Genomic DNA, 54666 nt, shown 5'->3' with positions numbered 1-54666 from the left:
GAGCGCGCCGTCGGGATCGGGCGCGGGGACAGAACTTGACGGTGCCGCGGGTCCGGCCATGGCGGCGGGCATGACAGTTGCGCCGGACCGGTCGCCTTGATCGGGACGAACCCGCCGTCGGGATCGGGCGCGGGGACGGCGGGGCGGTACTGCGGTCCAGTCATGGCGGCGGGCATGAGTGTTGCGCCGGGCCGGTCGCCGTGGCCGGGGCCGGCCGCGGTGATTGGGGGCCCGATCGCCGCGGCCGTTGGTCGGGTCCTGGCGACCAGGGCGGAATCGCCGTGACCCGCGTCGGGGGTCAGGCCGCGGTGACCGGGACCTTGACGGCCGCGTCGAAGAGGTAGCCCAGAGTGTTGAAGCGGGCCACGGCTGGCTGGGTGTTGCCGTGGACGTCGGTGGCGCGGGCCAGCAGAACGTGGTCGCCCGCCGCCGGGCGCCAGTCGATCTGCCAGGGCTGCCAGGCGGCGTCCGGGGAACGGCCGGTGAAGCGGGCGCGCCGCCAGGTGGTGCCGCCGTCGGTGGAGACGTCGACGCGCCTGATGCGGCCGGCCGCCGACCAGGAGCGGCCCGTCAGGCGGGTGGTGCTTCCGGCGGGGAAGACCGCGCCCGGGTCCAGCTCGAACGCGCTCTTGATCGACTGCCGGTCGAACGGCAGGCCCTCGGCCGGGAATTCGGGGCCGAACAGGCGGTAGAACTGCGTGTTCCACGGCGAGAAGAGCGGCTCGTCGGAGACCTCGATCCGGCCGACCCACTTGATCGAGGAAATGCCGATCCAGGACGGGACCACCAGGCGTACGGGGAAACCGTGATCCGGGGGCAGGGGCGCCCCGTTCAGTTCGTACGCCAGGATGACATCGTCAAGCGCCTTGCTGACCGGCATCGGGCGGCGCACCGGGCCGAGGTCGACGCCGCCGCTGACGAAGTTCGGGTCCAGGCCGGAGGCCTGCACGTCGACCGCGTGCCGGCCGATGCCGGCCTTGCGGAGCACGGTCGACAGGCGTACGCCCCGCCAGCGGCCGACGCCCACCGCGCCCAGGCCCCACGCCGTGCCCGAGACGGTCTGGCCCTGCTGGGAGGCGAAGTAGCCGCGGCCGTTCCCGGCGCACTCGACGGCGACCGACCGGGTGACCGACGGCAGGCGCCGCAGGTCGGCCAGCGTGAAGGTCTTGGGGCCGCCGCGCAGGCCCGCCCCGAAGATCTCAAGCGCCCAGGTGGCACTGTCAATCAACGGTGTACTTGTGTGGTTGCGGACGAAGAAGCGATCCACCGGCACGTGGTAGCCGACGTCCTTCAGGGCCGACCAGCGCGTCTCCGCGTTGGTGTCGAAGACCTTGAACAGCTCGGCCGGCAGCGGCTTGACGATCGGCCCGGCGGCGACGCCCGCGCCGGCCCCGGCCGCGCCGCCCGCCTCGGCACCCGCTCCGGCCGCGCCGCCCGCCTCGGCACCAGCTCCGGCCGCCTCGGCAGCGGCCAGGTCGGCTGCGGCGGCAGCGCCGGCGGAAGAGCCGGCTCCGGAGCCGCCCGCTGAACCGGCGGCGCCGGAAGCGGCGGACGAGGCCGCGCCGGCGAGCGCGGCCGAAGCGGCCACGGAGGCCGCGCCGGTCAGGGCCAGGAAGGACCGCCGCGAGAAGCCCCGCGCCTGCCCGGAGCGCCACTGGCGCAGCCGCAACGAGTCGTATTCAAGCTCATCCATGGCGCTAACCCTATCGGCACTATAGGAGATGGGGATAGGGTGACGCGCATGGACTTTCACTGGTTTCTGCCGACCAACGGCGACAGCCGCGACATCGTCGGCGGCGGCCACGGCGTGCCGGTCGGCGCGGCCGGCGGCGTGCGCCCCCTGACCATCGGCTACCTCGGGCAGATCGCGCGCAGCGCCGAGCAACTCGGCTTCGTCGGGGCGCTCACCCCGACCGGGGCCTGGTGCGAGGACGCCTGGATCACCACGGCCATGCTCAGCGAGGTCACCGAGCGGCTCAAGTTCCTGGTCGCGTTCCGGCCCGGCCTGATCTCGCCGACCCTGGCCGCGCAGATGTCGTCGAGCTTCCAGCGGTTGTCCGGCGGCCGCCTGCTGCTCAACGTGGTCACCGGCGGCGAGTCGAAGGAGCAGCGTCAGTTCGGCGACTTCCTCGACAAGGACGCGCGGTACGCCCGTACGGCCGAATTCCTGGGGATCGTCCAGGCCTTGTTCCGGGGCGAGACCGTCGATTTCGTGGGCGAGCATCTGCAGGTCGAGGGGGCCCGGCTGACCAAGGTGCCCGATCCCGCTCCGGAGATCTACTTCGGTGGCTCCTCGCAGGCCGCGGGCCCGGTCGCCGCCGCCCACGCCGACGTCTATCTGACGTGGGGGGAGCCGCCTGACTCAGTCAAGCAGAAGCTTGAGTGGATCAGGCAGCTCAAGCCGGACATGCGCTTCGGCATCCGGCTGCACGTGATCAGCCGCGACACTTCCGAGGCGGCGTGGCGGGAAGCGGACCGGCTGCTGCAGAACGTCGACGAGAGCGCGATCGCGGCCGTGCAGGCGGGCCTGCGCAAGAGCGAGTCCGAGGGCCAGCGCCGCATGCTCGACCTGCACGGCGGCAACCGCGACGGCCTGGTCGTCGCGCCCAACCTGTGGGCGGGCGTCGGCCTGGTCCGCGGCGGCGCCGGCACCGCCCTGGTCGGCAGCCACACCGAGGTCGCCGACCGCATCCAGGAGTACGCGGAGCTCGGCATCAGCGAGTTCATCCTGTCCGGCTACCCACACCTCGAGGAGGCCTACTGGTTCGGCGAGGGCGTCCTGCCCGAACTGGCCCGCCGCGGCGTCTGGCGCCACCCCGCGGGAGGCAACGCCGCCGCCACGACAGCAATCCCCTTCGCCGGCGTCCCGACCGCCGCCCCGTCCCCTTCGTAACGATGTGCTGCGGACTCGTCAGGCAGGAGACCCCGCCGCGTGAAGGGCCTGCGGCGCCGGGGAAGGCCGCGAGAGGGAATTACGCTCGGCGGCGCGGAGGGCTGCGGCGTGGGGAAAAGGCCGCGAGAGGGAATTGCGCTCGGCGGCGCGGAGGGCTGCGGCGTGGGGAAAAGGCCGCGAGAGGGAAATGCGCTCCGCGGCGCGGAAGGCTGCAGCGCGGGGAAGGCCCGCGAGCGGAGGATGCGTTCGGCGGCGCGGAGGGCCTGCGGCGTGGAGGCCTGCGGTGCAGGGAAGGTCCGGGAGCGGGGAAGAGGCGGCTCGGCGGGAGGAGTGAGGACCGGCGGGCGGGGAGGAAGCGACCGCCGCGCCGTCGAATAGGGACGGCGCGGCGGAAGGTGCTTCTCAGGCGGCCACCTTCTCCTTCGGGGCCGTGACCGTCGGGCGGCCCGGCCACCAGAAGCGGTCGCCGCAGATCGTGGCCAAGGCCGGGACCAGCACCGTGCGGACCAGCAGGGTGTCCAGGAGGACGCCGATGCCGACGATGATGCCGATCTGGGTCAGGGTGATCACCGGCAGGACGCCCAGGACCGCGAAGACCGCGGCCAGCAGGATGCCCGCGCTGGTGATCACGCCGCCGGTCACGGCCAGGGCGTGCACCATGCCGTCCTTGGTGCCCCTGGCCGGCGCTTCTTCCCGGGCCCTCGTGACCAGGAAGATGTTGTAATCCACGCCCAGCGCCACCAGGAACAGGAACGACAGCAGCGGTACGCCGGTGTCCAGCGCCCCGTAGTCGAGCACGTTCCGGAACAGCCACGACCCCGCGCCCAGGGCCGCCCCGAAACTGGCGATCACCGTCACGAGCAGCAGCACCGGCGCCACCAGGGCCCGCAGCAGCCCGATCAGCACCAGCAGCACCACCGCCAGCACCACCGGCACGATCACTTTGAAGTCGCGCCGGGCCGCGTTCCGGTCGTCCAGGTTGGTTGCCACGCTGCCGCCGACCAGCGCGTCCTCGCTGCCCACCCGGTCGCGCAGGGCGGTGATCGTGTCGTAGGCCGCCCCCGTGTCGGGCGCGGCCTCCAGCACGGCCGAGATGCTCGTGAGGGAAGCGGTCTGCTCGCCGATGCGGGCCGACGCGACTCCCGGCGTCTTCGTGACCAGCGCCAGCACCTCTTCGGCACGGGCCGGCGTCGTGATGATCGTGGCCGGGTCGGTGGCGCCGGCCGGGAAGTACTTGCTCACCGTTTCCAGGCCGTCGACCGACTCCGCCTCGACCCGGAACTGCTCCGTCTGCGAAAGCCCGAGACGGGTGCCGAACAGGCCCGAGGCCAGCGCCCCCAGGATGACCACCGACGCCAGGAGCACCGCGACCGGGCGCTTCGCGACGCCGCGTCCGACGCGGGCCCAGACGCCGCGTTCCGCCTCGACGCCCTGCTGGCCGACGCGTGGGATGAACGGCCAGAACAGGCCGCGCCCGCACACGAGCAGGGCCGGCGGCAGCACCAGCAGCGCGAAGACGGCCGCGATCGCGATGCCCGCGGCGCCCGCGACTCCCAGCGCCACGTTGTTGCCCAGGCTGGCCAGCAGAAGTGTGAGCAGCGACAGCACGACCGTGCCGGAGCTCGCCAGCACCGCCGGGCCGGCGCCCTTGAGCGCCTGCCGCATCGCCTCGAACCGGTCCTCGTGCCGGTGCAGCTCCTCGCGGTAGCGGGAGATGATCAGCAGCGCGTAGTCCGTGCCGGCGCCGAACACCAGCACCGTGATGATGCCGTTGGTCGACGCGTCGATGGCCAGGCTCGTGTGCTGTGACAGCAGGGCCACGACCGAGCTGCTCAGGCGGTCGGCCAGGCCGACGACGGCGAGGGGCACAAGCCAGAGGATCGGGCTTCGGTACGTCACCAGCAGCAGCAAGGCCACGACGACGACCGTGACGATCAGCAGCCGGGTGTTGGCCCCGGAGAAGCTGTCGGCCAGGTCGGCCGTGAAGCCGGCGCCGCCGGTGACCTGCGCGGTCACGCCGGGCGGGGTCTCGCTCTCGAGCTTGTCACGCAACTGTGTGACTGCGTCAACCGTCTGCTCGGCCGAGTGCGAGGCGGGCAGCGGCTTGGAGACCAGCGCCGCGTCCTTCTCGGGGGCGAGAATCGGCGTACCGAAGCTCTCGATGGTCTTGAGCTCTTGCTCGGTGAACGGGCCGGTGTCCTTGGCGAAGACGATCAGAGCCGGGTTGACCTGACCGGACGGGAGTTGTTTCTCCAGCTCGGCGACCTTGGTCGACTCGGCGGAGGACGGCAGGGTGGCGGTGGGGTCGTTGGCCGTCTCGAGCGGGCCGGCGAACCCGAGAACGGCACCCCCCAGCAAGACCGCGACCACGAGCGTCAGCCAGGCGCGTCGCATGAATCCTCCATGGTTAAGTATCTCGACAATCGAGAGTCTTACCCAGCTTAGGAGAATCTGCAACACTGAGAGCGTGGATGATCGGAAACAGCTGCAGGCCGAGTTGGTGGACCTGCTGCGCCTCTACAGCATCGAGGCGCAGCACGTGGCGAACGCGTTCGCGCACCTCCAGGGCCTGCATCACACCGATCTGCAGGCCCTGGCCGCGGTCATGCACGCCGAGCGCCGCGGCGACCCGCTGACGCCCGGCCGTCTCGGCCAGCAGCTCGGCCTCTCCTCGGGGGCGACCACGGCGGTCATCGACCGCTTGGAGAAGGTCGGGCATCTGCGGCGTACGAGGGAGAGCGCCGACCGCCGTGTCGTGCACCTGCGCTACTCGGCGCCGGCGATGGCCCTGGCCCGGGAGTTCTTCGAGCCGCTGGGCGCCCGCAGCCACGCGGTGATGGACCAGTTCAGCGTGGACGATCTGGAGATGGTCCGCCGTTTCCTGTCCGGGATGCTGGAGGCGGTGTCGGAGCATCATCGCTCCCTAACGCCTACCGGCGACGCCTGACCTGCACCCGGCCCGCGGCCGATCCTTTACACAGTCACGTCGAGGTGATTCTGCAGGGTCCGGCGGCTGTCCATGACGGCCGCACGGTCGGCGGCGATGACCTTCTTGTCGGCCCGCGCCACCACGTCGGTGGTCAGTTGCAGGCAGTCCTTGCGCAGGTGAACCAGCGTCGCGTGGGTGGCCCAGGGGGAGGGGCCGATGCTCATGCTCATGGCGATTCCTTTCGCTCCACATTTGCAACCGCCTAGATCGGACGCCGGTCGCCCGGGTTGAACCCCTCAGGTCGTGGTCTGTGCCACTTCCGCGAGCGCTATATACCCGGTGTATACCCCCGGTGTAGGGTGCTGGGCATGAGCGTTCCCTTGACGTTGCTGGGTCTCCTCGAACGCGAGCCGAGCCATGGCTACGACCTCAAGCGCGACTACGACACGTACTTCGGCCGCGGCAAGTCCCTGCCGTTCGGGCAGGTCTACTCGACGCTGTCCCGCCTGGCCCGCGACGGCAAGGTGGTGATGGACGAGATCGCGGCCGGCGGCGGCCCCGACCGCAAGCGCTACGTCATCACCGACGCCGGCGCCACCGAGGTGAACGCCTGGCTCACCGAGCCGGTCGCCGCCGAGCCCCACCTGCAGAGCGTCCTGTTCGCCAAGGTGGTGCTGGCCCTCATGCTCGACCGCCCGGCCGAGGAATACCTCGACACCCAGCGGCGGGCCCACCTGGCCCGCATGCGCGAGCTCACCGAGATCAAGCGCACCGGCGGGCTCGTCGACGGCCTGCTGGCCGACCACGGCCTGTTCCACCTCGAGGCCGACCTGCGCTGGATCGACACGACCGCGGCCCGCCTCGACGCGCTCCGGGATCAGGTGAGGTCATGACGGCGATGCTGCGCGCGCGGAGCGTGTCGCTCTCCTTCGGTGACACCCCGGCCCTGCGCGGGGCCGACTTCCTGGTCGACACGGGCGAGATCGTGGCCATCATGGGTCCGAGCGGCTCCGGCAAGTCGACGCTGCTGCACTGCCTGGCCGGCATCCTGGTGCCGGACGAGGGCGAGATCCACGTCGGCGGCGAGCGCCTCGACACGATGGGCGAGGCGGCGCGCAGCGCGCTGCGCCGCGACCGGTTCGGCTTCGTCTTCCAGTTCGGCCAGCTCGTGCCCGAGCTGACGGCCGCCGAGAACGTCGCGCTCCCGCTGCTGCTGTCCGGGATGCGGCGAGCGGAAGCCGCGAGACGGGCAGATCTGAGAATGGCGGAGCTCGGCCTGGACGGACTCGGCGGGCGCCGTTCGGGCGAGCTGTCCGGCGGTCAGGCGCAACGAGTGGCGCTGGCCAGAGCGCTCGTGGCGGAACCCGAAGTGATCTTCGCCGACGAGCCGACCGGGTCGCTCGACTCGCTCACCGGCGAGCAGGTGATGGACCTGCTGGTCGGCACGGCCCGCGAGCAGGGCACCACGGTCGTCCTGGTCACCCACGACGCGCGGGTGGCGGCCTACGCCGACCGCGAGGTGATGGTCCGCGACGGCCGGGTGACCTCTCCGGTGGGGACGTCGTGATCCGCCTCGGCCTGCGGATGGCGTTCGGGCGCGACGGCCTGGGCCGCCTCGCACTGATCGGCGGCGCCGTCGCGATCGGCGTCGCCATGCTGCTCGGCGTGCTCGCGGGGGTCAACGCCGTGCAGGCCCAGAACCTGCGCTACTCGTGGCTCAACAGCGGCGTGACCAGCGCCGCCACCGGCCCCGCGGCGCAGGACCCGGCCTGGTGGGCGCCGCGCCAGGACTACTTCCACGGCCGCTCGATCATCCGGATCGACGTCGCGCCGACCGGTCCGTCCGGGCCGGTGCCGCCCGGCATGCCCGCGCTGCCCGGTGCGGGCTCCTACTACGCGTCGCCGGCGCTGATGCGACTGATCGGGGCGACGCCGGCGGCCGAGCTCGGCGCCCGGTTCCCCGGCGCGCCGGCCGGCGTGATCGGCGAGGACGCTCTGCCGGGGCCGGATGCCCTGGTCATCGTGGTCGGCTTGCCCGTGGCGGAGGTGAAGGCCCGCGACGGCGCGGTGCGGATCGACCGGATCGTCGCCGTCTCGCCCTCGGAGTGCGACGGCTGCTACATCGGCATCGGCGGCGAGGCTCTCACGCTGACCCTCGGCGTCGTCGGCGTGGCCCTGCTCTTCCCGATGCTCATGTTCGTCGGCACGGCCACCCGGCTGGCGGCGGCCCGGCGTGAGCAGCGCTTCGCCGCGATGCGGCTGCTCGGTGCGACGCCGCGTCAGGTGTCCACATTGGCCACCGTGGAGTCGGCCGTGGCGGCGGCGCTGGGCGCCGTCGTGGGGTTCGGGCTTTATCTGCCCGTACGGTGGGGCCTCGCGCACATCCCGTTCACCGGCGAGCGTTTCCACCCGTCGCATCTGACGCTCACCTGGCCGCAGATCGCGGCCGTGCTGATCGGGGTGCCGCTCGGCGCGGCCGTGGCGGCCCGGCTGGCCCTGCGGCGGGTGCGGATCTCGCCGCTCGGTGTCACCCGCCGGGTCACCCCGCGACCGCCGCGGGCGTGGCGTCTCGTGCCGCTGGCCGCCGGGCTGGCCGAACTGGCCTGGTTCGTCGGGCGGCGGCCCTCGACGTCCCATGGACAGCTGACGGCGTACCTCTCCGGAATTCTCATGGTCATGGTCGGTCTGATCATCGCCGGGCCCTATCTGACGTTGCTGGGCTCGCGGGCCCTGGCCCGCTGGTCGCGCCACCCGGCCGGGCTGATCGCGGGCCGGCGCCTGGCCGACGACCCGCGCGCCGGCTTCCGGGCGGTCAGCGGCCTGATGCTGGCCCTGTTCGTCACCAGCGTCGCCACCGGCGTCATCGGCACCATGGTGTCGGCGCAGGGCGACCGGTCGGCCTCGGCGGCCAAGCTCGCCATGACGGCCTTCCCGGAAGATCTCGCACCGGGGGAGAAGGGCCTGAGCACGGCGGCGATCCCGGCCTCCCTGTCGACCATCCCGGGCGTGCGGGCGGTCCAGGTCGTGCACTACTTCGACGACCGGGGCGATCCGGGACTGCCCGGCCTGATCCCGTGCGCCGACCTGGCCGCCCTGCGCGACTACGGCAGCTGCCCGCCCGGGGCCGAGGTGGCCCGCGTCTTCTCCGACCTGGCCGCCCCCGACGGCATACCCACCCACTGGGAGGCGGCCCCGGTCAGCGCGGCGTCCCTCGAGCAGGCACCGGTGCTGTCGCTGGTGGTCCTCACCGACGGGTCGCCCGCGGCCGTCGAGACCTCGCGCACCGTCATGGAGTCGGCCTTCCCGGCGCTGCGCCCGCCCCTGACCGACCGGGAGTGGAACAGCGACTTCGCCCGCACCCTGGTCCAGTTCCAGCGCCTGGCCGACATCGTCGTCGTCACCAGCCTGGTCATCGCCGGCTGCGCCCTGGCCGTCGCGGTCACCGGCGGCCTCAACGAACGCAAGCGCCCGTTCAGCCTGCTGCGCCTGACCGGCGTACGCCTGGCCGAGCTCCGCCGCGTCGTGACCCTGGAGAGCGCCGTCCCGCTGCTGGCGGTGTCGGTGGTGGCGATCGCCGCCGGTTTCCTGTCGGCCCACCTGTTCCTGCGCTCGCAGCTCCAGGACAACCTGGTCGCCCCGTCCGCCTCCTACTACGCCCTGGTGGCCCTGGGCCTGGCCGTCTCCCTGGCCCTGATCGCCTCCACCATGCCCCTGCTCGGCCGCATCACCGGACCCGGGACGGCCCGCAACGAATAGACCCGCGCGTATCGCCATGCGCCCGGGGCATGCCCCGGGCGCATCGCTGTGAAAGGGGTCGTCAGATGGCTGTCGCCACGCCGAACAGGGCCACGGACCGTGGCGCCCGCCTGCTCGCCCTGCCGGGTGTCGTTCTGGGCGTCGGCCTCGGCGCTTCGTCGACGGCATCCTGCTCCATCAACTGCTGCAATGGCACCACCTGCTGACGAGCACCGGCCGCTATCCGGCCGACACCGTCGACGGCCTGTTCCACACGTTCACGTGGCTGGCCGTCCTGACCGGCATCGGCCTGCTCTACTCCCGGGTGAACTCGAACCGCGGCCGCGCCTGGGCCTCCCGGGCGCTGTGGGGCTGGCTCCTGCGGCGCGACGCCCCACCCCTCGAGTGACGCACACCCATCAGGCCGACGGCGGGCTGATCCTGCTGGTGGCGATCGCCTACGAGGTCCTGGCGACCGTCGGCCGGCGGCCCTGGCCCTGGTGGCGGACCGCCTTCTTCCTCACCGGCTGCCTGGCCCTGGCCGCCGGCCGCCTGATGCGCCACCGGCTCGTCCACGCCGTGGCCCACCCGGTCGTCGCCCTGACGCTCAACCTCGGCGGCCTCGCCGTGCTGTTCCTGACCCCGCTGTACGCGGCGACCACCCGTGACCCCACCCTGCATTTGCTGGTCCACGTCCACTTCCCGATCGCCGGCTACCTGTTCGCCTGGGTCATCGCCGGCCCCGATCCCGCACCGAGACGCCCGTCCGTGCCGTACCGGCTGGCCGTCCTGGGCGTGGCCATCGCCTTCCACTCGATCCTGTCCCAGCTCCTGTACGCGGGCGTCCTGGACCTGCCCGTCCCGGTCGCCGAGCGCCAGGGCGGGGCCGAGCTCATGTACCACGGCGGCGACATCGCCGAGCTCCTGCTGGCCGGGGCCCTGCTCGCCGGCCGGCGGCGGCTCCCCGACCGCACCCGGGGGCGACTCCACCGGGACCCGTACGCCACCGATCTTCCAGGGTGTGCGTAGCGAACTCGTTCTCGATCGTGCCGGTGACCTGCTCGGCAGCGGGCACGCCGGTCAGGCCGCGTCCCTCCTGGCGCCCGTAGTGGGCGCCGAGCCGGAGAACGCCGGCGCCTGGCTGCTGCTGGCCCGGGCCCACCTGGCCCTCGGGCGCCCGTCGGAGGCTCTGGAAGCGGCCCGGGCCGCCCTCGGGCTGCGGCCGGGTGGCATCGACGCCCTCTACTGGGTGAGCGCCTCCTACACGGCGCTGGGCCGCCACGAGCTGGCCGTCACCGCGGCCGTCGCCGCCTGCGACGAGGACCCGGGCAACCCGCGGCTGGCCGAGCGCCACGGGCGGGCGCTGCTGGCCGCCGGGCGGGTCGCCGAGGCCGAGCTGGTCCTGGCCGCGTACGCCGAGTTCGCCCACTACGACGCGGAGCTCCAGGTGGCGTACGGGATGGCTCTGTTCGCCTCGGGCCGTCCGCTGAGCGCTCGCGAGGCGTACGGCAAAGCCCTGAATCTCGATCCTGGAAACGCCGTGGCCCTGGCCGAGCTGCGCCGTCTCACGGCGGCCGAGCGGCGGATCACCGACGCCGGCTCGCTGGTCCGGGTGTGCGACGAGTTCGCCGAGGCGCTGCGCGTGCCGGCCGGTGGCCACCCGCGACCGGGCCCGGCCCGCGACGTGCTGGCCCACGTGGCCGCCGTGACGTTCGGGGTCAGCCTGGCCACCCTGGTCGTGCTGGCCGTCCTGGTCCGCCTGGCCGGGGCCGAGGTGCCGATGCCGCTGCTGATCGCCGTCTTCGCCGTCGCGGGCTCCGCGGCCTGCCTGACCGCCGTCACCCGCAAGCGTCAGCCCTCGTCGCGCAGCTTCTCCAGGACGCGCGCCAGGTCCTGACGGTCGGCCGGGTCGAGCGCGGCGAACAGCCGGGCGCTCGCGGCCTGCCGGGCGGCCTGGATCTCGGTGTTCACCGTCGTGCCGTGCGGGGTCAGCGTGACCAGCACGGCCCGGCGGTCGACCGGGTCGGGCCGCCGCTCGACCAGGCCGCGCTGCTGCAGGTCGTCCACGACCTCGGTGGCCGAGCGGGGCGCGATCCGCAGATGCTCGGCCAGGCTGCTCAGGCGCAGGTCGCCGTGGTGGGCCAGCACGTTCATGGCCCGGCCCTGCGACGGCGACAGGTCCCACGGCTCCAGAGCGACCTTCGTCCGGTTCCGCAGCCGCCGGGCCACGGCCCAGAAGGCCTCAGACAGACTCTCCTCCTCGTGCACGGGGAATACCGTACCAGCGATTACCGTTGTAGCCTCACGTTGAGGTAACCTCAGTAATTCGTACGGGATGAGAGAAGGTCGCACTTGGCCAGCCGCAAGAAACCCACCCAGGCCGAGATCGCGCAGGCGAGAAGTGTCTCCCTGCGCCGCATCGGCGCCCTGTTCACCGGACACCGCTGGCCCCTCGGGGTCGTCGTGTTCACCATCATCGCCTCGTCCCTCGTGGGCCTGGCCTCACCGTTCCTGCTGCGCGAGGTCATCGACGTCGCGCTGCCGCACAACGACGTCCGCCTGCTGGTCTGGCTCGTCATCGGCATGGTCGTGGTCGCCGCCGTCACCGCCGCCCTCGGCGTCGTGCAGACGTGGATCTCCACCGCGATCGGCCAGAAGGTCATGCACCGGCTGCGCGTCGACGTCTTCGCCCACCTGCAGCGCCAGTCGATCGGGTTCTTCACCCGCACCCGCACCGGCGAGGTGCAGTCGCGCATCACCAACGACATCGGCGGCATGGAGTCGGTGGTCACCTCCACCGCCACCTCGATCGCCTCGAACCTCACCACGGTCGTGGCCACCGCGGTCGCCATGGCCGCCCTCAGCTGGCAACTCTCCCTGGTCACGCTCGTCGTGCTGCCGCCGGCCATCTGGCTGACGCGCCGCGTCGCGACCATGCGCCGGGCCATCACCGCCCAGCGCCAGCGCGAGCTGGCCGACCTGAACGTCATCATCGAGGAGGGCCTGTCCATCGGCGGTGTCCAGCTGTCGAAGACGATGGGCACCGGGCCGGCCCAGGTCGAGCGCTTCACCGCCTCCTCCGACCGGCTCATCGACCTCGAGCTGCGCTCGGAGCTGGCCGGCCGCTGGCGGATGGCCTCGATGAGCATCGTCTTCGCCGCCATCCCGGCGGTCATCTACCTCGCCGCGGGCCTGCCGTTCAGCGCCGGCTCGATGAGCATCGGCACCCTGGTCGCCTTCACCGCCCTGCAGTCGAGCATCTTCCGCCCGCTCATGGGCCTGCTCAACGTCCAGGTCACGGTCACCAGCTCGCTGGCCCTGTTCGCGCGCATCTTCGAATATCTCGACCTTCCGGTCGAGGTCGAGGAGCCGGCGGCGCCCGTGCGTCTCACGGCGGCGCGGGGCCACTTGCGCTTCGAGGACGTGACTTTCTCGTACGCCAACAGCGGCACCGCCGCCATCGCGGGCGTCAACCTCGACGTCCCCGCGGGCAGCTCCCTGGCCCTGGTGGGGGAGACCGGCAGCGGCAAGAGCACCCTGGCCGCGCTCATCGCCCGGCTCTACGACCCGACCTCGGGCCGCGTCACCATCGACGGCGTCGACCTGCGCGACCTGTCCTTCGCCGACCTGGCCTCGGTCGTCGGCGTGGTCAGCCAGGAGACCTATCTGCTGCACACGAGCGTGCGGGAGAACCTGCGCTACGCCAAGCCGGACGCCACCGACGAGCAGATCGAGGCGGCGGCCCGGGCCGCGCGGATCCACGACGTGATCGCCGCGCTGCCCGACGGCTACGACACGATGGTCGGATCCCGCGGCCACCGGTTCTCCGGCGGCGAGAAACAGCGCATCGCCATCGCCCGCACCCTGCTGCGCGACCCGCGGATCCTGGTGCTCGACGAGGCCACGAGCGCGCTCGACAACGAGACCGAGCGCGCCGTGCAGAAGGCCTTCGACGAGCTGTCGCGGGGCCGGACCACGGTGACCATCGCGCACCGCCTGTCCACGATCCGCGACGCCGACCAGATCGCGGTGGTCGACCACGGGCGGATCCTCGAGTCCGGCACCCACGACACCCTGCTCGACGAGGGCGGCCGTTACGCCGTACTCACTTCTTCTTAGATTTGCCCTTCTTGCCACCGGGCTCGCCCGGCACCGGCAGCGGCGGCGCGCTCTTGGCGTAGTCCACGACGATCGGCATGCCGATCCGGACCAGCTCCTTGGCCCGCCGCTGCACGTCCTCGGCGGTCTGTGCCTGCGTCACCGGCACGTGGATGGCCACGTGGCCGACGAAGCTGATCAGGTCGTCGACCGTGCCCGGGAAGATGTGGCACATCTGCGAGGCGGCCAGCAGCTGCGACTCCGGCACCCCGGCGACGTGCTGGGCCATGCCGGCCTGCCACGCCGTCGGGTGCACCAGATATCCGGCGGGCAGCCGGCCCGGGCCGCCGATGCCGGCCAGCGCGAGGGCCCGGTTGCCCTTGCCCGGCTTGGAGGCGCTCACGATGTAGAGGAAGCCGGCCCCGGCCAGGATCCCGCAGACGATCAGGGCGGCGGTCGCGTTGTTGGCACCGGCCATGATGATCAGGAACAGCACGACGATGATCAGGCCGCCGGCCATCATCTCCGCGGTGCCGTCACGGGCCTCGTCGTCCTCGGCGTTCGCGACGCAGCGTTCGAGGATGCCCTCGTAGATGCGGTCCTGGGGTTTCCAGTGGTCCTCGCGCACCGGCATCGGGCGCAGCGTCGTCTGACCCATCCGTGGGTCCTCCTCGATCAGCGGTCTTGTGACCACGGATATCGGGCGCGGCGGGGGAAACCTGAGTCAGTTCTCCACGCAGAATTCGTTGCCTTCCGGGTCCCGCATGACGATCAGGCCGTGCGCCTCCCAGGCGAAGGTGGCGCCGAGCTCCTCCAGCCGCTCGCGCTCGGCCGGGATGTCGGCCGCGCGCAGGTCGAAATGCATGCGCAGCTTGCCCGTCTTCGGCTCCGGGACGCGCTGGAACCACAGGTTGGGCCCGCCCCAGCCGGGCGCCTCGACGTAGGCCTTGTCGCTCGTCGAGTCCTCGTCGAGCTCGCCGCCGAGGGCTCCGGCCCAGAAGCGGGCCACCACGAGCGCGTCCTGGCAATCGAAGGTGATGCTCTTGACGTACGTCATGACTCCGTACGGTAGCGCTCGGAGAACACGACCTCGTCCAGTGGACGCCGCTTCGGCTGCGACCACTTGCCCCGGGCCGGGTAGCCGAGCGGAATGAGCGCCATGGTCAGGGCGTCCTCGGGAAGACCGAGCAGCTCTCGTACGTCCTTCTCGTGTCCCATGTAGAGGGTGGTCAGCGTGGAGCCGACGCCGTACGCGCGGGCGGCCAGCATCAGCTGCTGCACGGCGCCGTAGATCGAGGAGCCCAGCCGCGGATTCTTGCTGGCGGCGGCGCCCAGCAGCACCGGGAAGATCCAGACCGGGGCCTCCTCCAGGTGGTTGGCGAGGTGGTCGGCGGCCCGGAAACTGGCCGCGCTCATGCCGTTCGGGTCGTCGCTGTTGAGGATCTCCTCGCGCCGCGACCCGTAGCTGGACTCCCAGCCCTCGCGGTACCAGCCGGCGATCTGCTTCTTGACCTCGGCGTCGCGCACGACGATCCAGGCCCAGCCCTGCCGGTTGCCGCCGCTGGGGCCGCGGATGGCCGCGTCGAGGATCGCCCGGACGATGTCGTCGCTGATCGGCTCGGTGGACAGGTAGCGGCGGGCCGGGGTGGTGTGCAGGGCCTCGAGCAAGGGCACTTCGTCGTTCGGCATGGCGCCTACTCTTCCAGTTTCCGCGCGATCAAGGCCACCTGCTCGGCGTAGTGGTCGACGAACTCGGGATCCCTGGGGTCGGCGCGGCACAGGCCCGCGATCACCTGGGGCATGGTGGTCGGGGCCATGCTGGCCGCCATCAGCATGATGAGCAGGCAGGCCGGGTCGATGTCGGGATTGTCGCGGCCGATCTGCTCGGCGATCTGCTCGACACCGCGGGCGAGCATGGCGGTCCTGGCCTCGCCGCCGGGGTCCTCGCCGTCGTACTGCAGGCCGCTCCAGGCGAGTATGCGGACGCCGTCGGGGTTGTTGAGGTTCTCCAGCGTGTACCGCCGGAGCTGCTCGGAGAGCGAGGTGCCGGGCTCGGAGATCTCGGCCTGGCGCTGCCCCCACTGCTCCGTCATGGCCCGGAACAGCCCCTGCTTGCCGTCGAAGTAGTACGACAGCAGCTGCTGGTTGACCCCGGCGCGCTCGGCGATGGCCCGGATGCGAGCCCCGGCGTAGCCGTGCTGGGCGAACTCGGCGGCGGCGGCGTCGAGGATCTTCTGGCGCGTGCGCTCGGGGTCGCGCTGACGCTCCTGCGGCTTGGGTGACCTGCGGGGACCTGGCACAGTCGTTGATTCTACGCATGAGCTAATCAACCAAACGCTTGACAAACTCATGCGTACGGTTGGTACGGTCCCCGGTATGCGAATACTCATCTCAGGCGCGGGCATCGGCGGCCTCGCACTGGCCCAGGCCCTGCGCCGCGGCGGCCTGGAGGTCGCCGTCTACGAGCGTGATCCCTCGCCGCAAACCCGCCGGCAGGGCTACCGCATCCACATCGACCACGACGGCAACGAGGCCCTGCGCGCCTGCCTGCCACCCGAGGTCCTCGACCTGGCCCACCGCACCAGCGGCGATACGGGGGACCGGATCGCCTTCTACACGCAGGATTTGGTGGAGCTCTCGTCGCAGGTCTTCCCCGACATCCCCGCCTCCGAGATCACCAACGTCGACCGGGACACGTTCCGCCAGTCCTTGCTGACCGGCCTCGACGTCTCGTTCGGCCACACCGTGACGGGTTACGACCTGACCCCCTCGGGCCGAGTCCGGGTAGCCCTCTCCACCAGCCCGCCCACCACGAGCCCGACGCCCTCCACCGACGGCACCGCTGCCTCCGTCGGCCGCCCAGCCTTCTCCGCCAGCAGCCCCACATCCACGGCGGCCAGCCCTGCGTCCGTCGTCGGCGGAACCTCTTCCTCGCCGGGCGGCCCTGCGTCCTCCGCCGGCGGCACCGCGTCCTCCGTCGGCGTGACCGCGTCCTCCGCCGGCGGCACCGCGTCCTCCGATGGTGGCGACGGTTCGTCCGGCGACGGTTCGTCCGGCGGCGGGTCGTTTTTCGACGAAGGTGATCTGCTGGTCGGTGCGGACGGGGTCGGCTCGGCCGTGCGTCGGCAGCTGGCTCCGTCGGCGACGCTGCGCGATCTGGGATTGCGGTGTCTCTACGGGCGTATGCCGCTCGACGGCGCCACTCTGCCGCCGGACTTCGGCCGGGGCTTCAGCTGGGTCGCCGGCGCGAACGGCTACGGCGCCGGTTTCGCCCCCGTGCGCTTCCGCACCCCGGCCGGCGTGCCGGACTACCTGATGACCACCTTGGTCGCACCCACCGGCGTACTCGGAAACCTGGACCTGCCCTCCGAAGCGCTGCAACAGATCTGCCTCGACGCGAGCGCGACCTGGCACCCGGCCGTGCGGCACCTCTTCGCCGCCGCCGACCCCACCTCGTTCTTCCCGATCGCCATCCGCGCCGGCACACGTATCACCCCCTGGTCATCCGGCCAGGTGACACTGTTGGGCGATGCCATTCACACGATGCCCCCGGCCGGCGGCGTCGGGGCGAACACCGCGCTCCAGGACGCCGCCCTCCTGGCGGCCGAGATCCTCTCCGGAAAGCCCCTCCCCGAAGCCGTAGCCGCGTACGAGTCGGTCATGCTCCCGAGAGGCTTCGACACGATCGACAAATCGATCCGCATGATCGGCCGGATGGTCCCGCAGCCGGGCGCCCGCCCCTAGATCTCTCGCACCGCGTCCATGCCACGATGGCGGCGTGACGACGACGACCGGCCGCCTGCGCACGGCAACCCTGCGCGACCACGCCGAGCTGCTGGCCTTGTGGACGCTGCTGTTCGACGACGCTCCACCGGAACCGTGGCGGACCCATGCGGCCGCGTGGTTCGCCCGCTTCGTCGGCAGTCCGGGCGAGGCCCGTTTCCCTGTCATCGAATCCGGCGGCGCCATCGTCGCCACCGCGATCGGCACGCTGGAACTGGGCGTCCCGAATCCGTTCTGCGCCAAGGGCCGCACCGTGCGGCTGGCGAACGTCATCACCCTTCCCGGCCACCGCGGCCGGGGCTACGGCACGACCCTCGTCCGAGACGTCGTCGACTGGGCCCGGTCCATCGACGCCGACCGGGTCGACCTGAGCGCCACCCCGGAAGGCCACCGCCTCTACGCCGGGTTGGGGTTCACGGTGACGTCGGCCCCGAGGATGAAGTTCATGCTCTGACGTACGGCCGGCCTCTCGTGGGCCTCAGCACGGGGATCCGGTGGCTTCTATGCCGGGGTGCGGCCGGCGTAGCGGCCGGACGGGCGGAAGCGGGAGGGCCTGTCGCCGTACTCCTCGAGTGCGTGAGCGAGCCATCCGGCCGTCCGTGCCACCGCGAAGATCGTCTCGCCGGCGTCGGGCGGCATGCCGCGATCGAGCGTGAGCGCGGCGAGCGCCAGGTCCACATTGGGATGGACGCCGGAACGGTCGCGCATCGCCTCCGCGATCTCCTCGGCGCAGATCGCGGCCGGGCCGTCGCCGAGCAGGCCGAGCAGGACCTTCGCCCGAGGATCTCCGTCCGGATAGAGCCGGTGCCCGAACCCGGGGATCGTCTCGCCCGCCCGCAACCGTGCCGCCACCGCCTCGACCGGCGCGCGCCGCGACAGAGCATCGGTGAGCAGTTCGTGGGCGAGTCCACTGGCGGCACCGTGAAGCGGACCGTCGAGCGCGGCCAGGCCGGCACCGACCACCGCGTACGGGTGGGCCCGCGTGGACGCGGCCACCCGGGCCGCGAGAGTCGACGCGGCGATGTCGTGGTCGGCCAAGAGCACGAGGGCGGCATTGAGCACCTCGTGATCAGCCGGTGTGCCGCGCCCGCCCGTGAGCCGCACCCACAGCTCAGCGGCCAGATCCGGGTGGGGGCCGGCACTTGTCGCGGCGGCTTCGTCCTGGGCCCGGGCGGGCAGTTGCGTGATCTCCCCTCCGCCGCGGGTCGTGGGCGGCGGCGCGGTCCGGGGCGGGATGGGCAGTGCCGCGACCATGGTGGCGAGCAGGGCTCGGCCGGTGGTGACGACCGCGGCCGGGGTGATGTCGAAGCGCAGCGGGTCGGCGGCGGCGGCCGCGGCGGCGATCACCCGGAGGCGGTCGGTGTGCCGGGCGGCGGGCGGCAGGGGAGCCGTCACGGCGACGGCCAGTTCGAGCAGATCGAGTGGCGGTGCGAGGGCGGTGTGTTCGAGCGTGCCGGTCCAGAGGAGGTTGGCGACCGACTCGAAGCTGGCCGTGGCGGCGAGTTCGGTGGCGTCGTGGCCGCGGTAGAAGAGGCGGCCGTCGCTGATCAGGGTGAGGCCGGTCTGGATGCCGGGGGTGCCGCCGCCCTTGCGCTTGGCCTCGAACGCCTCCACCTCGGCCCGCGCGAACAGGCTGACCTTGCCGTCGCCGTTGCGCACGCTGCGCAGCAGGCCGCGGCTGACATACGCGTAGATCGTCGCGGGCTTGACGCCGAGCCGCTCGGCGACCTGTTCGGTGGTCAGCGTGTCCATGTGCACATCCTCTCATGTTGACTGGATCAACATTGACGTCAACATGAGTCGGCCGCATGGTGAGAACATGCTGACTGTCAATCCAGGACTGGCCGGTGTCGTGGCCTTCGACACCGAGATCGCCGAGCCCGACCGGGACGGCGGGGCCCTGCGCTACCGCGGCGTCGACGTGCGCTCCCTCGCCGGCGCCGTCGGCTTCGGCGACGTCTGGGGCCTGCTCACCGACGGCGACTTCGCCCACCCGCTGACCCCGGCCGCCCTTTCCCCGGCTGCCGCTTCCGGGACGTCCGCCTCGGCAGCATCCGGATCGGCTACGCCTGCCTCGGTGCTGCCTGGATCGGTGGCGGCTGTGCGCACGGGTGACGCGCGGGTTGATGTGCAGGCGGCGGTGGCGGCTCTGGGGCTTCGGCCGCTCATCGACGTCGATCACGCTCAGGCGCGGGCCGATCTCGCCTACGCCACGGCCTCGATGCTCGACCAGGTGGCGGTCTCGGCGCGGGGTGACCGGCCGGCCGTGCCGCAGCGTCTGGTCGATGCCGGGCGCGACGTCACCGAGCAGTTCATGATCCGGTGGCGGGGGGAGCCGGACCCGCGGCACGTCGCCGCGATCGACCGGTACTGGGTCTGCGCCGCCGAGCACGGCATGAACGCGTCCACCTTCACCGCCCGGGTCGTGGCCAGCACCGGCGCCGACGTCGGCGCCTGCCTGTCGGCGGCGGTCGCCGCGCTTTCCGGGCCGCTGCACGGTGGCGCGCCTGCCCGGGCCCTGGGCATGGTGGAGGCCGTCGAGCGCGGCGCGGACGCGCGTAGCTATGTCAAACAAGTGCTTGACAGTGGTAACCGTCTGATGGGGTTCGGCCACGCCATCTACCGCGCCGAGGACCCGCGCGCCACCATCCTGCGCGACACCGCCCGCGAGCTCGGCGCCCCGCGCTACGAGGTGGCGCTCGACCTGGAACGTGCCGCCCTGGCCGAGCTCCGCGAGCGCAAGCCCGACCGCGTCCTGGCCACCAACGTCGAGTTCTGGGCCGCGATCGTCCTCGACTTCGCCGAGGTACCCGCCGACCTGCTGGCGGCCGTCTTCACCTGCGCCCGCACGGCCGGCTGGAGCGCACACATCCTCGAACAGAAGCGCCTGGCCAAAATCATCCGTCCGTCCGCCGACTACGTGGGCCCCTCCGAGCGCGCCGCCACCGACCTCCCGGGCTGGCCCGACGCCCTCAAACGCCGCGCCGTGTGACGCGAGGCCCGTGCCGCCCTCGCCGCGGGCGGGGCTCGTCCAGCCCTCGCGGAGGCCGTGACGACCACTGCGGGGAGCACGACCGGGCGCGGCACCCTGAGCAATCCGCGACCGTGTGGTCAATTGCTCCACGACCCGGCGAGGAGCGTCACGCGGTCCGACCTCGTCATGAAGAGGTCGGCAGCCGGGGCCGGAACCACCACTCGCTCATCGCCGGTCTCGTACTCGGCACGCCGGTCATCGGCCATGCTTGGTTCATGGCGTTGAGCTGGCTGGACGAGCCGACCGTGGAAGCGTTGCGGGTGGGGCTGCGCAAGGTCGCACCGGAGCTGGCCGCCAGCACGATCGTCACCCGTGGGCTGGAGGCCGGCGACGATCCTCAGTGGAGCGGGGCCAGTGCTGTGGTCGACGGGCGGGTGGTGGTGAAGTTCGCCTGGGCGGAGCCGCCCGCCCGGCGGATCTGCCGTGAGGCACGGCTGGTGGAGGCGCTGCGGGCGGTCACACCGGGGCTGCCGTTGCCGGTCGTGGTGGTGGCGTCGAGGGACCCGGCGATGCTGGTGACGCGCCGGGTGGCCGCGATTCCGTTCTTCGATGTACGCCGCCTGATCGCCCCGGCCGATCGGGAGATCGCCGCGCGTGACATCGCCACGGTTCTGGCCGGATTGCACGACCCTCGGGTGCTGGCGGCGGTCGGACCGTTGCCCTCGCCGGCGCCGCCGGCTTCGACCGAGATCTTGCGGAGCCGACTCGGTGCGTTCCTCCGGCCTGACCAATGGGAACAGATGGCGGCGTGGTGTGACTGGGCCGACCGGGTGCTCGCGTCGCCGGGGCGCACCGTTCTGGTGCACGGCGACTTCCACGGCGACAACCATCTCTGGGACGCGGCGTCGCGGCGGCTGTCCCTGGTGGTCGACTGGGAGACCGCCGGCCCGGGCGAACCCGAGTTCGACCTCCGGTGCCTGCCCGGCGACTGCGGCATCGAGCTGTTCCTGGCAACCGTCGTCCACTACGAGCGGCTGTCCGGCACGACGCTGAACGTGGACCGGATCATGGCTTGGCACCTGCGCACCGTGCTCGGCGACGCTCTCTGGCGGGCTGAGGCCGGAGTTTCACTGCCGGACCACCGCACCCCGCCGGAATGGGTCGATGACCTGAACGGGCGATTCGCCGCGCTCGGGACGTTCGGGTGGGGTGAGCGCCCTGCTCACCCCACCCCGGGCTTTCAGTAGCGGCAGCGAAGAACCACCATGGTGTGGCCGGAGACCTCGTATTGGCCGCCTGCTTTTGTGGTTTTGCGGCGGGCGGCCAGCAGCGGGTCGGCCGTGTTGACCACTACTTCCCAGGTGCGGCCGAATTGGCGGTCGGGGAGGGTGAAGGCCACGCGTTCGCCGAGCGGGTTGAACAGGAGCAGGAACGAGTCGTCGGTGATGGCCTCGCCCAGGGCGTCCCTTTCCGGAATGCCGTGGCCGTTGAGGAAGACGGTCATGGTCATGCCGCTGCGGGTGTTCCAGTCGGCCTCGGTCATCGGCTGGCCGTCGCGGCGCAGCCAGGCGATGTCGGGGATTTTGTCGTCCGTCACCGGGTCGCCGGTGAAGAAGCGGCGGCGGCGGAAGATGGGGTGTTTGGCGCGCAGTTCCAGCAGGCGGCTGGTGAAACCGGTCAAGATGTCCTGGTTGCGCGCGTCGACCCAGTCGACCCAGGCGATTTCGTTGTCCTGGCAGTAGACGTTGTTGTTGCCGCCCTGCGTGCGGCCCAGTTCGTCGCCGTGGGCGATCATCGGGACGCCCTGGCTCAGGAGCAGGGTGGCCAGGAAATTGCGTTTCTGGCGTTCGCGCAGGGCCACGATGTCGGCGTCGTCGGTGGGGCCTTCGACGCCGCAGTTCCAGGAGCGGTTGTGGCTTTCGCCGTCGCGGTTCTCCTCGCCGTTGGCGTCGTTGTGCTTGTCGTTGTACGACACCAGGTCGTTGAGGGTGAAGCCGTCGTGCGCGGTCACGAAGTTGATGGACGCGATGGGGCGGCGGCCGTCGATCTCGTACAGGTCGGAGCTGCCGGTGAAACGGGACGCGAACTCGCCCAGGCTGGACGGCTCGCCGCGCCAGAAATCGCGGACCGAGTCGCGGTAGCGGCCGTTCCATTCGGTCCACAACGGCGGGAATCCGCCGACCTGGTAGCCGCCGTCGCCGACGTCCCACGGCTCGGCGATGAGCTTGACCTGCGAGACCACCGGGTCCTGGTTGACCAGGTCGAAGAAGGCGGCCAGCCGGTCGACGGCGTGGAACTCGCGGGCCAGGGCGGCGGCCAGGTCGAACCGGAAGCCGTCGACGTGCATTTCCGTCACCCAGTAGCGCAGCGAGTCCATGATGAGCCGCAGCGATTCGTGGTGGCGCACGTTGAGGCTGTTCCCGGTGCCGGTCGTGTCGTAGTAGTACTGCTTCTGGTCGTCGACCAGGCGGTAGTACGCCGGATTGTCGATGCCCCGGAACGACAGTGTCGGGCCGAGATGGTTGCCTTCGGCGGTGTGGTTGTAGACCACGTCGAGGATGACCTCGATGCCGGCCTGGTGCAGCGCCTTCACCATCGACTTGAATTCCTGCACCTGACCGCCGTGCCCGTCGAACGAGGCGTAGCCGTTGTGCGGGGCGAAGAAGCCGATCGTGTTGTAGCCCCAGTAATTGGTCAGGCCGCGGTCGACGAGCGTGCTGTCGTGCACGAACTGGTGCACCGGCATCAGTTCGACCGCCGTGACGCCCAGCTTCTGCAGGTACTTGATCATCGCGGGGTGGGCGAGCCCCGAATAGGTGCCGCGGACGTCCTCCGGAATGTCCGGGTGCCGCTGCGTCATGCCCTTGACGTGAGCCTCGTAGATGACGGTCTGGTGGAACGGGATCCGCAGCGGCCGGTCGTTGCCCCAGTCGAAGAACGGGTTGATGACCACGGACTTCTGCGAATAGGGCGCCGAGTCCTGGTCGTTGACCGAGTCCGGTTCGCCGAAGTTGTACGAGAACAGCGCCTGGTTCCAGTCGTTACGCCCGTCGATCGCTTTCGCGTACGGATCGAGCAGCAACTTGTTCGGATTGCATCGCAGCCCGTTCGCCGGGTCGTACGGTCCGTGCACGCGATATCCGTACCGCTGTCCCGGAACGACCCGGGGCAGATAGCCGTGCCAGACCAGCGCTTCCCGCTCCGGCAGGTCGATCCGCGTCTCGACGCCGTCGTCGTCGAAGAGACAGAGCTCGACCCGCTCGGCCACCTCCGAGAACAGCGCGAAATTGGTGCCCCCGCCGTCGTACGTCGCGCCCAGCGGGTAAGGGTTCCCGGGCCAGATTTTCATGCCGCTCTGCTTCCCCGTTGAGCGCTCGCTGAATCAGGTGCCGCACGTCACACTTGCGCGCGTGCGGATACCGGGCGGTCCGGCGCGACCGGATCGCCCTCTGGCCGGCGCCACCAGTGGCGCGACGCCAGTGCGGCCAGTCCCGCGCCCGCCGCGTTGATCAGTACATCGTCCACCGAGGACACCCGGTCGAGCCGAAGGACGTATTGCAGGGTCTCGACCAGGATCGAGCAGGCCGCCCCGAGGGCCAGCACCCGCGGCACCGACCGCAGCGCCGCGAACCGCAGCGGCCCGAAGAACCCGAGCGCCGCGAACACCAGCAGGTTGCCCACGATCTGAACGGTCGCCGTCACCGGCCCGTCGCCCAGAACCGTGATCAGATCGCGCAGCGGCACCAGGTTCACCCGGGCCCGGTTGACGTCGTCCCCGTCGTTGGGCAGCAGGATCATCCAGACCCACGGCACCGTCCCGTAGACGATGCCGACCTCGGCCCAGGTCCTGGGGCGCCGCCTCGCCACCACCCAGGTCAGCAGCGCCACCACCGGCAACGCGACCACGGTCAGGACGACCACGCCCGTGATCGTCCCGAACCACCCGTGCCAACCCTCGAGCATGCCAACCCCCGCGTCCGCCGACCGCGAATGGTAGCCAACCGCCGCCGTCAGGGTTAGCCTGACAATGCGTCAGGGTGGTCCTGACGTAAGGGAGGCTCCCGTGACCGACCTCGACCTGCGCTGCTCCTTCTGCGGCAAGCCCGAGCAGGAGGTGTCCCAGCTCATCGCCGGCCCCGGCCCGATGATCTGCGACGAGTGCGTCCACCTCTGCAACGACGTCCTCGCCGGCAAGCGCCCCGAGGGCGTCCGGCTCTGGGAGGACCAGACCGACGACGAGCTGATCGCCACCATGGTCCGCGTCGCCTCGCTGCGGCATCACGTCGACCGCGCCGTCGGCCGCATCGCCCGCCTGCTGCGCAGCCGCGGCACGACCTGGACGACGATCGGCGCTGCCCTGGGCATCACCAAGCAGTCCGCCTGGGAGCGTTTCTCAGGAGAGGATTAGGTGTACGGATGGAGCGAGCTCCTTGACGTAATACACCAGCGTCCAGGTCCAGCCCGCCTGATGTTCCCGGCCGGCCTCGCGATAGCCCAGTGCCCGGTAGAACGCCATGGCCGGTGGTTGGTTGGTGGCGGTGTCGAGGTGCAGCGAGGTCAGCCCGGCCCGTGCCGCGCGCCGCTCCAGCTCGCCCATCAGGGCCCGCCCGATCCCACGGCGCCGCGTGGCCGGATGGACCCGCACCCGGAGAACCTCGGCCGTGCCGTCGGTGCCGGGCCGGTAGCCGCCCATTCCGGCCAGGTGACCGTCCAGCTCCACGACAAGAAACTCTCCGCCTCTCGCCAGGAACGTCGCCTCGACGTCGGCGAGGTCGGGAAACTCGGCGGGCGGCTCGGCCAGCGCCGGCAGCGGGATCGGGACGGCGAGGTCGGCCGTGTCACCGATGTTCGGCAGCGCGTTCAACGCCCACAGCACCCCGGCGTCCTCGTCGCGGAACCTTCTGACCGTCACCACGCCGCCGACCTTGCGCCGTCGGAAGGCGATCGCGCCAGCGAATATCGGCGCTCAGCTCAAGAAACGCACGAACTCCGGCTCAGCCTTGCGCCAGGTTCTAGCTCCCTCGCGCCAGCGTTCTAGCTCAGGAGGCGCTCGAATTTCGGCTCGGCCTCGTGCCAGGCGGCTGTGACGTCGGCGCGGGGCACCAGCAGGCGCAGCGTTCGGCCCGGTGGCGGGGACCAGGGTGGGGGATTGCCCCACTCCGCGAGGGGGCGGGTGGTGAAGGCGAAGGCCATGTCCTCCTCGGTCAGTTCCAGGGTCATGGTCAGGTGGTCGAACGTGTCGTCCAGGAACAGCGGCGAAGGTGGCCGAGGGCCGGAGCTGGCGGCGGCGTCGCTGAGGGAACGCAGTGAGCTGAGGTGCGGGTAGAGGGCCGTGGTCGTGCTGTCGCCGAGCGCCGTGCCCCGCACGTAGAGCTGGAAGGTGCCGAAGCGGCGGTCGGCGCCGGCCGGGCTGAACTCGGCGCGGAACCGGGTGATGTCGCCGCCGCCGATGGTGGGGCCGCGGCGGATTGCGCGCTGCCAGATCAAGGGCCAGGGCAGGGCGGTGCGGGGGTCGAGGGCGGGCGCGGCATCGATGTGGTGGTGCTCGATCAGGTGGGCGACGACTTCAATCAGGCGTTTGTTTGAGTGTGCTTCCGGCGCGGGTGAATGGGTCATCCAGGAGGTGCGCCAGGAGTCGGCGGCGCGGGGAGCGCGATGGCCGGCGGCCTTCTCGGTGCGGCGGCGGGCGGCGAAGGCGCGGGTCTCGGCGAGCCACAGATTCCGGGCCTCTTCGAGTTCGTCGAGGGCGCGGAGCAGGGAATCCGGATCGTCCTCCAGCCAGACGGGCACGCCCGCGCTGACGAGAAGGTGGTGCCAGGTGGCGCGGAAGCCGTACGGAGTGAAGTGCAGAACGCACTCACGCAGCGCGAGCATCCGCCGGAGCGGTGGCATCCAGTGGTCGCGAACCCGGGCGGCCTGGGCCGGAAAGCTGCTCACCGCGCGATCTTAAGAGAGGTTAGGATCTCGTCCTCGCCTATGTGGGGAGTGGCGTGTACGCGCATGAGCCCGACGGCTACGCCTGCCCGTTCTGCCGGCTGGTCGCGGGCGGTGAGGACGAGCGCCGGGTGAACACCCAGCGCGACATCGTGCGCCGCACCGAGAAAGCCACGGCGTTCGTGTCGCCGAGGTGGTGGCCGGGCAACCATGGGCATCTGCTCGTGGTGCCCAACGCCCACCACGAGAACCTCTACGAGCTTCCGGCCGGCTATGGGCATGCCGTCCACGATGTCGTCAAGGAGTGTGCGGTCGCGCTCAAGCACGTCTACGCCTGCGACGGCACCTCGGTGCGGCAGCACAACGAGCCGGCCGGCAATCAGGATGCCTGGCACTATCACGTGCACGTGTTTCCGCGTTACATCGGCGATGACCTGTACGGGTCGTCGCCGTACCCGGAATTCGTCGAGGCCGAGCGGAGATGGCCGTACGCCGACCGGCTGCGGGCCTACTTCACCGGCGGCGGCGGCGGTCGATCTCGCTCATGACCGTCGGGTCCCACGTGGAGGCGTCCCAGTCGTCGGCGGTGACCAGCGGCTGCCGCGCGCCCAGCGTGGCCTCGCCGGTCAGCCGGCGCATCCGGGCCCGCACGGTGAGGACCCCCGCGATCAGGACGGCCACCGCTCCCAGCCGGAGGGCCGAGTCGGTGGCCACTATCGTCGCCACAGTGGGCATGCGGGTGGGCAGCACGTAAGCCAGGGCGATCAGAACCGTGGTGAGCACCAGAGCCGCGTACCCCAGGAAACCCGGACCTGAAGCACTCAGCCGGTGTGCCGCGATGGTCCAGACCGTGACCGAGATGAACAGCACCAGCACGCAGACCACGCCGATCAGGCCGGCCAGGCTGCTCACGAGCAGCACCGACGCCGTCGTGGTGACGGAGGTCGGATCGGTGGCGCCGGCGGTGACGACGGTGAGGTTGACGGCCTGGACGATCACCACGAGCGCCGCGTAGACGGCGGCGAACAGGACGACGCGGCGGCCGGCGAGCGCGAAAGTGGACATCAGAGGACGGAGAACCCTTTCGGCAGCGGCGCGCGGCCGGTGAGCGCGAAGAGTACCGCGGGCCCGTCGCCCAGCGCCGCCGCGACCCGGGCCGCGAGCGCGGTGGCCTCGGAGACCGCGTCCGGCGGGAAGGCCGCCTCGACGCCGGCCGCGGCCGCGACGTCAAGACCGTGGACCACCAATTCGAACGTACGGGTGGGCAGCCAATCGCGGACGCGCATGCCACCCACGGGAGTCGAGACCACGTCGTCGTCACCGGCCGCGGCCAGCGCCTGGGTGGCCCGGCCGGCCAGCTCACCGATCAGGTCGGCCGGGTGGTCGCCCAGCTCGCCGGCCGCCTGGCGGGCGAGCACCGTCGACGCGGCGACGGCCTCCGCGTACACCGACGGCGGCACCGACCGGGCGAACGTCCAGTACGCCTCGGGCGAGGTCACGGCGGCGGTCTCGGCGCGGGCGCCCAGCACGTCGGGAACCTGGCGCAGGGCGGACCCGGCGGTGTGCGCGACCAGCTCGCGCAGGGTCCACTCGCCGAGCCCCGGCGCGTCCCAGCGCTCGGCCGGCACGCGGGAGACGAGGTCGACGAAGGTGACGGCGGCGGCGCGGAAGGTCCGGCGGTAGTCCATGGCCATTAATCTGCCACCCGCCGAAGGGTCAGGCGAAATCGGCGTCGTCCGGCTCGGCGGCCCGGTGCCGTCCGCCTTCGGCGGGTTTCTGCTCGTACGACCGTGGGGTGTACCGCGGCGACTGGGGGAACCGGTCGGCGGAGTTCCGCGGGTCGCCGGCCGGCGCCTCGGCGGGCGGAGCGGGCGGCGGCGTCACGCCGGGCGCCGAGTGCCGCCCGGCGTAGTCAGCCGGTCCGATCTCCAACCGGCGCTCGGAAGGCCGCCCGAGTGACGGTTCGGAAGGCCGCTCGAACGATGACCCGGAAGACGGCTCGGAAGGCCGCCCGGACGAAGACTCGTACGGCGGCCGGGAAAGGAAGTCGGAAGGCAGGCCGGGCGGCAGCCCGGCGAGGTGCGGCCCCGCCGGCGATCCGGACGGGAGCCCCCGGCGCGACGGCTCGGCGTCCGGCAGCTCAGCGCGCCGCGAAGACGACAACGAAGGCGGCTGCGAAGGCGATAGCGCGGGCGAAGGTGACCGCGGCGGCGACAGCGACGGCGATGGCGACTGCTCAGGTGAAGGTGGCTCGGGCAGGCCGGATGGGCGGCCCGGGCGGTCGGCGGGCGGTGGCATCCGTGAGGGCAGGCCGGACGGCATCGGCCCGCGCTTGACCGGTGGGGGCGGCGGCGCGTCCGGAGCGTCGGCCGGCGAGGACTCCGACAAGGGGCTCGGCGGCGTCGGGAACGGCGCTCTCTCCGTGTGGGCGTCGCCGGTCTCACCCGCGTACGGATCGGGAATGAACCTCGCGGCGAGACGCCGCAGCTTGACCACCCGGCGCAGGCACACGAGGGCGTAGATCACCGCGAGGACCGGCAGGGCGAAAATGTAGTAGAAGGTGAACGGATCGTCCGGCCGCGCCAGCGCCAGATAGCCCGCGTAGCCGAGAAAGCCCAGCCCGAGCAGCGCGTCCACCCCGCGCAGGAAGCCGGACTGGCCGAAACCGGTCACGCACAGGACGAGCAGCACCAGGCCGCTCAGCCCCAGCAGCCCGGCGTACGTCCAGAACTCACCGTCCGACACACTTCAGCGTAGGACGGTTTGCGACCTGGTGTGCCGGGAACTGCTGGAACATGCCAGCACGTGAGGAGATGCCGGCGACGTTGAAGCGCTCGCCGAAGAAAGCACAGGACACGTTCGCCGCGACGCACGACTCCGCGGTCGAGCAGTACGGCGAGGGCGAGCGGGCCCACCGTACGGCCTTCTCCGCGGTCAAGCATTCGTTCGAGAAGGTGGGCGACCACTGGGAGCCGAAGGCCAAGAAGGGGCCGAGCGACGCCAAGGCCGCCGGCGGCCGCGGCTCCAAGGCCGAGACGGCGGGCGGCGTCGACGCCAACGCCAGCAAGGAACACCTGATGCAGGTGGCCAAGAAGCTCGACGTCACGGGCCGCTCCCGGATGACCAAGCCGCAGCTCGTCGAGGCCATCCAGAAAGCCAACAAGAGGGCCGACCGTAAAGCCTAGGTGTGGCGCGGGTCGCGTGTCATGGCCGTCGTTTCTGGGGAAACGACGGCCATGCAACCAGAGAAGATCACGCAGACCGAGTACGCCACCGAGCTCAACCGCCTGCACACCCGCCGGGAGGAGCTCGAGGAGGCCGAGTCGACGCTGGTCAGCCACGACCACGGCGGCGGGCTGCCGCACGACCAGCAGAACCGGCTCGAACGCGTCCGCGGGGAGCTCGCCGACGTGCTCCAGCAGATCGGCGACCTCAAGGACCGCTTCGCCGACAACGGCGGCGCCACCCCCGACCCGGACGGCGCTCTAGGCGAGTGACCGCCGCACCGCGGCGAACACGACCTCGTGGTCGACCTGGAAGCCGAGCCGCTCGTAGAGGCGGATGGCTCCCAGGTTTTCCGCGCTGACGTGCAGGAACGGCAGGTCGCCGCGCTCCAGGATGGCGGCCGCGACGGCCATGGTGAGCCGGGCGCCCAGGCCGCGGCCCCGGAAGTCGGGGTCGGTGCACACGGCGCTGACCTCGGTCCAGCCCGGCAGCTGGAAACGCTCGCCGGCCATGGCGATCAGGCGGCCCTCGTGGCGGATGCCCAGATAGCGCCCGAGCTCGACCGTGCGTTTGCCGAACGGGCCGGGCTGGGCGCGCTCGATCAGGTCGAGGATCTCGGGCACGTCGGTCTCGGTGAGCACGACCGCTTCCTCGTCGGGGACGCCGGTCATGCCGTGGCCGGCCATCTGCGCGCCGGTGGTGCCGCCGACCGTCTCCCAGCCCTCGAGCGGGGTGATCGACGGGCCGGTGAGCAGCGCCCGGTCGGTGAGGGTGGCCAGGTCACGCCAGGCCGCCGGATCGTCCGGGTCGGACAGGGCGGCGAACGGCGAGAACTCGGGCTGATAGCGGGCGGCGTCCCCGGACGCCTCGGCGAAGCAGGCCTGCGGCCCGGAGAGGGCGGCCCACACGGGATTCTCCAGCACGCCTCGACCCTGCCCTGTCGCCGCCCATGACCGCCAGCGATTAACCCGGATTACCCTCGCGCCGGGGACGCGACCAACGTCTGAGCGTCGTGGGCCAGGGGTGGGATCTCGTCCGGCCACACCGGCTTGGAGAAGTGGTAGCCCTGACCGTACGGGCAGTCCATCTCCACCAGCGCGGCCCGCTGACCGGCGTCCTCGATGCCCTCGGCCACCACGGCCAGGTCGAGGTTGCGGGCCAGGGTGACGATCGCGTCGACCAGCGCCCGCTGCTGCTCGCTGCCGAGGATGTCGTCGATGAACGACTTGTCGACCTTGAGCACGTCGACGGGCATCTGCCGCAGGTAGCTCAGCGACGAATAGCCCGTGCCGAAGTCGTCGATCGCGATGCGCACCCCGAGGGCCCGCAGCGTGTGCAGGTCGTTCGCGACCTGGTCGGCGTCGCGCAGCAGGAGGCTCTCGGTGATCTCCAGCAGCAGCCACTCGGGCTTGGCGCCGGCCTCGGTGATCGCCTGGCGGACCTGGTCGACGAAGCCGGGCGTGCGGAACTGGCGGGCCGACACGTTCACGCTGACGTAGCGCAGCGTCATCTCCGGCTCGGCCGCCTTCCACGCCGCGAGCTGCCCGAGGGCCTCGCGCAGCACCCAGCCGCCGATCGGCACGATGGCGCCGCTCTCCTCGGCGACCTCGATGAAGTGGTACGGGCCGAGCAGCCCCCGGGTGGGGTGCTGCCAGCGGACCAGCGCCTCCACGGCGACGATGGCGCCGGTGGGCAGGTCGACGATGGGCTGGTACATGACCCGCAGCTGGTCGTCGTCGATCGCCTCGTACAGCGCGGCCCGCGTCTCGAGGCGCTGCACCATCTCGGTGTGCAGCTCCGGCCGGTACCGCTGCCAGGTGCCCTTGTCGGAGCCCTTGGCCTGGTAGAGGGCCAGGTCGGCGTGGCGCAGCAGTTCGGTCGGTGAGCCGGCGTCGCCGTTGGTGGCGACGCCGACGCTGGCCGCGCCGCTGACGATGTGGGTGCCGCCGAGGCCGTCGCCGACCTCCACCGGCACGGCCAGGGCTTCGACGAGGCGGGCGGCGACGGCCTCGGGGTCGCCGGCGACCAGGACGGCGAACTCGTCGCCGCCCATCCGGGCCGCCGTGGCCGTGGTGCCGACGATCTCGTCGATGCGCCGGCCGACGGCGACCAGCAGCTCGTCGCCGACGGCGTGCCCGAGGGTGTCGTTGACCTCCTTGAAATCGTCGAGGTCGACGAAGAGCACACCCAGGGTGAGCCCGGACTCGGACGCGGCGGCGAAGGCCTCGTCGAGCCGGTTGCGGAACAGCACCCGGTTGGCCAGCCCGGTCAGGCCGTCGTGGAAGGCCAGGTGGGACAGGTCCTTCTCGAGGCGGCGGCGCTCGGTGACGTCGCGGACGGTCAGCACCACCCCGCCCACCGTCGGGTCGTCGCGCAGATCGCGGCCGGTGCACTCGACCTGCAGCAGCGAGCCGTCGGCGCGCAGCACGGCCAGGTCGGGGCCGTCGAGCTCACCCTGGCCGTCGCGCAGGCCGCCGAGGATCTCGCGCATCGCCTCGTGGTGACTGACCGCGATCAGCGCGGCCAGCGGGGTGCCCTCGAGGTCGGGGTGGCCGAGGACGGTGCCGGCGGACGGGCTCGCGTACCGGATCAGGTCGTCGTCGCCGACGATGAGGATGACGTCGGTCGCGTTCTGGATGAGAGTGCGGAAGTACGCCTCGCTCTCGCGCCGGTTGACCTCGCCGGTCAGGCCGATGCGCTGCATGACGACCTCGATCTGGGCGAGGTACGCCTCGAAGGAGGGCAGCAGCTCGCGCAGCACCGCGCCGTCGCCGCCGAGCAGCCCGGCGCCGAGGCGGCCGGTCGGGAGCGGCGTCGTGGCGTACAGGAAATGGTCGAAACCGTGCGAAGGCACCCCGGCCGGAAGTTCGCTCGCGGTGATGAACCGCAGGCCGGGCACGTGCCTGGCGTCGCCGGCGTCGGCGGTGAGGCTGAGCCGGTAGGGCTTGTCCTCGGGCATGAGGGTGGCCACGGCGTCGCGGACGGCCCGGGCCGCGTCCTGCTCGGTGGCGGCCGAGAACAGCATGGCGCCGGCCTGGCGCAGGGCGCGCTCGCGGGCGCGGGCCTGCCGCTGGGCGCCGGCCAGGCCGTTGACCCGGGCCAGCACGAGCAGGAACATCAGCGCCGCGGCGGCGGCGATCACCGGAGCGTCGACGACGCCCTGCCGGGCCGCCTCGATCTCGCGGCCGTGCATCCACTCGATGTAGAGCACCACCGGCGCGATCAGCGCGGCGGCGGCCATCCAGACGATGCGCCGGGTGCCCATCTCGATGCTCACCTGCGGCGGCTGCTCCCGGGAGAGCTCGCGCATCGAGGGCATCAGCGCCGTGAAGCCCATGACGGCGTAGAAGACGATCCAGCCGAAGTCGACCGGCCCACCCAGCGACCAGTCGCTGTTGAGCTGGGACTGGCCGTAGAAGATGTCGGAGACCAGCAGGCCGACGATGGCGACGCCGATCGCGGTCAGCGCCCGCGGGCGCCGGCCGGGCGCGGCCAGCATGCGCAGCGTCATGGCCAGCGCGAGCACGTCGCCCAGCGGGTAGCCGATCGAGACCAGTTTTTCCAGCAGGCTCAGGTCGTGCGAGCGGGTGAACGGGGCGATCCAGTAGACCCAGGAGAGCAGGCCGAGCCCGACCGTGGGCACGAGCGAGTCGAGCAGCGCGGCCCGGTTGCTGCCGGTGCCCCGGTAACGGACGAACAGCAGGAAACCGGCCGTCAGCAGCGGGTAGACCAGCAGGTAGAACAGGTCGGCCAGGCCCGGGAAGCGCGGGGTGCGCCCCAGCGCGAGGATCAGGTTGTACCAGGTGTCGCCGGTGGTGAAGAAGGCGAGCGCGGCCGAGATCAGATACCACGGCAGGCGGTGCTCGGGCCGGTTGAGCCGGGCACCCAGCAGCACCATGGCGGCGCTCGAGTAACCGATGAGAGCCCAGGTGTAGAGGTGACCGCCGGGAAAAGCGTAATAGAGGGCGGTCAGCGCGACGATCCACGCGCAGAAGCCCACGCGAGCGGCTCGCGTCGTCATCCGCCCTCCGATCGGCTCTGCGGGACGGCTGGATTGCGCCGTCTCGGATCCCATCGGGAAACGGTGGCGATGCTTTAGCTTAAAACCACGCGGCGGCGTCAACGGTCACCGTCTCACCACTGTCCGCCGACTCCTCGATCGCCAGCGCGACGAGGTGGTCGTGGGCGCCGTCGGCCAGCGGATAGGGCGGCGGGCCCTCCCCGCGCACCCAGGAGGCCATCCGCCCGAGCAGGGTGGCGATGGCGATCTCCTCGTCGTTGTAGCGGCGCCCGGGGAACGGGTTGCGGAACAGGACCCGCTCGCCGAACGTGATCGTGTCGGTGTCGAAGTCGTCGAGATCCAGGTCGTATCCGGTCTGCCGGCGGACCAGGGGAGTGCGCACGATCGTGCGCGGACCGGCCAGCCGGACGATCTCGTCGTCGCGCAGCTCGCCGTGGGTGCCGCGGACCAGGATCCGCCGGAAGCGCAGCTGGTTGTGCCACTGGTTGTCCGTGAAGTCGTACAACCCGGACCGCCCGTCCCCGAAGTCGAGGGTGGCGATCGTGGTGGTGGCCGGTTGTGGATCATCAGAGTCGGTCCAGCCGTCCCGGTTCAGCGGATCGACCAGCGGGGCCGTCGTCCGCGAGGCCCGCACGGTGACCGGGCCGCGGCCCTGGCCGAGATAGCCGCGGATCAGCGACACCGCGTGGTACATGTGCGTGGACGAGACCTGCACCTGCGTCGGCTCGCCGATCAGCCCCGCCCGGACCGCCGCCAGCCGGGCCGCGTGCGCGGGCACCAGCAGATATTGCTCGGCCACCTGAACCAGCCCGGTGTCGCCGGTCAGCTGCCACAGCGCGTGCAGCTTGGCCGCGTCCGGCGCCGGCGGCGTCTCGGCCAGCACCGGCAGCCCGCGCTGCACCGCCTGCAGGATCACATCGGGGTTGGCCGCCCACGGCACGGCCGTGACCACGAAGTCGGGCCGGATCTCGTCCAGCGTCGCGAAGGTGGGAACGGGCAGCTCACGAGGGGTCCGCACGACCGCGCCGACACACTCGACGTCGGGCAGCGCCGCCGCCAGCCGCCAGAACATCTCGGCCCGCCACCCGGACCCGATCACCGCGAACGACGTCATGGGAGACACACTAGATCCACGGTTATGGCCCTTTCCAGAAGGGAAAGGTGAACCGGTGACATCGGATCCCCAGCGCTGGCGCGCCCTGGCCGTGGCGCTCGTCGCCGGCTTCATGACCCTCCTCGACGTCAGCATCGTCAACGTCGCCCTCCCCTCGATCCGCGACGAGCTGCGGCTCAGCTCCGGTGAGCTGCAGTGGGTCCTGTCCGGCTACGCGCTCACCTTCGGCCTGCTGCTGGTGCCGGCCGGCCGCTTCGGCGACGCCCGCGGCCGCCGCAACGTCTTCATCGCCGGCCTGGTGCTGTTCACCCTGTCCAGCGCGGCCGCCGGCCTGGCCACCAGCGCGTTGTGGCTGATCATCGCCCGGCTCGTGCAGGGCGCCGCCGCGGGCGTGATGACCCCGCAGATCACCGGCCTGATCCAGGAGATGTTCGAGCCGAAGGAGCGGGCCCGCCCGTTCGGCCTGTTCGGCGCCACGGTCGGCATCTCCACCGCGATCGGCCCGCTGCTGGGCGGCCTGCTGATCGCCGGCATCGGCGAGTCCGAGGGCTGGCGCTGGATCTTCTACCTGAACATCCCGATCGGCGTCGTCGCCGTGATCCTGGGCCGCCTGTGGATCCCGTCCCGCAAGTCCGACAAGCGTCATGAAAGCCTCGACCCGGTCGGCGTGGGCCTGCTCGGCCTCGGCGTGGTGCTGATCCTGCTGCCGCTGGTGCAGGAGCGCGAGTGGCAGGGCAACACGAAGTGGCTGCTGGCCGTGGCCGGAGCGGTGATCCTGGCCCTGTTCGTCGTGTGGGAGCGCCGGTTCGGCCGGACCAGCACGGCGCTGGTCGAGCTGAGCCTTTTCAAGGTCCGGTCGTACGGGCTGGGCGCGCTGATCGGCCTGCTGTACTTCGCCGGTTTCACCACCATCTTCTTCATCTACACGCTCTACCTGCAGAGCGGCCTCGGCTACAGCGCGCTGATGGCCGGCCTGGCCGTGACCCCGTTCGCGCTCGGCTCGGCGGTGGGCTCGGCGGTCAGCGGCCGCTTCGTCAACCGCTACGGCCGCCACCTGGTCGTGCTCGGCCTGGTCATGGTGGTGGCCGGGCTGGCGGCGACCGACGTGGCGCTGACCCTGGTCGAGGGCCGCGGCGGGGGAGCGGCGGCCGCCCTGCCGCTGCTGATCGCCGGCCTCGGCAGCGGCCTGGTGATCAGCCCGAACCAGAACTTGTCGCTCTCGGAGGTCCCGGTGGCCCGGGCGGGCAGCGCCGGCGCGGTCCTGCAGACCGGCCAGCGCATCGGCACGGCCATGGGCATCGCCGCGGTGGGCGCCCTGTTCTTCGCCCGCCTCGCCGACTCCCGCGGCGACTGGGGTTCGGCCTTCCGCGGCGCGCTCTGGCTGACCGTGGCGTTCGTGGTCGTCGCCCTGGCCGCGGCCCTCACGGACGTGCTGTCCTCCCGCCGCAGGACCGAGGACCACGGCCGCCACGAGCCCGGCCGCCACGCGGCCGCCGCCCACGACTGACACGGGCCGTCCCCTGGCTTTGCCCGCGAGCTCCGGCACCGCTTGTGAGATAAGGTAAGCGACAGAGTGTGGCCGAGCTGAACCTATGAGCGCAGCCAGCGATGGTAGGCGTCCATGTCGACGTTGCTGCCACAAATGATGGTGACCACGTTACGGCCGGCGAAGCGGCCGGAATCTTCCACCATGGCGGCCACGCCGAGCGCTGCGGACGGTTCCACGACGAGCCCGGCGTGTTCTCGAAGCATGCGTATGCCGGAGATGATAGACGTCTCGTCGACGAGGACCGCGTCGTCGGTGACCTGCAGAAGATCGCCCAGCACACCTCGACCTCGGGCCGCGAAGACTTCAGGACATGGCCGACGCCGGTGGCCATGGCGCCGCCACCCACTGCGATCAGGACGGCGTCGGCGGAGGCCGCACGATCCACCAACTCCAAGCCGATGGTGGCCGCGCCTTCGCATGTCTCGATGTCCAGACTGTCCTCGACCGACCGGATGCCGCGCTGCCATGCAGTCGCCGCAGCCCGCTCCCGGGCCGTCTCGTGGTCGCCGTCAACCAGTTCAAGCGTCGCGCCGAGCGCGCTTATCTGGTCCAGCTTGGCCCCGGATGCCCTGCGAGCTGGCACCACCGTCACGTCAAGGCCACGACTTCGACCCGACCACCCGAGAGCCCAGCCCAGGTTTCCCGCGCTGGCACACACTGCGGCGGTCTCGCCCCGATCCCGGAGCAGGCTCGCGACAAGTTCGGTGCCCCTGGAATCGGGCGCGGCGGGATCCGCCAGGTGATACATCATCCAGAGGGCGGTGGCGCCGAACGTCTTGGCCCGAAACGGCAGATGCATGGCGTCGGCCCGCACGGGCGGACGGCTGTCACGAAGCGGGGAGCGGGGTCGTCCATTCGGCGTGACTCTTCGAAGCAAGCGGGTTGTGGCGGGTGTTCTGGCGTTTCTGGCGGCGGTTCTCGGGGTGTGGGCCGGAGGTTTTCCGCTGTCGTTCTACAACGACTTTCCGATCGCGGGGTGGCACTGGGTGTCGTTGCTCGGGCCCTACAACGAACATTTGGTACGGGATTTCGGGGCGACCATGCTGGCTCTTCTCGTCTTCACGGTGTGGGCGTGGCGTACGCCGACCGTGGAGAAGCTGAGGGTCACCGGGTGGGCCTGGCTCGTGTTCTCCGTGGTGCATTTCCTGTGGCACATGTTGCATCTGGGGGTGTTCACGACGGCGCACAAGGTGGGCAACGTGATCGCGCTGGCGCTGATTCTGGGGCTGGCCGTGCTGCTCGTCGTGCCGGACCGGAAGGACGACATTAAGGGTCATTCCTGATCCGTGAGGCCGGGCGCATCGAGAAGCATCGAGGCATGCATACGCTTCTCGCTTTTGTCCTGGTGGCCGCCGGGCCGGTTCCGGTGACCACCTCACCGGGGCTGGACTGGCACGACTGCGGCACGGAGAAAGGCACCCAGTGCGCCACCCTGACCGTGCCCGTGGACTGGTCGCGGCCGGGCGGCGCCACGATCGGGATCGCCGTCGCGAAAAGGGCGGCGGACGATCAGGACCGCAAGGTCGGAACGCTGGTCTTCGGGCCGGGCGGGCCGGGCGACTCCGGGGTGGACCGGGTGGTGAACGGGTCGTCGCGGTTCAAGAATCTGCGGGCGCGGTTCGACATCGTCAGTTTCGATCCGCGCGGGGTGGCCGGCAGCGCGGCGGTGGATTGTGAGCCCGTACCGATGGACCCGGTTCTGACCTCGCCCGGGCAATTCGAGGAAAGGCTGCGGCTGAACCGGGAGCTGTGGGCCGATTGCGCGCGGCGGGCCGGGCCGGTGTGGCAGCACGCGGACACGCTGAGCACGGTGCGGGACGTGGAGGCGCTGCGCAAAGCGCTCGGGGAGAAGCAATTGACGTTCCACGGCAGCTCGTACGGGACGTTGCTCGGGCAGGAGTACGCGTCTCGTCATCCGGGGCGGGTGCGGGCGATGGTCCTGGAAAGCGTGACCGACCACAGCAGCCGCAGCACGGCTTCGTTCCTGAGCGCGCAGGCGTGGGCTTTCGAGGACGCGTACGGCGACTTCATCGCCACCTGCCCGGAATGCGCGGCGCCGTGGCAGCGGCTCTTCGCCGATCCCGGGCGGGCCGGAATGACGCCGTTCGATCTGGTCGCGATCACCCACAAACTCCTCAAGGACGGCGAGTACGAACGGCTGGCGGCCCAGATCAAGGCCTTCGACGGCGGTGCGCAAGGACAGCACGTCCGCAATCTGGGAGTGGTGATTCCGGCGTTCTGCTCGGACTGGTCGCTGCCCGTCCGGTCGTACGCCGAATATCAGCGGATCCTGCGGCAGGCGGAACGGGTCGCGCCGAATACCCATTTCCCGGCGCAGGTGTTCGCGCTGACGATGTGCCTGGGATGGCCGCGGGTGACGAATCCGCAGCACGACCTCGACGTGCGGACCCGGGTGCCGCTGCTGCTGCTCAATGCGCGGCACGATCCGGCCACCGGGCTGAACTGGGCGCGGAACGTGGAACGTCAGCTGGGACAGCGCGGTGTGCTGGTCACGTATGAGGGAACCGGGCACGGGTCGTACACGCTCAGTCAATGCATGCGCGACATCACCGACGACTACCTGATCAACCTGACGGTGCCGGCGAAGGGGGTCAGCTGTCCGCGCTGATGTCGGGCATGCGGGGCGGGCGATTCTCGTACGGGGTGGAGAGCACCACCGTGGTCCGCGTGGTGACGTTGGCGGCGGTGCGGATCTCCTGGAGCAGGCGTTCCAGGTCGGCCGGGCTGCCCACCCGTACGAGAAGCATGTAGAAGTCCTCCCCCGCCACCGAGTAGCAGGAGTCGATCTCGGGCAGGTGCGCCAGCCGTTCCGGCGCGTCGTCCGGCTGCGACGGGTCGAACGGCCGGATGGCCACGAACGCGGTCAAGGGCAACTCCAGGGCCTCGTACGAGACCTTGGCCGTGTAGCCCGAGATCACTCCCCGCTGCTCGAGGCGCCGCACCCGCTGGTGCACCGCCGACACGCTGAGCCCGACCCGCTCGGCCAGGTCCGTGTACGACAGCCGCCCGTCAGCGGTCAGGGCGCTCACGATCGCCCGGTCGATCTCTTCCACGGCCGTCACCCTACCGAACGGCCGGTTCGAACAGCGACAACGTACGCCGCCTCACCGAACGGCCGGCTCGAGCAGCGACAACGTCCGCCGGCCGGCGTCGAGGGCGGCGCGGACGCCGAGCGGCATCGGCAGGTTCGGGCCGGCGTGCCCGATCTCGACGTTGCCGAGCACCGGGATGTCCCGGTCGCCGAGCACGTCGAGCACGATCTCGGCCAGCGCACCGGGCGCGTCGAGCCCGGTGATCTCGCGCGGCACGCCGACGACCATGCCGGCGATCCGGTCCAGGATGCCGCTGTGCCGCAGCACCTGCAGATAGGTCCACACGTACGACGCCTGGCCGCCCATCTCCTCCCAGAACAGCACGGCGCCGTCGAACCGTTCCGGCGGCACCGCGAACGGCGTCGCCTGCACCAGCGCGATCCGGTTGATCAGGCCGCCGATCAGCGGGCCCTCCACCCGCCCGGGACGCCAGCACTCCCAGGACGGGCTCGCCGGCAGCGGCCCGATCGGCTCGGTGCCGGTCAGCACCCGCGCGTACAACTGCTCGAGCTCCGCCCGGCGTGCCGCCGGCGCGGCCGGCCAGTGCCCGCCGAAGCCGGGCACCGCCATGTCGGCGTGAAATCCGGCCAGGCCCGTACGGGCGTGCAGCACCAGATGCAGCAGGGAGATGTCGCTGTAGCCGAGGATCGGCTTCGGATCGGCGCGCACCGACTCGACGTCGATGAGGTCGAGATAGCCGAACACCGTCTGGCCGCCGTCGCTGGCGACGATCGCTCTGACCTCGGGGTCGCGGAGAAGCCCGTTGAGCTCGGCGGCGATCTCGGCCGGCGTGGCCGCGCTCCACCATCGCCGCCGCCCCACTTGCAGCAGCGGCGACCGGCGCACCCGGAACCCCATCCGCTCGAGCACGACCCGGGTCTGCTCGACATTGCCCTCGTACGCCGCGGGCAGCGGCCCGGACAGCGCCGCGATCACGACGAGATCCCCGGGCCGCAGCGCACGGGGCCGCAGCAGCTGTGAACTGATCACGGGTGGAGTATCGGAACAGCCGCCACACCACGCACGCGATTTACCGGCCGGCCATGGTCTGGGCCCAACGGCGGAGGCCGGAGTCCGGCGCCGTCGCGGCGTAGCGGCGAAATTGGTTCACGGCTTCGGGGCGGCGGATGCCTGCGGTGATCGCCGGCGGTAGGTACCAGGGCAGGTCCGGGCTCACCGGCCAGCCCGCGGCGACGGCGGCGCCGCCGTCGGCGGGTGACTCGAGGGCGTAGTAGACGTCGGTGACCTTCAGGGCCATGGCGGCGCCCATGCACATCAGGCAGGGCTCCAGGGTGACCGCCAGCCGGAGCGGATGCGCGCGCGGTTGCCAGCCGAGGCGCTCGTCGGCGGCGATCATCGCCAGCAGGTCGGCGTGCACGAGCCGGCGGCCCAGGGCGGCCTCCTGGGTGAAGGCGGAGGCGATGATCTCGCCACCCGTCTCGACGACGGCGCCGATCGGGAGTTCGCCACGGGTGAGGCCGTCCTCGGCCACGTTCAGCGCGGCCCTCACCAGATCGTCCGGCGTCATGGCCCGGACACTATTGCATCCGGTACCCGGGTACAGGCTTACGGTCGAGCGTGAGGAGGCTGACATGTTCGATTCCTGCACGCTGCCGACCGCGGAGCGGCCCCTGCGGCTGGCCGAGTTCGACGAGTTGTTCTCCACCGCCGTCCGCGAGGTGGATTCGGTGGACGACACCCACGCGCGGCTGCGGCTCGCCGGGCCGGACCGGCTGGCGGCGACGGTCCGCGATTTGACCCGCCGTGAGTCCGAGTGCTGTTCCTTCTTCGTCTTCACCGTCACCGCCGAGCCGGGTGGAACGGTTCTTCTGGACATCGAGGTCCCGCCGCGCCATGCGGACGTGCTCGCGGCGCTGATCGGGCGGTCCCGGTGATGCGGACCGGTGAGGTGGCCGAGCGGGCCGGGCTCAACATCCAGACGCTGCGGTACTACGAGCGGCGAGGGCTGCTGGCGAAACCGGCGCGCTCCAACGGCGGGCATCGGCTCTATCCGGACGAGACGGTGGCACTGCTTCAGGTGATCAAGGCAGCGCAGCGGCTCGGGTTCAGCCTGGACGAGGTGGCCGGGCTCCTGGAGGCCGGGCGGCGGCATCCGGCGCCCGGCCTGCGGCAGCGGGCCGTCGACAAGATCGCGGAGATCGACCGGAAGATCGCCGATCTGGCGTCGGTCCGGGCCACTCTGGCCGAGGTCGTCGAGGCCCGCTGCGACAGCCTGACCGACTGCACGTGCCCCGATTGCCCGCTGCCTGTGGTGACCGGCGCGGCGCAAGAAGCGGGCGAGGCGTAAAAGGCGAGCCGGGTGCCGCGGGCGGCCGGTACGCTGCCGCGGTGCGGTTCTCGGCGGGGCAGACCATGTGGTCACGGCCGAGCGCGAGTGGCAGTGGAAGGACGAGGGCGAGTTCGCCGGGCACGTCGGTGATCCGCTCTACTACGACCGGGTGGGGGCCGACGCGATCCGGGCCGAAGGGGAGCGTGTGGTCAAGCTGATCGAGGCCGGGGACTTTCCGTTCGACGGGACCCACACCGGCTTTCGGGCGGGGGCCGGCTGGGCCACGCCGCGGTTTCCCGGGGAGATGTCGTGACGGGCTTCGTCGAGGGCAATCGGGCCGGCTGGAATCTCATCGCGGCCAGGCGGGACGGGATCGCCGTCCAGCGGCTCCGGGCCGGGGCCGTCACCCTCGCGGATTTCGAGGTCGAGCTGGCCGGTGACGTCACCGGGCGGCGGGTGGTTCAGCTTGCTTGTTCGTACGGGGATGAAGTGCTCTCCTGGAGCAATCTCGGGGCGCACGCCGTCGGGGTCGACCTGTCCGACGTGGCGATCGGGAAGGCCCGGGCCCGGGCGGCCGAGGCGGGCATCGCGGCCGACTTCCGGCGGGCCGACATGCTGGAGCCGCCGGAGGACCTGGTCGAGCTGGATCTGATCTACCTCAGCTGGGGGGCGATCTGCTGGGTGCCCGACCTCGTCCCGTTCGCGCGGATGATCGCGGAACGGCTACGGAAGGGCGGCGCGGTTCTGCTGTGCGACCACCACCCGGCCTGGGAGGTGCTGGCCGTCCGGGAGCCGGGGCGGCTGGCGGTGGCCGGGGACTACTTCGGGCGCGGGCGCCCCAACCGGGAACAGGACGACGCCAAGAAACCGCTGGGTGCGCGCGGGCGGGCCGACGCGCCGGAGCTGGCGATGTTCGTGTGGCCGGTCAGTGACGTGGTGATGGCGCTGGTCGGCGCCGGACTGCGGCTGGACGCGTTCCGCGAGGCCCCCGAGCCGGCGCTGTACGCGGGGCTCGGGGACGCCGCCGGGGCGTTGCCCGCCATTTACGTGATCAAGGCGAGTAAGCACTGATTGGACGGGAAGACGCGGCAGCAGGCCGTACCCCCGCGAAGATCGCGTCCGTGGACCGTGCGCGGGTGGCTAACTCCGTACCGGATGAGTTAAAGAGCGACTGATCACCAAGCGCTGGATCTGGTTGGTGCCCTCGACGATCTGCAGCACCTTCGCCTCGCGGAACCAGCGCTCGGCCGGATGATCGGCGACATAGCCGGCGCCGCCCAGCACCTGGACCGCATCGGTGGTGACGCGCATGGCCGTGTCGGTGGCGAACAGCTTGGCCTTGGCCGCCTCGATCGAGAAGGGACGGCCGGCGTCCTTCAGACGGGCCGCGTGCAGCAGCAGAGCCCGGGCGGCGGAGATCTGCGTGGCCATGTCGGCCAGCATGAAACCGACGCCCTGGAAGTCGCCGATGGGGCGGCCGAACTGGACGCGCTCCTGGGCGTACGAGGTGGCGTAGTCGAGGGCGGCCTGGGCCAGGCCGACGGCGCAGGCGGCGATGCCGAGGCGGCCGGCGTCGAGGGCCTCCATGGCGATGGTGAAGCCGATGCCCTCGGCGCCGACCAGGCGGTCGGCGGGCACATGACAGCCGTCGAAGACGATCTGGGCGGGAGCCGACGAGCGCAGGCCCATGGTGCGCTCGGGTTTCTGCGGCTGGAGGCCGGGAGTGCCGGCGTCGGCGATCACGCAGGAGATGCCCTTGGGGCCGGGGCCGCCGGTGCGGCAGAAGACGTTGTAGAAGTCGGCGTGACCGGCGTGGGTGATCCAGGCTTTCGTGCCGTCGAGCCGCCAGCCGTCGCCGTCGGGGACCGCCCGGGTCAGCAGCGAGGCGGCGTCGGAGCCGCCTTGGGGCTCGGAGAGGCAGTACGCGCCGAGCAGCTCGCCGCCGAGCATGTCGGGCAGGGACTTGCGCTGGCGTTCACTGCCGTGCGCGAACACCGGATAACACGACAGGGTGTGCACGCTGACCGACTCGGCGATGGCCAGCCACGAGCCGGCCAGGATCTCCAGGACCTGGACATAGACCTCGTACGGCTGGGCGGCGCCACCCACCTCCTCGGGGTAGGGCAGCCCGAGCAGGCCGGAGCGGCCGAGCGTGCGCAGCACGTCGCGGGGGAACTCGCCGCGGGCCTCGAAATCGGCCGCCTTGCCGGCCAGCTCGCGGGTGGCGAGCTCGCGGGTCAGGTCGAGCAGATCGTGGGCCTCGGGCGTGGGCAGGAGCCGGTCTACCGTCACATCCGCCAGCTTAACTAACGTTAACTAAGGTGCGCGATACCCTATGGTGTCCTCGTGAAGCCTCTGCTCGCGGTCGACGCCCCCAGCCTCTACTTTCGCGCCTTCCACGGCATTCCGGAGAAGGCGGCGCAGACCAGCGCCGGCGAGCCGGTCAACGCGATCCGCGGCTTCCTCGACATGCTGGCCCAGCTGATCCGCACCAGGCACCCCGATCGGGTGGTCTGCGCGCTCGACGCGAGCTGGCGGCCCGCCTGGCGGGTGGCGCTCGTGCCGTCGTACAAGAAGCACCGGGTCGCCCACGGCGACGTCGAGGAGGTACCGGCCTCGCTCGAGCGCCAGGTCCCGATCCTGCTGGAGACCCTGGCCGCGGTGGGCATTCCCGCCTTCGGCGTCGAGGGGTACGAGGCGGACGACGTGCTGGGCACCCTGGCGGCCACCCAGCCGGCCCCGGTCGAGGTCGTCTCCGGCGACCGCGACCTGTTCCAGTTGGTCGACGATTCACGTGAAACGCGGCTTTTGTACTGCGGGCGCGGCGTGGCGAAACTCGAGGACGCCGACAACGCCCTGGTCGAGACGAAATACGGCGTGCCCGCCCGCTGGTACGCCGACTTCGCGGCCATGCGCGGCGACCCGAGCGACGGCCTGCCCGGCGTCCCCGGCGTCGGCGAGAAGACAGCGGCCCGGCTGATCAACCGCTACGGCGGCGTGACCGAGATCCTGGCCGCCCTCGACGACCCCGCGGCCGGCTTCGCCCCCGGCCTCAAGACAAAACTGGCCGGCGCCCGGGAGTACCTCGACAAGGCACTGCCGGTGTGCAAGGTCGCCCTCGACGTGAAGCTCCCCGACTTCGACCCGGCCATGCCCCGCGCCCCGAAGGACCCGGACGCGCTGCTGGCTTTGGCCGAGCGCTGGAACCTGGCCGGCTCGGCCCGGCGGTTGGTGGACGCCCTTGCCGCGGGCTGAAGCTCGCCGGTGAGCATACGGATCTGCGGATGGAAAGCGTTTGATCATCTCGGCGGAGCGCGTTCACTCTTTCACGCAGCGGCTTTCTCCGGAACTGGCATCCGGCCCTGCCGTTCCTGAAGCGAATGATCCCAGGGAATGGCGCCATTGATGGAAGCGCCCGCGGCTCGCTTCGGGCGGCGAGAACGCTTGCCCGGTTCGCGGCAACGCTCGATTCTGGACGGCGCGCCTACCCCAAGGCCCACGACAGCCCCGGAGAGCCACACCCGACTGATGGACTCCGTCTGCGCGGCCCGGCAAGACGTTCCGGCCGGTCATGACCGGCCGGAACGCACAGGCGGCACGCGACCGGGGCGTTGGGCGTGTTGACGGCGCGAGCTTCTCGCGTACGCGACCGATGTCGCACGGTGACTTGCACATCCGCAACCTCGTCGCCGGCGGAGAGACGACGACGGTGCTCGGCTGGGGAACGGCGGGAGCGGCGCCACTCGGCGCCGACCTGGCCCATCTCGCGCTGAGCACCGGCGCGGACCTGCTCGATGCCCTGTTCGGCCGGGCCGGGAACCGAGTTCGCCCTCTTGATGACGTTCGTGTCGCCGATGATCAAGCGGTCAGCAAGCACTCGGCGGTATTGGTATCACGTCGATATACCGACTATCGAGCGGCAGGTGAACGCTGGGGGCCTATTCGGGTTCGCGTAGGTATTTCGCGCGCTCTTCCGGGGTGAAGTTTCGGGTGGTGCGCTGCGCGGCCAGTGCGATGACCTCGTCGATGGGCCCGCACACCTCGCATGGCATGAAGCGGAAGGTCGCTCCGACCAGGGTGATGAGTTGGCGTCCGTCGGCGCTGAAGGCGAGTTCGCTCGCGTCGGCGGGTTGGTCCAAGGTCAGGGCTTCGCCGCTGCCGTCGGTGTTCCACAGGCGTACCACGCCGTCCGTGCCGACGTCGGCGATCAGCTTGCCGTCGGGGCTGAAGCTGATCGCCGCGGTCTGCCCGACCGTGCCGGTGAGCACGACCGGGTCGTCGTCCCCGGCGACGGTCCAGACCCGGATCATTCCATCGTCGCCCGCGACGGCCAGCAGCCGTCCATCCGGGCTGAACCGGACGCGATCGGCGCTCCCGCTGTGGCCCTTCAGCGTCCGCACCAACCGGCCGGTCGCCGGATCCCACAGCACCACATCCCGCGGATCCCGGAACAGTGCCACCAGGGTGGCGTCCCGGTTGATCGCGATCGGCCCGAACCCGTCGATCCGGCCGGCGACCTGCCGCTCGCCGGCCCGCCAGACGCGGATCTCGCCATCGCCGCAGGCGGCGGCGAGCACCCGCCCATCGTCACTCAAGGCGACCTCATTGGTGGTTGGCGCGCTCCGGCGTCGGCACTCAAGGACCGCCGGTCTGTCGTCTGTCGTCCGCCGCCACCAGCGAATCTGCTCGGTGTCGAGGGTCGCGGCCGCGACGCTGCGCCCGCCCGCGCTGACGGCGGGAAACATCCGGCCCGAGGGGACGGTGCGCAGTGTCGTCATGTGCTGCGGCGTACGGGTGGGGAAGACGGAGATGGTGCCGGACTCGGTGGTCGCCGCCATGAAGCTCCCGTCATCGCTGAGCATCTGACCCCCGGGCGCGCGACGCGGGAGGGTGGCCGTTGCGGGAGCGGCGGCAGTGCTGTCCCAGACGCGCACGGTGGCGTCGTCGCTGCCGGAGACCAGCCGGCGGCCGTCCGGGCTGAACGCCAGATCCTGCACGCTGCCGCGGTGGCCGCGCAGCGCCACGCCGCGCTCCGCCGGGCCGGGTGTGCTGTCGGAGACGTCCCAGATCCGGATGGTTCGCTCGCTCGTGCCCGCGGCGATGTGGCGGCCGTCCGGGCTGAACGCCACGCTGGTGTACCAGAGTTCCGGGCCGTGGTAGATCTGCGGTCCGGTGCGCCCGGCGAGGGACCAGATCGTGACGTTCTCGTACCCGCCGACCGCGATCCTGCGGCCGTCGGGGCTGATGGCCACGGCGTCGGGAGGGACCGCCGCCGGCTGACGGATCACGACGGGCGGAGCCGTCCCGCCGACGTCCCAGATCCGGATGGTGCCGTCGTCCGAGACGAGGGCCAGACGCCCACCCGGACCGAAGGCGAGGTCGAACGCGACTCCCGTGTAGGGCAGCGCCCTTCGCGACCCGTCCCGCGTGGTGTCCCAGACGTAAACGTGCCCATCGGCGCTGCAAGCGGCGACCCAGCGGCCGTCCGGGCTGTACGCCAAGCGTGACACGTCGGCGAGCGCCGGCGGGTTCAGCGGCCGTGGCGGGCCCCCGGAGTCCGGTCGCCACAGCACGACCCGGCCGCTCAAATGTGCGATCGCCAGTGATCCGTCCGGGCCAAAATCGACCGAAATGCCAGGAACGGGAGCGCTGATTGCTGGAGCACGGCCCTGCAGATCCCACACCTTGACCACGCCGGACGTGTCCGCGCTGGCGGCCCGGGAGCCGCTGACAGCAACCGAATAGACCTCCGCGTCGTGCGCCTCCATCGTCAACGTCGAGCGCGCGTCGGCCGTGGCCTGGCGCAGCACCGACTCGGTCTGGTCGTCCGGATGAAGCCGGTACGCCCGCGAGGCGAGCAGCAGCGCCAGGTCGGGATCGGTCATCCGCTCGGCCCGCGCGCCGGCCGCCAGTTCCCTCGCCACGGCCCGGTCCCGTTCGGCCCCGGCTCGGTCCCGCTCGGTCGCGGCACGCCGCGCGGCCACGGCCGCCCCGGTCGCGAGCACGCAGACGACGGTCAGGACCGCGAAAAGCCCGGCGAACAACCGGCGCGTGCGACGCTGACGCAGCCGCGCCTCACGGTCCCGCAACGCGAGGCCGGCCTCCAGAAACTCTCCTTCCACGCCGGCCACGTCGATGACTTTCGCGTCCGCCGCGTCCGCGGTGGTGGACAACCGCAGCCCTCGATAGAGAGCGCCCTCGTCGCGGCCTAGCGACTCCCAGGCTGCGGCCGCCTCGGTGAGCTGGCGGTGCAGGCGCAGTCCGGCCCGGCTCTCCTCGACCCAGTCGCGCAGCCGCGGCCACGCCCGGATCAGGGCCTCATGCGCGATCTCCACAGTGTCCCGGCCGGTGCTCACCAGCCGGGCGGCCGCGAACGCCTCGATCACCGCCGGCGCCGACTCGATCGTCTCCAACTCGGCACGACTCAACCGCCGACGGATGATCAACCCGTCCGGTCCGACATCGACCATCCGCAGCACCACCCGCTGGGCGACGAGGCGTTCCTGGCCGGACAGGCGCTCGTACGCCTCCTCGGCGGTGTGTGCGACCGCGCCGGCCAGACCTCCGGCAGCTTGATAGCCGGCCAGGGTGACCAGCGAGCCCTGGCGGCGGTGCCACGCCTCCCGCATCGCGTGCGCGGCCAGCGGCAACCCACCCGGCGAGTCGCTGACCTCCGCGACGATCGTGGCAACCAGCGCACCCTCCACCCGGGCACCGCGCCGCTCCGCCGGCTTGGTCACCGCCTCGCGCAGCTCGGCCGGGCTCATTCCGCCGATCAGCACCTGCGCGTCGGCCAGCGCGGCCAGCAATTCGGGGTGCTCGGTGAACCGGGTGTAGTGATCGGCGCGTACCGCCAGCACCACCCGGGCCCGGCCGTCCGGTTCCCGGCACATCGCCACCAGCGCGGCCATGAAATCTGCCCGCTCGCCCGGATCCACACCGCTCGCGAACACTTCCTCGAACTGATCCACCACTACCAGAAGATCACCATCCTCCGGCCCGTGGGGCAGACCATGCCGGACCATCAGCGACGCCCGCGCCGGATCCTGACGTAGCTCGTCGAGCAGCCCACCGGCCGGCACGCCGGCGTGCCGGGCCAGGTGCAGCGCCAGCTCCGCCAACGGATGGGCCCCCGGCATGAACACCAGTGCCGGCCCGCCTGCGGCCGGGACCAGCCCCGCTCGCATCAGCGACGACTTACCCACCCCGGACGGGCCAAACACCGCCAGGAAACGCCGCTGCCGCAGGCGGCGCACCAGTTCGTCCACCAGTACGGCGCGGCCGAAGAACAGTCCGGCGTCCTGCGTCTTGAACGACGCCAACCCCAGGTACGGCGACCGCCCCCGCCCGTTCGCCTCAGTGCCCGGATCGGCGGTCGGCGCCATGCTCAGACGCTCGGCCTCCCGCCAGCGCCGCTCCCACTCCTCACGATCACCGTTACACGCGGCAACATACGCAAGCGTCACCTCCAGCGTCGGCAGCCGCCGTCCCGACGCCGCCGCGGACAGCGTCGCCACCGAGTAGTTCACCCGCGCGGCCATCTGCCGGTAACCCGGCTTACCCGCCTTCTCCCGCAACTCCCGCAGCCCGGCCGCCAGTCGCGCCACCGGGCCGTCCAAGCCGTCCAACGGTCGCTCGGGCCTCGGCATCCCCCGACCTCCCCGCACCCCCACGACGTTCATCGCTCGTCATCAATTGTCTCCGCGTTGTCCAGAGTTGTTTGTCTGACGACCCCGGTCAGGGGCCTGACAACGCTCAAGCCGCTAAACAGGACCGGGTCAGCCAGGCGGTCCGGCACGAAATCCGACACGGGCGGCGCCGGCCCACCCGTGGCTGACACCCCGACACCCTCACCGAAAGGAGGGCAGGGGACAGCACGAACCGAACAGGTGGCAGGCAACAGAGTCCCGAAGAACAACATCGACCCAGTTTGCGAAAGGACAGAATTGACATGAAAGCCCTGAGAAGCATCGGCGCGCTCGGCGTCGTGATGATCGTCGCCGTCGCCAGTCTCATGCTGGGCGCCGCACCGGCGTCCGCTGCCGGAGACACACGCTACGAGAACGTGGGAAACCCCGGCTGGTGCCTCGACGGCAACGAGGAAAAACTCGCCTACCTCCACCGGTGCGGCTCTGCTTACCAGGTCTGGCGAGTCGGGGACTCGGGCAGGATGCAACTGACGCACAAGGTCACCGGCGACTGCCTCAAGGTCATGCCGACGCTGAAAGTGGGCCTCGGTACCTGCGGCGAGACGGGCACCACCTGGTACGCGTACGGCCGAGCAGACCTCGGCTGGGTCAAATTCGTCAACTACGAGCGGACCTACCCCGGCACGTGCCTCCAGCCCACCGGAACGTCGACAGGGGGACTGCCCAAATACGATCTCATCGTGAACTTGTGCGACCCCACTCGTCCCAACGCCGACCCCAGCGACGTCTACGGTAACGTCCCGAATATCGTCGCCTGGCGGTTCGGTTAGAGTCTGATGCCGCGCTCGCTGCCGCGGGCAAGGACGACGGCTCGCACACCTCGACGTCGCCACAAATCAACCAGCCGACCAGGTCCCTTGGTGCGCCGTCGCCGAGCCGGCGAAGTCCGCCCGCGCCGGTAGACGAGGTAGCTACCGGCGTCGGAGCGGGTCGGGGCCGAGCAAACGCAGGTAGACGTCGAGCCACCCGGCGAGGCGAGCGTGTCGGACGCCGTGCTCACTGGCGGCGGCGCGTTCGCCTCCGCCTTGGAGAGTGTCGGGTTAGTGCCGGTCAGCTCCTCCAAGATCGGATTAAGTGCCGCCGAGGAGAAGATCCTATGCACCGCCTTGCCGGAGAACGACAGCCGCAGCGAGAACAACATGCGGATCACCGGCTCGCCCTGCAGGTTGATCACGATCAGGCGGCGACGAGGACGTACTCGACCGCCGGCGACGTGCACAGCGGGGTGGCGGCGCGCCTCGGCGGCGATGGCGCGACCGGCCCGGTGCTGACTGGACCGCCAGTCGGCGCAGCGCCGGGCACGGGAGTTCGCGACGCCGATGACGGTGACGAAGCGAGGAGAGCTGGTCTGGGGCCGGGTCAGGCCTCGAGGGTGATCGGCTGGGCCGGCACGCCGTTGGTGAGTAGGGCGGTCAGTGGTGTGATGAGGCCGCCGGGGCCGAAGACGTCGGGGCCGCGGTAGGCGGCGATCTCCGGGACCGTCCACCAGCGGAGCTCGGTGATGTTCTCGGCGGCCAGCTGGGCGTCGGTGAGCGTGCCGCGCGGTGTGAACTTCTCGGTCCGTACGAGGAAATAGTCCTGGATCGCTCCGTCGTAACCCCGTATGTAGGCCGGGTCCATGACCACGCGGTGCCACACGTGTGGTGGTGTGGTGTCCAGGGTGTAGCCCACCTCCTCCAGCAGCTCGCGGCGCAGCGCCTCGAGGTGGGTCTCGCCGGGCTCGATCTTGCCGCCGGGCAGGGCCCACACGGCGCGGGCGGGGGTGAGGTGGCGGCAGAGCAGGATGTGGTCGTCGCCGCTGAGCAGCAGGGCGCGGACGGCCGGGCGCAGTCTCATGACGCGGGCAGCCAGGCTCGGGCGCATTCGGTGATGTACGGGAGCCGGAACTCCGTGCGGCCGACCAGGTCGGGGTGGGTGGCGATCAGTTTGCGGACCTCGCTGAGCAGGGCCGCGCGCTCGTCGGGGGCCAGCAGGATCACATAGCTGCGGGACGCCACCATGTCGATGAGGCGTTCCGGGCCGATCAGGTCGGTCCATTCGAAGCGTTCGATCTCGGCCGGGCCGAAGGGGGCGCCGATCGTGGTGTCGCGGTCGTTCTCGGGGCTGTTGATGATCTCGCCGAGGCGGCGGACCCAGTCGGCGCGCTCGTCGCGCAGGTTCCACAGCAGGCCCAGCCGGCCGCCGGGGGACAGGACGCGGGCGATCTCGGGGGCGGCCTGGGCCGGCTCGACCCAGTGCCAGGCCTGTGCCACCAGCACGACGTCGGCCGAGTGGTCGGGCAGCGGGATCCGCTCGGCGCTGCCCAGCAGGGCCGGCACGCCCGGCACCGACTTGCGCAGCTGCGACAGCATGCCCTCAGACGGGTCGACCGCGGTGACCGGCAGCCCGCGTTCGCGCACCTGCCGGGTCAGTTTGCCCGTGCCGGCGCCCAGGTCGACCACGCGCGGCGTGCCGGGCGGCAGAAGCCAGTCGAGAGCGCTTGAGGGGTACGAGGGCCGGCCGTGCTCGTAGAGGTCAGCGACGGGACCAAACGACTGGGCATGTGCGGCGCGATCAGTCACAAAGGGATCTTATCTATCACAGTATCCTAGGATGCCCTACGCGAGGTGCGGCTCGTCATTCGGTCACGGCAAACCCAAAAAGGAATCAACGACATCCCCACTTGGATTTCGCGCGGAGGGCGCGGAGGCAGTGGGCGGGGCGAGAAGGGCCGGGTTTTGGAAACGGGGGACTTGGGCACCTTTGATGTCAGAACCGCACTACCACGGAGGTTGAACGATGAGCTTCACCGATAAGGTCAAGAACGAGGCCGAGGAGCTGACCGGCAAGGCCAAGCAGGCCGTGGGGCGGGCCACCGACAACGAGCGGCTCGTCGTCGAGGGTGAGGCGCAGGAGACGGCGGCGCACGCGAAGAAGGCGGGCGAGCACGTGAAGGACGCCGGCAAGGATGTTCGCGACGCCTTCCAGTGATCTGGACGCGGGACCGCAGCTTGCTGTGGGGTTCCGAAGGAGAACGGCCCCCGGGGTGATCCCCGGGGGCCGTTGCCGTCATGCCGTCTCGTTGGCCTGCTGTTTGCGCCACCAGTCCTGGCCGGACTCGGGCAGCGTGTCGATCGGGTCGTAGTAGGCGTAGAGCTTCGACAGGGCCTCGGCGTCGTCCTGTTCGATGGACGTGCGGTAGTTCTTCGTCCAGTACGAGATGCCGTGCTCGCGGTCGTACTCGGACACCATGTGCACCCAGCGCTTGCCGACGAACGGGACGTCGCAGACGATCCGCGGTGTCGCGTATCCGGGCAGGTAGCCCATCATGTCGTGTTGCAGCTGCTGTGCGTGCCAGACGGGCACGCGCCAGTGCTCGGCGTGCGGGATCATGTCGCACATGTAGAAGTAGTACGGCAGGATGCCGGCCTCGCCTTGCAGGGCGAAGCAGAGGTCGAGCAGGTCGGCCGTGGTGGCGTTGACCCCTCGCATGAGAACACCTTGATTGCGTACGTCGCGGACGCCGACTTCCAGGAGCATGTGTGCTGCCCGGGCGACGAGCGGGGTCAGCGAGTTCACGTGGTTGACGTGGGTGTGCACGGCCAGGTTGACGCCGCGGCGCTGGGCGGTGATGGCCACGCGGTGCAGGCCCTCGACGACGTCGTCCTGCAGCCAGTGCTGGGGCAGGCCCATCAGCGCCTTGGTGGCCAGCCGGATGTCGCGGACCGTCGGGACCGAGAGCAGGCCCATGAGGTACGTCTCTAGTTGCTTCCAGGGCACGTTGGCGACGTCGCCGCCGCTGACGACCACGTCACGGACGCCGGGGTGGGCTTTGAGGTAGTCGAGGTGGGCCTGGTAGCGGTCGACCGGCTTGAGGGTGAGTTTCAGTTTGTCGACGGTGGGGGTGCTGTTGCCGACGAGGTCCATGCGGGTGCAGTGACCGCAGTACTGCGGGCAGGTCGAGAGGAGCTCGGCCAGGACCTTGGTCGGGTAGCGGTGGGTGAGGCCCTCGGCGACCCACATGTCGTGCTCGTGCAGGGAGTCGCGGGTGGCGTGCGGGTGTGACGGCCAGTCGAGGTGGCGGTCGGTGGCGACGGGGATCATGTAGCGGCGGATCGGGTCGGCGTAGAACGCGTCCGTGGTGACCTCGCCGGTGGGCACCATGGTGTTGAGCATCTGGGGTGGCACCAGCATGGACATGGTGGCCAGGCGCTGCTGGTCGGTTTCGAGGTCGGTGTAGAAGCGCTCGTCGAGCAGGTCGCCCATGACGGCGCGCAGCTGCTTGATGTTTTTGACGCAGTTGACCCGCTGCCATTGGGCGGACTCCCACTGGGCGGTGGTGACGTCGCGCCAGCCGGGGAACCGGGTCCAGTCCGGCTCGATCAGGGGGCGGCGCTCATAGAGATAGGGCTGGACGTCCACCGGTGCCTCCTGATCGATCGTTTGACCGCTTCAACGTACAAGATGATTTTCGGTCTAGTGAAGGTCTGGCCGGAGGATTTACGGTATGGATACGTTCCGGGTTCCTTGATTTTTACGATGGGTGGGTGTGATGGGGTCTGTGGGACTCGATCGGGTGGTGGCGCCCGAGGGGGTGCTGCCGCAGGCGGCGTGGCGCCTGGACGCCCGTCCGGAGCTCGGCGCGGACGAGGTGCGGGTGCGGGTCGAGCGGCTCAATCTCGACGCGGCGAGCTTCCGGCAGTTGTCGGAGAAGCACGGCGGTGACGGCGCGAAGGTGCGGGCCGAGGTGCTCCAGATCGTCGGGACGCGCGGGAAGATGCACAACCCGGTGACCGGTTCGGGCGGCATGCTGATCGGTGTGGTCGACGCGGTGGGGCCGGAGTCGCCGCTGGGCGTGAAGCCGGGGGACCGGGTCGCGACGCTGGTGTCCCTGACGCTGACCCCACTGGTGATCACCGACGGCCTGAAGGACTGGGACGGCCTCAGCGAGCAGGTGCCGGCCGAGGGCACCGCGATTCTTTTCGGCCGTTCCATCGTCGGCGTCCTGCCGGACGATCTCGCGTCCGAGCTGGCTCTGGCGGTGTACGACGTGTGCGGTGCCCCCGCGCTGACCGACCGCGTTGTCCGTAAATATCCGGACAGCCCGACGGTGGCCGTCCTCGGCGGCGCCGGCAAGAGCGGCTCCCTGGCGCTGACCGCGGCCCGGCTCGCGGGAGCCCGTACTGTCGGAATTGTCCGCAACGAAGAAGAGCGGGCGAGCCTGAAGGATCTCGCCGACGCTGCCGTGATCGCCGATGCCCGCAACCCGGTCGAGGTGGCGGCAGCAGTCAAGAGCGCATTGAAAAGCGAAGCGACGATC

58 protein-coding genes and 1 pseudogene (1 of these 59 running past the window's edge) are annotated in these 54666 nt (G+C 71.1%); 30 read left to right on the top strand and 29 right to left on the bottom strand.

Going from position 1 to position 54666, the window contains the following annotated elements; genetic code table 11:
• Positions 1-298 precede the first annotated feature (298 nt).
• On the bottom strand, positions 299-1693 hold the full coding sequence (locus tag CRP55_RS19160; protein ID WP_097321450.1) for a sulfite oxidase: 1395 nt from the start codon (positions 1691-1693) through the stop codon (positions 299-301).
• A gap of 48 nt (positions 1694-1741) precedes the next feature.
• Between CRP55_RS19160 and CRP55_RS19155 the strand changes: the two genes are divergently transcribed.
• Complete coding sequence (locus CRP55_RS19155) at positions 1742-2893, top strand: LLM class flavin-dependent oxidoreductase (RefSeq protein ID WP_097321449.1); 1152 nt, start codon at positions 1742-1744, stop codon at positions 2891-2893.
• Between the two features lie 402 nt (positions 2894-3295).
• Here CRP55_RS19155 and CRP55_RS19150 read toward each other — a convergent pair whose 3' ends face one another.
• Positions 3296-5287: an MMPL family transporter gene (locus CRP55_RS19150; protein WP_097321448.1), complete on the bottom strand. Its 1992-nt coding sequence runs from the start codon at positions 5285-5287 to the stop codon at positions 3296-3298.
• Between the two features lie 73 nt (positions 5288-5360).
• Between CRP55_RS19150 and CRP55_RS19145 the strand changes: the two genes are divergently transcribed.
• The gene (locus tag CRP55_RS19145) at positions 5361-5840 is read left to right on the top strand and encodes a MarR family winged helix-turn-helix transcriptional regulator (RefSeq protein WP_245923162.1); all 480 of its coding nucleotides are present in this window, start codon (positions 5361-5363) and stop codon (positions 5838-5840) included.
• A gap of 26 nt (positions 5841-5866) precedes the next feature.
• On the opposite strand, the gene CRP55_RS19140 is transcribed toward CRP55_RS19145, so the two are convergent.
• A complete protein-coding gene (locus CRP55_RS19140; protein ID WP_097321446.1) occupies positions 5867-6052 on the bottom strand; it encodes a hypothetical protein in 186 nt (61 codons plus the stop codon).
• Between the two features lie 138 nt (positions 6053-6190).
• Between CRP55_RS19140 and CRP55_RS19135 the strand changes: the two genes are divergently transcribed.
• The 7 genes from CRP55_RS19135 (at position 6191) to CRP55_RS19115 (ending at position 11454) form a co-directional block, all read left to right on the top strand.
• Positions 6191-6715, top strand: coding sequence for a PadR family transcriptional regulator (locus CRP55_RS19135; RefSeq protein WP_097321546.1), 525 nt, complete (start codon positions 6191-6193; stop codon positions 6713-6715).
• Positions 6712-7389, top strand: a complete 678-nt coding sequence (locus CRP55_RS19130; protein ID WP_097321445.1) for an ABC transporter ATP-binding protein — start codon at positions 6712-6714, stop codon at positions 7387-7389. The genes CRP55_RS19135 and CRP55_RS19130 overlap by 4 nt, the downstream gene beginning before the upstream one ends.
• Positions 7386-9578: an FtsX-like permease family protein gene (locus CRP55_RS19125; protein WP_097321444.1), complete on the top strand. Its 2193-nt coding sequence runs from the start codon at positions 7386-7388 to the stop codon at positions 9576-9578. The genes CRP55_RS19130 and CRP55_RS19125 overlap by 4 nt, the downstream gene beginning before the upstream one ends.
• A 65-nt stretch (positions 9579-9643) precedes the next feature.
• The gene (locus CRP55_RS54690) at positions 9644-9784 is read left to right on the top strand and encodes a hypothetical protein (RefSeq protein WP_245923161.1); all 141 of its coding nucleotides are present in this window, start codon (positions 9644-9646) and stop codon (positions 9782-9784) included.
• Complete coding sequence (locus tag CRP55_RS54685; RefSeq protein WP_342751553.1) at positions 9745-9966, top strand: DUF2243 domain-containing protein; 222 nt, start codon at positions 9745-9747, stop codon at positions 9964-9966. The genes CRP55_RS54690 and CRP55_RS54685 overlap by 40 nt, the downstream gene beginning before the upstream one ends.
• Positions 9963-10586: a cytochrome c oxidase assembly protein gene (locus CRP55_RS53100; RefSeq protein WP_218854622.1), complete on the top strand. Its 624-nt coding sequence runs from the start codon at positions 9963-9965 to the stop codon at positions 10584-10586. Before CRP55_RS54685 ends, CRP55_RS53100 begins: the two co-directional genes overlap by 4 nt.
• Complete coding sequence (locus CRP55_RS19115) at positions 10579-11454, top strand: tetratricopeptide repeat protein (protein WP_179855244.1); 876 nt, start codon at positions 10579-10581, stop codon at positions 11452-11454. Before CRP55_RS53100 ends, CRP55_RS19115 begins: the two co-directional genes overlap by 8 nt.
• Here the strand turns inward: CRP55_RS19115 and CRP55_RS19110 are convergent.
• On the bottom strand, positions 11409-11825 hold the full coding sequence (locus tag CRP55_RS19110) for a MarR family winged helix-turn-helix transcriptional regulator (protein ID WP_097321442.1): 417 nt from the start codon (positions 11823-11825) through the stop codon (positions 11409-11411). The two genes, CRP55_RS19115 and CRP55_RS19110, sit on opposite strands and share 46 nt — an antisense overlap.
• Before the next feature lie 84 nt (positions 11826-11909).
• Between CRP55_RS19110 and CRP55_RS19105 the strand changes: the two genes are divergently transcribed.
• Complete coding sequence (locus CRP55_RS19105) at positions 11910-13676, top strand: ABC transporter ATP-binding protein (protein WP_097321441.1); 1767 nt, start codon at positions 11910-11912, stop codon at positions 13674-13676.
• Here the strand turns inward: CRP55_RS19105 and CRP55_RS19100 are convergent.
• The 4 genes from CRP55_RS19100 to CRP55_RS19085 form a co-directional block, all read right to left on the bottom strand.
• On the bottom strand, positions 13663-14313 hold the full coding sequence (locus CRP55_RS19100) for a hypothetical protein (protein ID WP_097321440.1): 651 nt from the start codon (positions 14311-14313) through the stop codon (positions 13663-13665). The two genes, CRP55_RS19105 and CRP55_RS19100, sit on opposite strands and share 14 nt — an antisense overlap.
• Positions 14314-14379: 66 nt before the next feature.
• Positions 14380-14712 carry a VOC family protein gene (locus CRP55_RS19095; RefSeq protein WP_097321439.1) on the bottom strand — a complete coding sequence of 111 codons (333 nt, stop codon included), beginning with the start codon at positions 14710-14712 and terminating at the stop codon, positions 14380-14382.
• Positions 14709-15344, bottom strand: coding sequence for a nitroreductase family protein (locus CRP55_RS19090; RefSeq protein WP_097321438.1), 636 nt, complete (start codon positions 15342-15344; stop codon positions 14709-14711). The genes CRP55_RS19095 and CRP55_RS19090 overlap by 4 nt, the downstream gene beginning before the upstream one ends.
• A 5-nt stretch (positions 15345-15349) precedes the next feature.
• Complete coding sequence (locus CRP55_RS19085; RefSeq protein WP_245923160.1) at positions 15350-15955, bottom strand: TetR/AcrR family transcriptional regulator; 606 nt, start codon at positions 15953-15955, stop codon at positions 15350-15352.
• 76 nt (positions 15956-16031) lie between these two features.
• Here CRP55_RS19085 and CRP55_RS53940 point away from each other — a divergent pair, with 76 nt between their 5' ends.
• Together CRP55_RS53940 and CRP55_RS19075 are read left to right on the top strand one after the other, a co-directional pair.
• Positions 16032-17399, top strand: a complete 1368-nt coding sequence (locus CRP55_RS53940; RefSeq protein WP_097321436.1) for an FAD-dependent oxidoreductase — start codon at positions 16032-16034, stop codon at positions 17397-17399.
• Between the two features lie 34 nt (positions 17400-17433).
• A complete protein-coding gene (locus tag CRP55_RS19075) occupies positions 17434-17892 on the top strand; it encodes a GNAT family N-acetyltransferase (RefSeq protein WP_097321435.1) in 459 nt (152 codons plus the stop codon).
• A 47-nt stretch (positions 17893-17939) separates the two neighbouring features.
• Here the strand turns inward: CRP55_RS19075 and CRP55_RS19070 are convergent, their stop codons facing one another.
• The gene (locus CRP55_RS19070) at positions 17940-19190 is read right to left on the bottom strand and encodes a citrate synthase family protein (protein WP_097321434.1); all 1251 of its coding nucleotides are present in this window, start codon (positions 19188-19190) and stop codon (positions 17940-17942) included.
• A 67-nt stretch (positions 19191-19257) separates the two neighbouring features.
• Between CRP55_RS19070 and CRP55_RS19065 the strand changes: the two genes are divergently transcribed.
• Both CRP55_RS19065 and CRP55_RS19060 read left to right on the top strand, forming a co-directional pair.
• On the top strand, positions 19258-20430 hold the full coding sequence (locus CRP55_RS19065) for a citrate synthase 2 (protein WP_097321433.1): 1173 nt from the start codon (positions 19258-19260) through the stop codon (positions 20428-20430).
• Positions 20431-20687: 257 nt separating this feature from the next.
• Positions 20688-21659 carry a phosphotransferase family protein gene (locus CRP55_RS19060; RefSeq protein WP_097321432.1) on the top strand — a complete coding sequence of 324 codons (972 nt, stop codon included), beginning with the start codon at positions 20688-20690 and terminating at the stop codon, positions 21657-21659.
• Here the strand turns inward: CRP55_RS19060 and glgX are convergent.
• On the bottom strand, positions 21653-23761 hold the full coding sequence (gene glgX, locus CRP55_RS19055; RefSeq protein ID WP_097321431.1) for a glycogen debranching protein GlgX: 2109 nt from the start codon (positions 23759-23761) through the stop codon (positions 21653-21655). The genes CRP55_RS19060 and glgX overlap by 7 nt on opposite strands.
• Positions 23762-23808: 47 nt before the next feature.
• Entirely contained in the window at positions 23809-24375 is a 567-nt protein-coding gene (locus CRP55_RS19050; protein WP_097321430.1) for a VanZ family protein, read from the bottom strand.
• A 100-nt stretch (positions 24376-24475) separates the two neighbouring features.
• On the opposite strand from CRP55_RS19050, the gene CRP55_RS56485 reads away from it, so the two are divergent.
• A complete protein-coding gene (locus tag CRP55_RS56485; RefSeq protein WP_281260796.1) occupies positions 24476-24820 on the top strand; it encodes a ClpX C4-type zinc finger protein in 345 nt (114 codons plus the stop codon).
• Here the strand turns inward: CRP55_RS56485 and CRP55_RS19040 are convergent.
• The gene (locus tag CRP55_RS19040; protein WP_097321428.1) at positions 24806-25327 is read right to left on the bottom strand and encodes a GNAT family N-acetyltransferase; all 522 of its coding nucleotides are present in this window, start codon (positions 25325-25327) and stop codon (positions 24806-24808) included. The two genes, CRP55_RS56485 and CRP55_RS19040, sit on opposite strands and share 15 nt — an antisense overlap.
• A gap of 119 nt (positions 25328-25446) precedes the next feature.
• A complete protein-coding gene (locus CRP55_RS19035; RefSeq protein WP_097321427.1) occupies positions 25447-26349 on the bottom strand; it encodes a hypothetical protein in 903 nt (300 codons plus the stop codon).
• Positions 26350-26402: 53 nt separating this feature from the next.
• Between CRP55_RS19035 and CRP55_RS19030 the strand changes: the two genes are divergently transcribed.
• Entirely contained in the window at positions 26403-26894 is a 492-nt protein-coding gene (locus CRP55_RS19030) for an HIT family protein (protein WP_097321426.1), read from the top strand.
• On the opposite strand, the gene CRP55_RS19025 is transcribed toward CRP55_RS19030, so the two are convergent.
• From CRP55_RS19025 to CRP55_RS19015, 3 genes are read right to left on the bottom strand one after another with little or no spacing between them, the layout of a single operon-like run.
• Positions 26860-27411, bottom strand: coding sequence for a hypothetical protein (locus CRP55_RS19025; protein WP_097321425.1), 552 nt, complete (start codon positions 27409-27411; stop codon positions 26860-26862). The genes CRP55_RS19030 and CRP55_RS19025 overlap by 35 nt on opposite strands.
• Positions 27411-28034, bottom strand: a complete 624-nt coding sequence (locus CRP55_RS19020) for a maleylpyruvate isomerase N-terminal domain-containing protein (protein ID WP_097321545.1) — start codon at positions 28032-28034, stop codon at positions 27411-27413. Before CRP55_RS19020 ends, CRP55_RS19025 begins: the two co-directional genes overlap by 1 nt.
• Before the next feature lie 28 nt (positions 28035-28062).
• Positions 28063-29091, bottom strand: a complete 1029-nt coding sequence (locus tag CRP55_RS19015; protein ID WP_097321424.1) for a hypothetical protein — start codon at positions 29089-29091, stop codon at positions 28063-28065.
• 50 nt (positions 29092-29141) lie between these two features.
• Between CRP55_RS19015 and CRP55_RS19010 the strand changes: the two genes are divergently transcribed.
• Positions 29142-29531: a ChaB family protein gene (locus tag CRP55_RS19010; RefSeq protein ID WP_097321423.1), complete on the top strand. Its 390-nt coding sequence runs from the start codon at positions 29142-29144 to the stop codon at positions 29529-29531.
• A 51-nt stretch (positions 29532-29582) separates the two neighbouring features.
• Positions 29583-29843, top strand: a complete 261-nt coding sequence (locus CRP55_RS19005; protein WP_097321422.1) for a hypothetical protein — start codon at positions 29583-29585, stop codon at positions 29841-29843.
• On the opposite strand, the gene CRP55_RS19000 is transcribed toward CRP55_RS19005, so the two are convergent.
• The 3 genes from CRP55_RS19000 to CRP55_RS18990 all read right to left on the bottom strand — a co-directional run bounded on the left by CRP55_RS19000 (position 29832) and on the right by CRP55_RS18990 (position 34706).
• A complete protein-coding gene (locus CRP55_RS19000) occupies positions 29832-30494 on the bottom strand; it encodes a GNAT family N-acetyltransferase (protein ID WP_097321421.1) in 663 nt (220 codons plus the stop codon). The two genes, CRP55_RS19005 and CRP55_RS19000, sit on opposite strands and share 12 nt — an antisense overlap.
• A 50-nt stretch (positions 30495-30544) precedes the next feature.
• On the bottom strand, positions 30545-33592 hold the full coding sequence (locus tag CRP55_RS18995) for a putative bifunctional diguanylate cyclase/phosphodiesterase (RefSeq protein ID WP_097321420.1): 3048 nt from the start codon (positions 33590-33592) through the stop codon (positions 30545-30547).
• 79 nt (positions 33593-33671) lie between these two features.
• Complete coding sequence (locus CRP55_RS18990) at positions 33672-34706, bottom strand: Gfo/Idh/MocA family protein (protein ID WP_097321419.1); 1035 nt, start codon at positions 34704-34706, stop codon at positions 33672-33674.
• Between CRP55_RS18990 and CRP55_RS18985 the strand changes: the two genes are divergently transcribed.
• On the top strand, positions 34705-36213 hold the full coding sequence (locus CRP55_RS18985) for an MFS transporter (protein ID WP_097321418.1): 1509 nt from the start codon (positions 34705-34707) through the stop codon (positions 36211-36213). The two genes, CRP55_RS18990 and CRP55_RS18985, sit on opposite strands and share 2 nt — an antisense overlap.
• An 83-nt stretch (positions 36214-36296) precedes the next feature.
• On the opposite strand, the pseudogene CRP55_RS55995 reads toward CRP55_RS18985, so the two are convergent.
• Positions 36297-37003 (bottom strand): annotated as a pseudogene (locus CRP55_RS55995) (pyridoxal-phosphate dependent enzyme).
• Positions 37004-37139: 136 nt separating this feature from the next.
• Here CRP55_RS55995 and CRP55_RS18975 point away from each other — a divergent pair.
• The gene (locus CRP55_RS18975; RefSeq protein WP_245923155.1) at positions 37140-37538 is read left to right on the top strand and encodes a hypothetical protein; all 399 of its coding nucleotides are present in this window, start codon (positions 37140-37142) and stop codon (positions 37536-37538) included.
• 35 nt (positions 37539-37573) lie between these two features.
• The gene (locus CRP55_RS18970; protein WP_097321416.1) at positions 37574-38884 is read left to right on the top strand and encodes an alpha/beta hydrolase; all 1311 of its coding nucleotides are present in this window, start codon (positions 37574-37576) and stop codon (positions 38882-38884) included.
• Here CRP55_RS18970 and CRP55_RS18965 read toward each other — a convergent pair.
• Genes CRP55_RS18965 through CRP55_RS18955 form a run of 3 tightly spaced genes read right to left on the bottom strand, consistent with a single transcriptional unit; the run spans position 38868 to position 40896 of the window.
• The gene (locus CRP55_RS18965) at positions 38868-39329 is read right to left on the bottom strand and encodes an Lrp/AsnC family transcriptional regulator (RefSeq protein WP_097321544.1); all 462 of its coding nucleotides are present in this window, start codon (positions 39327-39329) and stop codon (positions 38868-38870) included. The two genes, CRP55_RS18970 and CRP55_RS18965, sit on opposite strands and share 17 nt — an antisense overlap.
• Before the next feature lie 51 nt (positions 39330-39380).
• On the bottom strand, positions 39381-40358 hold the full coding sequence (locus tag CRP55_RS18960; protein WP_097321415.1) for a S66 peptidase family protein: 978 nt from the start codon (positions 40356-40358) through the stop codon (positions 39381-39383).
• A 40-nt stretch (positions 40359-40398) separates the two neighbouring features.
• Complete coding sequence (locus CRP55_RS18955) at positions 40399-40896, bottom strand: nucleoside deaminase (protein WP_218854621.1); 498 nt, start codon at positions 40894-40896, stop codon at positions 40399-40401.
• 64 nt (positions 40897-40960) lie between these two features.
• On the opposite strand from CRP55_RS18955, the gene CRP55_RS18950 reads away from it, so the two are divergent.
• From CRP55_RS18950 to CRP55_RS18935, 4 genes are all read left to right on the top strand, one after another.
• On the top strand, positions 40961-41263 hold the full coding sequence (locus CRP55_RS18950) for a hypothetical protein (protein WP_097321413.1): 303 nt from the start codon (positions 40961-40963) through the stop codon (positions 41261-41263).
• Entirely contained in the window at positions 41263-41676 is a 414-nt protein-coding gene (locus tag CRP55_RS18945; protein ID WP_097321412.1) for a MerR family transcriptional regulator, read from the top strand. Before CRP55_RS18950 ends, CRP55_RS18945 begins: the two co-directional genes overlap by 1 nt.
• Before the next feature lie 67 nt (positions 41677-41743).
• A complete protein-coding gene (locus CRP55_RS18940; protein ID WP_097321411.1) occupies positions 41744-41971 on the top strand; it encodes a DUF402 domain-containing protein in 228 nt (75 codons plus the stop codon).
• A complete protein-coding gene (locus tag CRP55_RS18935) occupies positions 41968-42729 on the top strand; it encodes a class I SAM-dependent methyltransferase (RefSeq protein WP_143234729.1) in 762 nt (253 codons plus the stop codon). Before CRP55_RS18940 ends, CRP55_RS18935 begins: the two co-directional genes overlap by 4 nt.
• A gap of 69 nt (positions 42730-42798) precedes the next feature.
• Here the strand turns inward: CRP55_RS18935 and CRP55_RS18930 are convergent, their stop codons facing one another.
• Positions 42799-43950 carry an acyl-CoA dehydrogenase family protein gene (locus tag CRP55_RS18930; protein ID WP_097321409.1) on the bottom strand — a complete coding sequence of 384 codons (1152 nt, stop codon included), beginning with the start codon at positions 43948-43950 and terminating at the stop codon, positions 42799-42801.
• Between the two features lie 54 nt (positions 43951-44004).
• Between CRP55_RS18930 and CRP55_RS18925 the strand changes: the two genes are divergently transcribed.
• Both CRP55_RS18925 and CRP55_RS56240 read left to right on the top strand, forming a co-directional pair.
• A complete protein-coding gene (locus CRP55_RS18925) occupies positions 44005-44913 on the top strand; it encodes a 5'-3' exonuclease (protein WP_097321408.1) in 909 nt (302 codons plus the stop codon).
• A 316-nt stretch (positions 44914-45229) separates the two neighbouring features.
• Positions 45230-45640: a phosphotransferase gene (locus CRP55_RS56240; RefSeq protein WP_143234727.1), complete on the top strand. Its 411-nt coding sequence runs from the start codon at positions 45230-45232 to the stop codon at positions 45638-45640.
• On the opposite strand, the gene CRP55_RS18920 is transcribed toward CRP55_RS56240, so the two are convergent.
• On the bottom strand, positions 45597-49307 hold the full coding sequence (locus CRP55_RS18920) for an nSTAND1 domain-containing NTPase (RefSeq protein ID WP_179855243.1): 3711 nt from the start codon (positions 49305-49307) through the stop codon (positions 45597-45599). The two genes, CRP55_RS56240 and CRP55_RS18920, sit on opposite strands and share 44 nt — an antisense overlap.
• Positions 49308-49609: 302 nt before the next feature.
• Between CRP55_RS18920 and CRP55_RS18915 the strand changes: the two genes are divergently transcribed.
• A complete protein-coding gene (locus CRP55_RS18915) occupies positions 49610-50137 on the top strand; it encodes a ricin-type beta-trefoil lectin domain protein (RefSeq protein WP_097321406.1) in 528 nt (175 codons plus the stop codon).
• Here CRP55_RS18915 and CRP55_RS52180 read toward each other — a convergent pair.
• From CRP55_RS52180 to CRP55_RS18905, 3 genes are all read right to left on the bottom strand, one after another.
• A complete protein-coding gene (locus CRP55_RS52180; protein WP_143234725.1) occupies positions 50134-50541 on the bottom strand; it encodes a hypothetical protein in 408 nt (135 codons plus the stop codon). The two genes, CRP55_RS18915 and CRP55_RS52180, sit on opposite strands and share 4 nt — an antisense overlap.
• 185 nt (positions 50542-50726) lie before the next feature.
• Positions 50727-51203, bottom strand: coding sequence for an NUDIX domain-containing protein (locus CRP55_RS18910; protein ID WP_097321543.1), 477 nt, complete (start codon positions 51201-51203; stop codon positions 50727-50729).
• Positions 51200-51928, bottom strand: a complete 729-nt coding sequence (locus CRP55_RS18905) for a class I SAM-dependent methyltransferase (RefSeq protein WP_097321405.1) — start codon at positions 51926-51928, stop codon at positions 51200-51202. The genes CRP55_RS18910 and CRP55_RS18905 overlap by 4 nt, the downstream gene beginning before the upstream one ends.
• Before the next feature lie 217 nt (positions 51929-52145).
• Here CRP55_RS18905 and CRP55_RS18900 point away from each other — a divergent pair, with 217 nt between their 5' ends.
• Complete coding sequence (locus CRP55_RS18900) at positions 52146-52337, top strand: CsbD family protein (RefSeq protein ID WP_097321404.1); 192 nt, start codon at positions 52146-52148, stop codon at positions 52335-52337.
• A 78-nt stretch (positions 52338-52415) separates the two neighbouring features.
• On the opposite strand, the gene CRP55_RS18895 is transcribed toward CRP55_RS18900, so the two are convergent.
• Positions 52416-53786, bottom strand: coding sequence for a KamA family radical SAM protein (locus CRP55_RS18895; protein ID WP_438865801.1), 1371 nt, complete (start codon positions 53784-53786; stop codon positions 52416-52418).
• Positions 53787-53898: 112 nt separating this feature from the next.
• Here CRP55_RS18895 and kdd point away from each other — a divergent pair, with 112 nt between their 5' ends.
• A protein-coding gene (kdd, locus tag CRP55_RS18890) for an L-erythro-3,5-diaminohexanoate dehydrogenase (protein WP_097321542.1) crosses the window boundary here: on the top strand, positions 53899-54666 show its 5' portion. The gene runs 255 nt beyond the window's last position; only the first 768 of its 1023 coding nucleotides appear in the window; the start codon lies at positions 53899-53901; the stop codon falls past the right edge of the window.

It is taken from the genome of Paractinoplanes atraurantiacus (assembly GCF_900215205.1).
GTDB lineage: Bacteria > Actinomycetota > Actinomycetes > Mycobacteriales > Micromonosporaceae > Actinoplanes > Actinoplanes atraurantiacus.
Note: the sequence above shows the minus strand (reverse complement) of the source record. Positions and strands in the feature narration are given on the sequence as shown.

Excerpts from the sequence above, each read along its gene's own strand:
- CRP55_RS19100 (WP_097321440.1), bottom strand. The coding sequence starts at position 14,313 with ATGGGTCAGACGACGCTGCGCCCGATGCCGGTGCGCGAGGACCACTGG.
- CRP55_RS19005 (WP_097321422.1), top strand. The coding sequence starts at position 29,583 with ATGCAACCAGAGAAGATCACGCAGACCGAGTACGCCACCGAGCTCAAC.
- CRP55_RS18985 (WP_097321418.1), top strand. The coding sequence starts at position 34,705 with ATGGGAGACACACTAGATCCACGGTTATGGCCCTTTCCAGAAGGGAAA.
- CRP55_RS18915 (WP_097321406.1), top strand. The coding sequence starts at position 49,610 with ATGAAAGCCCTGAGAAGCATCGGCGCGCTCGGCGTCGTGATGATCGTC.
- CRP55_RS19155 (WP_097321449.1), top strand. The coding sequence starts at position 1,742 with ATGGACTTTCACTGGTTTCTGCCGACCAACGGCGACAGCCGCGACATC.
- CRP55_RS19010 (WP_097321423.1), top strand. The coding sequence starts at position 29,142 with ATGCCAGCACGTGAGGAGATGCCGGCGACGTTGAAGCGCTCGCCGAAG.
- CRP55_RS19025 (WP_097321425.1), bottom strand. The coding sequence starts at position 27,411 with ATGTCCACTTTCGCGCTCGCCGGCCGCCGCGTCGTCCTGTTCGCCGCC.
- CRP55_RS18955 (WP_218854621.1), bottom strand. The coding sequence starts at position 40,896 with ATGACGCCGGACGATCTGGTGAGGGCCGCGCTGAACGTGGCCGAGGAC.
- CRP55_RS18970 (WP_097321416.1), top strand. The coding sequence starts at position 37,574 with ATGCATACGCTTCTCGCTTTTGTCCTGGTGGCCGCCGGGCCGGTTCCG.
- CRP55_RS19050 (WP_097321430.1), bottom strand. The coding sequence starts at position 24,375 with ATGCTCGAGGGTTGGCACGGGTGGTTCGGGACGATCACGGGCGTGGTC.
- CRP55_RS19070 (WP_097321434.1), bottom strand. The coding sequence starts at position 19,190 with ATGGACACGCTGACCACCGAACAGGTCGCCGAGCGGCTCGGCGTCAAG.
- CRP55_RS53940 (WP_097321436.1), top strand. The coding sequence starts at position 16,032 with ATGCGAATACTCATCTCAGGCGCGGGCATCGGCGGCCTCGCACTGGCC.
- CRP55_RS18995 (WP_097321420.1), bottom strand. The coding sequence starts at position 33,592 with ATGACGACGCGAGCCGCTCGCGTGGGCTTCTGCGCGTGGATCGTCGCG.
- CRP55_RS19135 (WP_097321546.1), top strand. The coding sequence starts at position 6,191 with ATGAGCGTTCCCTTGACGTTGCTGGGTCTCCTCGAACGCGAGCCGAGC.
- CRP55_RS19020 (WP_097321545.1), bottom strand. The coding sequence starts at position 28,034 with ATGGACTACCGCCGGACCTTCCGCGCCGCCGCCGTCACCTTCGTCGAC.
- CRP55_RS54690 (WP_245923161.1), top strand. The coding sequence starts at position 9,644 with ATGGCTGTCGCCACGCCGAACAGGGCCACGGACCGTGGCGCCCGCCTG.
- CRP55_RS18950 (WP_097321413.1), top strand. The coding sequence starts at position 40,961 with ATGTTCGATTCCTGCACGCTGCCGACCGCGGAGCGGCCCCTGCGGCTG.
- CRP55_RS19140 (WP_097321446.1), bottom strand. The coding sequence starts at position 6,052 with ATGAGCATGAGCATCGGCCCCTCCCCCTGGGCCACCCACGCGACGCTG.
- CRP55_RS19065 (WP_097321433.1), top strand. The coding sequence starts at position 19,258 with ATGCTGACTGTCAATCCAGGACTGGCCGGTGTCGTGGCCTTCGACACC.
- CRP55_RS19130 (WP_097321445.1), top strand. The coding sequence starts at position 6,712 with ATGACGGCGATGCTGCGCGCGCGGAGCGTGTCGCTCTCCTTCGGTGAC.
- CRP55_RS18900 (WP_097321404.1), top strand. The coding sequence starts at position 52,146 with ATGAGCTTCACCGATAAGGTCAAGAACGAGGCCGAGGAGCTGACCGGC.
- CRP55_RS19150 (WP_097321448.1), bottom strand. The coding sequence starts at position 5,287 with ATGCGACGCGCCTGGCTGACGCTCGTGGTCGCGGTCTTGCTGGGGGGT.
- glgX (WP_097321431.1), bottom strand. The coding sequence starts at position 23,761 with ATGAAAATCTGGCCCGGGAACCCTTACCCGCTGGGCGCGACGTACGAC.
- CRP55_RS18910 (WP_097321543.1), bottom strand. The coding sequence starts at position 51,203 with ATGAGACTGCGCCCGGCCGTCCGCGCCCTGCTGCTCAGCGGCGACGAC.
- CRP55_RS19095 (WP_097321439.1), bottom strand. The coding sequence starts at position 14,712 with ATGACGTACGTCAAGAGCATCACCTTCGATTGCCAGGACGCGCTCGTG.
- CRP55_RS19090 (WP_097321438.1), bottom strand. The coding sequence starts at position 15,344 with ATGCCGAACGACGAAGTGCCCTTGCTCGAGGCCCTGCACACCACCCCG.
- CRP55_RS56240 (WP_143234727.1), top strand. The coding sequence starts at position 45,230 with ATGACCGGCCGGAACGCACAGGCGGCACGCGACCGGGGCGTTGGGCGT.
- CRP55_RS19060 (WP_097321432.1), top strand. The coding sequence starts at position 20,688 with ATGGCGTTGAGCTGGCTGGACGAGCCGACCGTGGAAGCGTTGCGGGTG.
- CRP55_RS18920 (WP_179855243.1), bottom strand. The coding sequence starts at position 49,307 with ATGCCGAGGCCCGAGCGACCGTTGGACGGCTTGGACGGCCCGGTGGCG.
- CRP55_RS18990 (WP_097321419.1), bottom strand. The coding sequence starts at position 34,706 with ATGACGTCGTTCGCGGTGATCGGGTCCGGGTGGCGGGCCGAGATGTTC.
- CRP55_RS18945 (WP_097321412.1), top strand. The coding sequence starts at position 41,263 with ATGCGGACCGGTGAGGTGGCCGAGCGGGCCGGGCTCAACATCCAGACG.
- CRP55_RS19160 (WP_097321450.1), bottom strand. The coding sequence starts at position 1,693 with ATGGATGAGCTTGAATACGACTCGTTGCGGCTGCGCCAGTGGCGCTCC.